This window comes from Methylomonas methanica (assembly GCF_001644035.1).
Lineage (GTDB): Bacteria > Pseudomonadota > Gammaproteobacteria > Methylococcales > Methylomonadaceae > Methylomonas > Methylomonas methanica_A.
Genome location: NZ_LUUG01000042.1, coordinates 1 through 45,932, shown reverse-complemented (window position 1 = coordinate 45,932; position 45,932 = coordinate 1). Strand labels below are relative to the sequence as shown.

General features: G+C 50.9%; 44 protein-coding genes and 1 tRNA gene. 28 read left to right on the top strand and 17 right to left on the bottom strand.

What is annotated here, in order from left to right; all coding sequences use genetic code 11:
- Positions 1–6: 6 nt before the first annotated feature.
- Complete coding sequence (locus tag A1332_RS01950) at positions 7–447, bottom strand: hypothetical protein (RefSeq protein WP_064006892.1); 441 nt, start codon at positions 445–447, stop codon at positions 7–9.
- Between the two features lie 48 nt (positions 448–495).
- Entirely contained in the window at positions 496–975 is a 480-nt protein-coding gene (locus A1332_RS01945; protein ID WP_197491371.1) for an AAA family ATPase, read from the bottom strand.
- A 522-nt stretch (positions 976–1,497) separates the two neighbouring features.
- On the opposite strand from A1332_RS01945, the gene A1332_RS01940 reads away from it, so the two are divergent.
- Positions 1,498–2,097 carry a hypothetical protein gene (locus A1332_RS01940; protein ID WP_064006890.1) on the top strand — a complete coding sequence of 200 codons (600 nt, stop codon included), beginning with the start codon at positions 1,498–1,500 and terminating at the stop codon, positions 2,095–2,097.
- A 65-nt stretch (positions 2,098–2,162) separates the two neighbouring features.
- Here the strand turns inward: A1332_RS01940 and A1332_RS01935 are convergent, their stop codons facing one another.
- Complete coding sequence (locus tag A1332_RS01935; protein WP_157203920.1) at positions 2,163–2,525, bottom strand: hypothetical protein; 363 nt, start codon at positions 2,523–2,525, stop codon at positions 2,163–2,165.
- 462 nt (positions 2,526–2,987) lie between these two features.
- On the opposite strand from A1332_RS01935, the gene A1332_RS01930 reads away from it, so the two are divergent.
- The 13 genes from A1332_RS01930 (at position 2,988) to A1332_RS01875 (ending at position 15,508) form a co-directional block, all read left to right on the top strand.
- The gene (locus tag A1332_RS01930; protein ID WP_064006888.1) at positions 2,988–3,935 is read left to right on the top strand and encodes a chromate resistance protein ChrB domain-containing protein; all 948 of its coding nucleotides are present in this window, start codon (positions 2,988–2,990) and stop codon (positions 3,933–3,935) included.
- The gene (gene chrA / locus A1332_RS01925; protein WP_064006887.1) at positions 3,932–5,272 is read left to right on the top strand and encodes a chromate efflux transporter; all 1,341 of its coding nucleotides are present in this window, start codon (positions 3,932–3,934) and stop codon (positions 5,270–5,272) included. The genes A1332_RS01930 and chrA overlap by 4 nt, the downstream gene beginning before the upstream one ends.
- A gap of 31 nt (positions 5,273–5,303) precedes the next feature.
- Complete coding sequence (locus A1332_RS25845) at positions 5,304–5,693, top strand: twin-arginine translocation signal domain-containing protein (RefSeq protein WP_231890185.1); 390 nt, start codon at positions 5,304–5,306, stop codon at positions 5,691–5,693.
- Between the two features lie 25 nt (positions 5,694–5,718).
- A complete protein-coding gene (locus tag A1332_RS25840) occupies positions 5,719–6,045 on the top strand; it encodes a Fe-Mn family superoxide dismutase (protein ID WP_231890184.1) in 327 nt (108 codons plus the stop codon).
- A gap of 347 nt (positions 6,046–6,392) precedes the next feature.
- On the top strand, positions 6,393–7,358 hold the full coding sequence (pilM, locus tag A1332_RS01915) for a pilus assembly protein PilM (protein WP_064006886.1): 966 nt from the start codon (positions 6,393–6,395) through the stop codon (positions 7,356–7,358).
- Positions 7,355–7,981: a PilN domain-containing protein gene (locus A1332_RS01910; protein ID WP_064006885.1), complete on the top strand. Its 627-nt coding sequence runs from the start codon at positions 7,355–7,357 to the stop codon at positions 7,979–7,981. Before pilM ends, A1332_RS01910 begins: the two co-directional genes overlap by 4 nt.
- On the top strand, positions 7,965–8,609 hold the full coding sequence (locus tag A1332_RS01905) for a hypothetical protein (protein ID WP_064006884.1): 645 nt from the start codon (positions 7,965–7,967) through the stop codon (positions 8,607–8,609). The genes A1332_RS01910 and A1332_RS01905 overlap by 17 nt, the downstream gene beginning before the upstream one ends.
- Positions 8,602–8,931 (top strand): hypothetical protein, encoded by a 330-nt coding sequence (locus A1332_RS01900; RefSeq protein WP_064006883.1) that lies wholly within the window; start codon positions 8,602–8,604, stop codon positions 8,929–8,931. Before A1332_RS01905 ends, A1332_RS01900 begins: the two co-directional genes overlap by 8 nt.
- Before the next feature lie 5 nt (positions 8,932–8,936).
- On the top strand, positions 8,937–10,613 hold the full coding sequence (mshL, locus tag A1332_RS01895) for a pilus (MSHA type) biogenesis protein MshL (RefSeq protein ID WP_064006897.1): 1,677 nt from the start codon (positions 8,937–8,939) through the stop codon (positions 10,611–10,613).
- Between the two features lie 37 nt (positions 10,614–10,650).
- Positions 10,651–11,559 (top strand): ExeA family protein, encoded by a 909-nt coding sequence (locus A1332_RS01890; protein WP_064006882.1) that lies wholly within the window; start codon positions 10,651–10,653, stop codon positions 11,557–11,559.
- Positions 11,556–12,575 (top strand): tetratricopeptide repeat protein, encoded by a 1,020-nt coding sequence (locus A1332_RS01885; protein WP_064006881.1) that lies wholly within the window; start codon positions 11,556–11,558, stop codon positions 12,573–12,575. Before A1332_RS01890 ends, A1332_RS01885 begins: the two co-directional genes overlap by 4 nt.
- Positions 12,576–12,585: 10 nt before the next feature.
- Positions 12,586–14,283, top strand: a complete 1,698-nt coding sequence (locus A1332_RS01880) for a GspE/PulE family protein (RefSeq protein WP_064006880.1) — start codon at positions 12,586–12,588, stop codon at positions 14,281–14,283.
- 1 nt (position 14,284) lies between these two features.
- Positions 14,285–15,508 carry a type II secretion system F family protein gene (locus A1332_RS01875; RefSeq protein ID WP_064006879.1) on the top strand — a complete coding sequence of 408 codons (1,224 nt, stop codon included), beginning with the start codon at positions 14,285–14,287 and terminating at the stop codon, positions 15,506–15,508.
- Here the strand turns inward: A1332_RS01875 and A1332_RS01870 are convergent.
- Complete coding sequence (locus tag A1332_RS01870) at positions 15,505–18,039, bottom strand: DUF6701 domain-containing protein (RefSeq protein WP_064006878.1); 2,535 nt, start codon at positions 18,037–18,039, stop codon at positions 15,505–15,507. The two genes, A1332_RS01875 and A1332_RS01870, sit on opposite strands and share 4 nt — an antisense overlap.
- Positions 18,040–18,461: 422 nt before the next feature.
- Between A1332_RS01870 and A1332_RS26240 the strand changes: the two genes are divergently transcribed.
- The 5 genes from A1332_RS26240 (at position 18,462) to A1332_RS01845 (ending at position 21,163) form a co-directional block, all read left to right on the top strand.
- On the top strand, positions 18,462–18,917 hold the full coding sequence (locus A1332_RS26240; RefSeq protein ID WP_064006877.1) for a type II secretion system protein: 456 nt from the start codon (positions 18,462–18,464) through the stop codon (positions 18,915–18,917).
- 115 nt (positions 18,918–19,032) lie between these two features.
- Entirely contained in the window at positions 19,033–19,524 is a 492-nt protein-coding gene (locus A1332_RS01860) for a prepilin-type N-terminal cleavage/methylation domain-containing protein (RefSeq protein ID WP_064006876.1), read from the top strand.
- On the top strand, positions 19,508–19,975 hold the full coding sequence (locus A1332_RS01855) for a type IV pilus modification PilV family protein (protein WP_064006875.1): 468 nt from the start codon (positions 19,508–19,510) through the stop codon (positions 19,973–19,975). The genes A1332_RS01860 and A1332_RS01855 overlap by 17 nt, the downstream gene beginning before the upstream one ends.
- A gap of 1 nt (position 19,976) precedes the next feature.
- Positions 19,977–20,768 (top strand): PulJ/GspJ family protein, encoded by a 792-nt coding sequence (locus tag A1332_RS01850; protein WP_064006874.1) that lies wholly within the window; start codon positions 19,977–19,979, stop codon positions 20,766–20,768.
- Positions 20,765–21,163 carry a hypothetical protein gene (locus tag A1332_RS01845; RefSeq protein ID WP_197491370.1) on the top strand — a complete coding sequence of 133 codons (399 nt, stop codon included), beginning with the start codon at positions 20,765–20,767 and terminating at the stop codon, positions 21,161–21,163. Before A1332_RS01850 ends, A1332_RS01845 begins: the two co-directional genes overlap by 4 nt.
- 327 nt (positions 21,164–21,490) lie before the next feature.
- Here A1332_RS01845 and A1332_RS01840 read toward each other — a convergent pair whose 3' ends face one another.
- The gene (locus A1332_RS01840; protein WP_064006872.1) at positions 21,491–21,715 is read right to left on the bottom strand and encodes a hypothetical protein; all 225 of its coding nucleotides are present in this window, start codon (positions 21,713–21,715) and stop codon (positions 21,491–21,493) included.
- Positions 21,716–21,956: 241 nt separating this feature from the next.
- On the opposite strand from A1332_RS01840, the gene A1332_RS01835 reads away from it, so the two are divergent.
- Positions 21,957–22,043, top strand: a tRNA-Leu gene (locus tag A1332_RS01835).
- Between the two features lie 227 nt (positions 22,044–22,270).
- Here the strand turns inward: A1332_RS01835 and A1332_RS01830 are convergent.
- Together A1332_RS01830 and A1332_RS01825 are read right to left on the bottom strand one after the other, a co-directional pair.
- The gene (locus tag A1332_RS01830) at positions 22,271–23,353 is read right to left on the bottom strand and encodes a phosphotransferase (RefSeq protein ID WP_064006871.1); all 1,083 of its coding nucleotides are present in this window, start codon (positions 23,351–23,353) and stop codon (positions 22,271–22,273) included.
- 429 nt (positions 23,354–23,782) lie between these two features.
- Positions 23,783–25,192: a Fic family protein gene (locus A1332_RS01825; RefSeq protein WP_064006870.1), complete on the bottom strand. Its 1,410-nt coding sequence runs from the start codon at positions 25,190–25,192 to the stop codon at positions 23,783–23,785.
- Between the two features lie 266 nt (positions 25,193–25,458).
- On the opposite strand from A1332_RS01825, the gene A1332_RS01820 reads away from it, so the two are divergent.
- From A1332_RS01820 to A1332_RS01805, 4 genes are all read left to right on the top strand, one after another.
- On the top strand, positions 25,459–26,112 hold the full coding sequence (locus A1332_RS01820; protein WP_231890183.1) for a transglycosylase SLT domain-containing protein: 654 nt from the start codon (positions 25,459–25,461) through the stop codon (positions 26,110–26,112).
- Positions 26,113–26,130: 18 nt separating this feature from the next.
- A complete protein-coding gene (locus tag A1332_RS01815) occupies positions 26,131–26,442 on the top strand; it encodes a flagellar transcriptional regulator FlhD (protein ID WP_064006869.1) in 312 nt (103 codons plus the stop codon).
- Entirely contained in the window at positions 26,439–26,963 is a 525-nt protein-coding gene (locus A1332_RS01810) for a FlhC family transcriptional regulator (protein ID WP_064006868.1), read from the top strand. The genes A1332_RS01815 and A1332_RS01810 overlap by 4 nt, the downstream gene beginning before the upstream one ends.
- A 112-nt stretch (positions 26,964–27,075) precedes the next feature.
- Positions 27,076–27,654, top strand: a complete 579-nt coding sequence (locus A1332_RS01805) for a hypothetical protein (RefSeq protein WP_157203918.1) — start codon at positions 27,076–27,078, stop codon at positions 27,652–27,654.
- A gap of 3 nt (positions 27,655–27,657) precedes the next feature.
- Here A1332_RS01805 and A1332_RS01800 read toward each other — a convergent pair whose 3' ends face one another.
- From A1332_RS01800 to traF, 3 genes are all read right to left on the bottom strand, one after another.
- Entirely contained in the window at positions 27,658–30,855 is a 3,198-nt protein-coding gene (locus A1332_RS01800; protein WP_064006866.1) for a conjugal transfer protein TraG N-terminal domain-containing protein, read from the bottom strand.
- A gap of 61 nt (positions 30,856–30,916) precedes the next feature.
- Complete coding sequence (locus tag A1332_RS01795; RefSeq protein ID WP_082879477.1) at positions 30,917–32,368, bottom strand: conjugal transfer protein TraH; 1,452 nt, start codon at positions 32,366–32,368, stop codon at positions 30,917–30,919.
- Complete coding sequence (traF, locus tag A1332_RS01790) at positions 32,365–33,375, bottom strand: conjugal transfer protein TraF (RefSeq protein WP_231890182.1); 1,011 nt, start codon at positions 33,373–33,375, stop codon at positions 32,365–32,367. The genes A1332_RS01795 and traF overlap by 4 nt, the downstream gene beginning before the upstream one ends.
- A 486-nt stretch (positions 33,376–33,861) precedes the next feature.
- On the opposite strand from traF, the gene mobI reads away from it, so the two are divergent.
- Positions 33,862–34,344 (top strand): conjugative transfer protein MobI(A/C), encoded by a 483-nt coding sequence (gene mobI, locus A1332_RS01785; RefSeq protein ID WP_064006865.1) that lies wholly within the window; start codon positions 33,862–33,864, stop codon positions 34,342–34,344.
- A 66-nt stretch (positions 34,345–34,410) separates the two neighbouring features.
- On the opposite strand, the gene A1332_RS01780 is transcribed toward mobI, so the two are convergent.
- The 5 genes from A1332_RS01780 to A1332_RS01755 all read right to left on the bottom strand — a co-directional run bounded on the left by A1332_RS01780 (position 34,411) and on the right by A1332_RS01755 (position 37,972).
- Positions 34,411–34,878, bottom strand: coding sequence for a putative iron-sulfur cluster-binding metallochaperone (locus A1332_RS01780; protein WP_197491369.1), 468 nt, complete (start codon positions 34,876–34,878; stop codon positions 34,411–34,413).
- Between the two features lie 17 nt (positions 34,879–34,895).
- Positions 34,896–35,603 carry a MerT/CopZ fusion-like heavy metal transport selenoprotein gene (locus A1332_RS26450; RefSeq protein WP_331725252.1) on the bottom strand — a complete coding sequence of 236 codons (708 nt, stop codon included), beginning with the start codon at positions 35,601–35,603 and terminating at the stop codon, positions 34,896–34,898.
- 87 nt (positions 35,604–35,690) lie between these two features.
- A complete protein-coding gene (locus A1332_RS01765; RefSeq protein WP_064006862.1) occupies positions 35,691–36,098 on the bottom strand; it encodes a MerR family transcriptional regulator in 408 nt (135 codons plus the stop codon).
- A 529-nt stretch (positions 36,099–36,627) separates the two neighbouring features.
- The gene (gene trfA, locus A1332_RS01760; RefSeq protein WP_064006861.1) at positions 36,628–37,497 is read right to left on the bottom strand and encodes a plasmid replication initiator TrfA; all 870 of its coding nucleotides are present in this window, start codon (positions 37,495–37,497) and stop codon (positions 36,628–36,630) included.
- Positions 37,498–37,507: 10 nt separating this feature from the next.
- Entirely contained in the window at positions 37,508–37,972 is a 465-nt protein-coding gene (locus A1332_RS01755; protein ID WP_064006860.1) for a hypothetical protein, read from the bottom strand.
- A 130-nt stretch (positions 37,973–38,102) separates the two neighbouring features.
- Here A1332_RS01755 and mobH point away from each other — a divergent pair, with 130 nt between their 5' ends.
- The 3 genes from mobH to A1332_RS01740 are packed head-to-tail and all read left to right on the top strand — an operon-like array spanning position 38,103 to position 42,987.
- Positions 38,103–40,529 carry a MobH family relaxase gene (gene mobH, locus A1332_RS01750; RefSeq protein WP_082879476.1) on the top strand — a complete coding sequence of 809 codons (2,427 nt, stop codon included), beginning with the start codon at positions 38,103–38,105 and terminating at the stop codon, positions 40,527–40,529.
- The gene (gene traD / locus A1332_RS01745; RefSeq protein WP_064006858.1) at positions 40,526–42,358 is read left to right on the top strand and encodes a conjugative transfer system coupling protein TraD; all 1,833 of its coding nucleotides are present in this window, start codon (positions 40,526–40,528) and stop codon (positions 42,356–42,358) included. Before mobH ends, traD begins: the two co-directional genes overlap by 4 nt.
- A complete protein-coding gene (locus A1332_RS01740; protein ID WP_064006857.1) occupies positions 42,355–42,987 on the top strand; it encodes a DUF4400 domain-containing protein in 633 nt (210 codons plus the stop codon). Before traD ends, A1332_RS01740 begins: the two co-directional genes overlap by 4 nt.
- Before the next feature lie 321 nt (positions 42,988–43,308).
- Here A1332_RS01740 and A1332_RS01735 read toward each other — a convergent pair whose 3' ends face one another.
- Positions 43,309–43,812 (bottom strand): hypothetical protein, encoded by a 504-nt coding sequence (locus A1332_RS01735; protein ID WP_064006856.1) that lies wholly within the window; start codon positions 43,810–43,812, stop codon positions 43,309–43,311.
- Between the two features lie 9 nt (positions 43,813–43,821).
- A partial coding sequence (locus A1332_RS01730) for an HAD-IC family P-type ATPase (protein ID WP_064006855.1) occupies positions 43,822–45,932 on the bottom strand: 2,111 nt, incomplete at its 5' end.

Here is a 45,932-nt window from a genome sequence, read left to right as displayed (position 1 = left end):
GTGGAGTCACGGATTCAGGTCATAATCTTCGTTAATTGAAACAGAATCGCCAAGAGTCAATATTTTTTCAACTAGGGTCTTTAATGTATTGTATTTTTTTTCATCTTTATGACCCCATACATTTTTAAATTCTTTATAATCTTTTGTCGATAACATTTTTTGAAGGTCTTTGAAAGTTAGATGGGTGTAATCTTCTTTTATTCTTGCTATGTGTGGTTGCACTTGTCTGTTGTAATCTCTGTTTGCTGCAAGAACGACATCCATCAACGTAATAGCAGGAATTATGTGTCTTTCAACATTTAAAAAATCTGCTGCTTGGTTTTTAGCGGCATCAATTATTTTCATTCCTTTAAATTTATGAATCCCATGAGACTTTTCTTTCATTGGGCTATTTCCTAATCGCTCAACGATATCGTTAATTTCCGCTGCTGTTTTCTCTAATAGCATAATATTCTTCTCCAAAGCCAAATTGATACTACCAATTTTTTACCGAAACTAACGTACAAACCCAATTTGCGCGAACGCCTCCCCCTTCGCCTCACACTCCTGCTCCAGCACTTGAATCATTCTTTCCGGCTGTGAAATTTCCCGTAACACCGCGACTTGCCGACTGACCACGGCAAAGTCACCCGGAGTGAAGTTGGTCAGCCGCTGGACTTGCTGTTTGAATATAGCCAAGTTTTCCGGGTTGGACGGTAATTGTCCGCGAAGTCGTTGGCATTCCCGTTGGAACAATAGCCAGCGTTGATTGGGGCTGAGGTAATCGAATTTCACCTTGAAATCAAAGCGCCGTAAGGATGCCGCATCCAACTTATCCATCCGGTTGGTGTTACAAATGAAAATACCGGAGAAGGTTTCCATCTGGGTGAGCATTTCGTTAACCTGGGTAATTTCCCAGCTTCTGTGGGCACAGTTGCGGTCGCCTAGCAAACTGTCTGCTTCGTCCAATAACAGGATACTGAGTATGTCGTTCATAATAAAACGCAATGACTGGATTCGTTTCAGGCTTCCCTGCATATTTAATACAAGCCGCAATAGGTGGATTGCCGCCAAGCGCTGATATGCGTCGAACTGTTCTGATCTGCGCCCGCGAGTGCTGCGTATAGGCCGCATAAAAGCAGGGAAAGCGTTTTTAAGCATGACTGACTCCAAAGCGACAATATTTTGATTGGAGCTAGAATAGGGGCATAAGCGACAAATACGGTCGCTATTGTGGTGGATCTTCTGCTTAGCCCATTTCGACAAACGCACCACGAACGGAATCAATAAACCTGTGGGCACTGAGCCAGTCGAAGGACTTAATCGCGTATCCTTATCATGTCTCAGCCCCGTCTAATCGTTTAAAACTAAAGCCACTTGCTTTAGCAAAGTTTATCTCCTTGGCTTTTGCACCAATTCTCCTAAACTTGCGGAATGCCGAAAAAACAGTGCCCGCAATAGCCAAGCCCGGTTATTATTGAGCCCGTTGTCCATTTACACGCCCCGGCGGAGATATGCATGCTTGACTCAATCGCTCTTGATATCCAGGCCCTGGTCAATCTGCTGAGCAGGTTAAGACCGGAATTGCTGGATCAAATTTGCGCGAAACATCCTGGTTACACCGAAACCCTCAGGCCCGGAAAATTATTGGGGCAAGACAGCGCGTCGCAATCGCAGTTGCTGGTCGATTTAGCCATGAGCACCAAAGGCCTGGTCAAGCAGGAGTGTTTGAGTATTTATAATTTGCTGAGCGCGCGTTTGCGAGGTTCGGTGCGCTTGCGTCTGATCGGCAGCACCATTGCCACCTTGTCGGCCGGGGCATTGATAGCGGCCTTGACCCAGGGCATCCCAAAGTTGGTACTGGCGTTTGCAGTATTGACGGTGTTTGCGGCGGCATTCATGCTGGTGGGCGAATGCCTGGAAGGTTATTTCGGCCGGCAGCGCGGCTTGCGAGAAATGCAGGATAAGCTCCTGAAAAACCTATTGGAAGTAGCCGATGTTGAAGCCGAGTTGCGCCTGATGGAGTTTCGCGGTAATTTCGACGGCATCGAACCGCAAATCCGCAAATTAAATACCGTCGCGATCACCAGCCAGCAAATCCAACATTTGGTCGGCTAAGCGCATTTCCATGCGTAAAACTTAAACTTCAGACCTAGCCTCGCCAGACCGACAGATACCTAATTTCAGTAGCGAAGCTTCAAATCGCATGCCCCAACGAATCGACTAGACAGCGAATTGTCTTCACTGGGAAATTGGTTCACATCAACACCGCAGCCCAAGTTCACCGGCCGGCTTTTGCGTTTTTCACTCGGTTTAAGGTTTGCCGTGCCGCGCCCGGCATTACTCAACAAAAGATTCGAGCTATCAGTGGCATCTGCTGTCAGCGCTTGATCCGAAGGGGTCAGAATTAACGCGGAAGGTGTGTCGAAGCTTTCCGGTAGCGGCGCGTCCGCAAGGACGTTTAGCGTACAAATAGCTAGCAAACCGCCGATAAAGGCGGAAATTGGTTTGGACTGCTTTAGAAACGAAAAATCATGGGCTTTCATGATTTCCTCCTGTTCCAAAGTTGGCATTATGAGCTCGGCGAACAAACCCTTCTTCTACAGAAGCTTGTCCAACCCGCTCGGTCTAAGCTATCAGCCGGCAGCGGCCAAAATTACCGCCGCGATTAACAATCGGCTACAGCAAATCGGGTTCCTATCTAAGCATTGATCGCTTAACACATTTTTAAATCATTACTGCGAACCACGCCGCAAATACAATCGCGGAGATGACATCAATAATAGTCCGATACCTGTTTCGTGGCGAGTTTTATAACACTTAGTTACAAAATTTTTCTTATTAATGTCAATTAGTTGACCAATAAACCTCACTGGATTTCTAGCATAAAAAGCGCCAATTTGCACAAGTTGGCGTCATGCAAAAAAATTCTTTGCAAAATGGATTTAATTTGACTTCAAAATGACAACTTATGTAGAGTATTCTACATATTTGCAATATAAGAACATATGAATTCAAAGCCCTGGGTAATCTTGATTGCCAGCCTCCCCACCCAAAACGCCAGCGGCCGGATGCGTATCTGGCGCGGATTAAAGGCCTTGGGTTGCGCGGTCTTGCGCGACGGGGTGTATTTGTTACCGAATCGACCGGACTTTCTTCTGTCATTACAGTATTACAGCGACGAGGTTGCGGCTGGGGGCGGTACTGCGCATATATTGCAGATTGACGGCACGGATGAAATACAACAAAAGACCTTCGAATCCCTGTTCGACCGGTCAGCCGACTACGCAAACCTGTTATCGAACATAGGGCAATTCGACCACGATCACCAAGATACCGGCAAACTACAAAAGCAATTAAACCGATTACGCAAGGATTTCGAAGCGTTGGTAAGTTTGGATTTTTTTCCGGGTGCGGCACGTGACCAGGCCGCATCGGCATTAGAGCAGTTGGAATACATGCTGCACGATACGCTTTGCCCCGATGAACCGCGCGCCGCGCAACGGTCTATCAAATTGCTGAATCGTGACGACTACCAAGGCCGGACCTGGGCCAGCCGGCATCGACCTAAAATAGACCGCTTGGCTAGCGCCTGGTTGATCCGCCACTTTATCGACAACGAGGCACGTTTTATATGGCTAGCCAACATCGCCGAATGCCCAGCCGATGCACTGGGTTTTGATTTCGACGGCGCCGCATTTACCCATATCGACGCCAAAGTCACCTACGAAGTATTGCAAGCCAGTTTCGGCCTGGCCCAAAACGCTGGATTGAATAGAATCGGCGCCATCGTCCACTATCTGGATGTTGGCGGCATCGCCGTTCCGGAAGCAGCCGGGCTGGAGGCTTTAATCGCCGGCATGAGGCAAACCTGGAGCGACGACGATGATTTGCTGTCCGAAGCCGAAAAGATTTTCGACGCTTTTTACCAAGCTTTTTCAGGAACAGACGCATGAACGACAATCAAGCCCTCAGCAACCCACCACCGTCCGTGAGTTTGAAACAGGCTTTTTGGTATTGGCTGAAATTGGGTTTCATCAGCTTCGGCGGTCCCGCCGGGCAGATTGCCATCATGCATCAGGACCTGGTGGAAAATAAACGCTGGATCTCCGAACGCCGTTACCTGCATGCCTTAAATTACTGCATGCTATTGCCCGGCCCGGAAGCGCAACAACTGGCTACCTATATCGGCTGGCTGATGCATCGCAGCTGGGGCGGCATCATGGCCGGCGGTTTGTTTGTCTTGCCGTCTTTGTTGATTTTGATCGGCTTAGGCTGGATTTATATGGCTTACGGGCATTTACCAGCGGTGGCCGGCGTACTATATGGCATCAAACCCGCCGTGACCGCGATTGTGCTGTTTGCCGCGTATCGGATCGGCTCTCGGGCTTTGAAAAACGGCTGGCTATGGGCGATGGCGGCGCTAGCATTTCTGGCTATTTTTGTATTGCATGCCCCATTTCCGCTCATCGTGCTGGTGGCGGGCGTGCTCGGCGCCATTGGCGGAAAACTGGCACCCAAGTACTTCAATTTGGGCGGCGGTCACGGTAAATCCAACAAGCATTTCGGCCCGGCGTTGATAGACGACGATACCCCGACACCGGAGCACGCCCGCTTCAATGCCAAAAAACTGATGAATCTGGCACTAATTGGCCTGGCCCTTTGGGGTGGCGTCATCGGCTGGCTTTGCGCCAAATACGGCTGGGACGGCGCATTGACGCAGATGGGTTGGTTCTTCACCAAAGCCGCCCTACTCACGTTCGGCGGCGCCTATGCGGTATTGCCTTATGTGTATCAAGGTGCGGTCGAACATTACCATTGGTTGACTCCGACGCAAATGATCGACGGTCTGGCCCTGGGCGAAACCACGCCCGGCCCGCTGATTATGGTCGTCACTTTCGTCGGCTTCGTCGCCGGCTGGAGCCAGGCACTATTCGGTAGCGAGCATCTGTTTCTGGCGGGTGCGGTAGCGGCAACTGTCGTGACTTATTTCACCTTCCTGCCCAGCTTTCTGTTCATTTTGGCTGGCGGGCCGCTGGTGGAATCGACCCACAACAATTTGAAATTCACCGCGCCGTTAACCGGCATTACCGCCGCCGTGGTGGGTGTGATTCTGAATCTGGCCGCATTTTTTGCCTATCACGTGTTCTGGCCCAGAGGGTTTAGCGACGAGTTGGACAGCTTCGCGCTACTAATCGGCCTGGCTGCCATTCTGGCTTTGTTTCGCTACAAAGCCGGCGTTATACCGGTCATCGCCTGCAGCGGTGCGGCCGGGCTGTTATTGGCTTTCTGAAACCCTGGCTAAGCCAACATGGAGTGAACTTATGACGAACGACTATACCCGGAGAGATTTCTTAGCCACCGCCACGGCCGGTGCCGCCTTGGCTTCCCTGAGCAGTAACAGTCTTGCCGAAACCGAATCGGACCTCAATACCGTTTTGTCGTCGGCATTTAATACGGTTCAGGAGATAAAACCGCTGCCTTTCGATCCCGCGAAGTTGGACGGCATATCCGAGAAACTGATTCGCTCCCACTGGGAAAACAATTATGCCGGCTCGATCAAAGCGCTGAATGCGGTGAAACAAAAATTGGCCGGTTTCCTGGAAGATTCCACGCTACCGCCTTATATCTATAACGATCTAAAGCGCGAACATTTAATACGTACCCTGTGGTACTACACGATTGTATTTTGCCAATCTGGGTGGCAGCACTAAGCCGGATGTAACAGTTGGTAAGGCTTTGAGCGAATCTTTCGGTTCCGTGGAAACCTGGGAAAAGGAATTTAAACACATCGGCGCCGGTCTGGGCGGCGGTTCCGGCTGGGTGGTTTTGGGTTTAAACCTGCATACCGGCCTGCTGGAAAATTATTGGCAGTGGGATCATGCCAATGCACCCAGTGCGACTCTACCTATCCTGGTGTTGGACATGTACGAACACTCTTATCAAATGGATTACGGCGCGGCGGCCGGTAATTATGTCGATGCGTTCTTTCGCAATATTCAATGGCAAGTAGTTGCCAGCCATTTACAAAAAGCATTTAAAGCCCGTTCTGTTTGGATCAGCTGATTTACAGCTTATCACCGCCAACTAAGCTCAAAAAATAAGCGTTCGCCAAAAACAATTCGGCGAACGCTTGCTGGCACAAGGCGCTACTCTGGGCTCCCGCGTTCGCGGGAGTGACGATATTAAGGGCCGGGCTAATAAGGTCCCGCCTCAGTCTTTTCGTAGTAATTTAATTCACGAACTTAGAATTCGCGCAAATTTCTGTAAATCCGGTCTTTTAGTATAGACTTCGCGTACTAGTTGCAAGTTAGGCTGTAAGCCTTTCAAAAAAAACGTAAACAGCGAATCGACACGTCCTCGCTTTTTTTATTGCAATTCCAAATAGCCTTTTCTACCGGAAACCGCTCACAGTGCGCTTACTGCAAAAATTACTGCGAAAACCCAGCATCTCGCCCGGCATCGTGGCTGTCAGCTTCGTGGCAAACGGTTTTACCATAGCCATCACCCGTTATGCGGAACATGAGCGACCACGCTTGTTGCATGCCGAATTCGTGCCGAGCAGCGAAGTGCAGTTAGTGCCCCAATTGGAAACACTGGTTAAAAACCACCATCTGGAAGAATACGATTGCCATATCCTGCTGGCGCCGGAACACTATCGCTCAATCAGCATTGAAGCGCCGGCCGTTAACTCAGAAGAAATCAAGCAAGCTGTCGGCTGGCGGATTGCCGACTTACTCGATTACCCGCTCGATCAAGCCACTATCGATTATTACTATTTACCCAAATCCAACCGGCCCAACACCCCGCAAATGCTGGAAGCAGTAGCTTGTACCAAAGACCTGGTGTCGACGCTCAGCGAGCGTTGCCGTCAAGCTGGTTTGCATGTCAAAGTCATCGACATTCAGGAAACCGCTTTACGCAATCTGGCAACCTTGTTGCCGGAAAACCAACAAGGTATCGCCTTGTTGCACTTGGAAAAAGACAACGGCCGGGTGATTATTCAAAAAAACGGCGCCCTGTATCTATCCCGTAAAATCGGCAGCGGTTATCAGCAACTTGCCGACAGCACTATCTACAGTGGCCTGGAACCGGACATTGTTGAGCACGACAGCCTGGCCCTTGAAATCCAGCGGTCTTTCGATTATGTCGAAAACTTTTTCGATATTCCGCCCATCACCAGTCTGGCGGTTGTGCTAACGCCGACCGATACGCAAAAAATCATCAACTTCCTGACTATGAGCCACGGGATTACGGCTCGGGCCATGGACTTATCGGCGATAGTCGATAGCGATATTTTATTGAGCGACGCCACCCAAAACCTTTGCGCACCGGTGATAGGTGCCAGCCTGCGCAGAGCGCTGGAAGCCGGCCAATGATCCAGCAAATCAATCTTTATCAGAACGGCGGCAAACAGCACCATGCCATGCTTCGCAACCCTTACCTGTTGGCGGTAATCGGCGTGGGGATTTATCTGCTAATCGTCGGCATCATCGCCAATCGCAGTTTGCATGATAGACAAGCGGAACGGGAACAATTGCAATCCCAGCTACAGCAAGCACAAACTCACTTACAAAGTTTGCAAAACCAATATCCCAACCAACAAGTCGATGCCTTGCTGAATCGGGAAATTCAGCAATCTCAAACTGCCTACCAAAGTTTATCGCACGTATTGGAACTATTGGCAGACGATAGCTCCGACCAAACTCAAGGATTTTCCGGGTATCTGGCGGCGTTGGCGGCCCAAGCCGACAGCAACGCCTGGCTAACCGGCATCAACATCGAAAGCACCGGCGACAGTATTCGTCTGCAAGGCCGCGCCTATAAACCGGAACAGATTGCCTTGCTTTTACAACGCCTGCAAAACACCGCGCCGTTCACCAGCCGGCGTTTTGCAAAGCTCAGTATTCAGCAATCGGCCGACGCCGCCGAACTGAGCGACTTTAGCGTGAGTGCAAATTTTAAGGACGACAAGGAGGCCAAAAATGCCGGCAAACATTGAGCAGTTTCAACTGCGTTTTGCCAGGCTTAGCCGCCGCGAAAAGTGGATGGTGGCAGGTACCTTTATCCTGTCCCTGTGGGGCGTTTGGGATACGCTGTTCTATCAGCCGCTTAACAAACAACAGCAGTTGGTTATGGCTGAAATCGGCGCTTTGCAAAAACAACTGGCAGCGCAACAGCAAATCGCCAAGCAACTTGAAGACACCGGCCGGAAAGATCTGAATAGCGATGCGCGCCAAAATCTGAAGCAGCTTCAGCAAGCAGTGAACAGCCTAAAACAGCAACTCAGTGAAGGCGGCAAGAGATTCGTCCCGGCCCAATCCATGGCGACCGCTCTGCGCGATATGCTCAAACAGCACGGCAACCTGAAACTGCTAAAACTAGAAACCCTGCCCGCCAGTGGTTTCGGCAATAACGATCAGGAACCGATTTGGGTGTATAGGCATGCGATGGTGATTACCTTGCAAGGCGATTACTTCAGCACCTTGAATTACTTGAAAGCCTTGGAAGCCCTGCCCTGGCGCATCCATTGGGATAGCATCGCCTATCAGGTAAAAGACTATCCGCTTGCCGAAACCCGAATTCAGGTATACACCCTAAGTTTTGAACAGGATTTACTCGGTGTTTAACTATTTTGCACTCGTCCTTTTAGCCCTAATCTTGCCCGGCATCACGCAAGCGGAATTACACGACCCGACTTTGCCCGGCAATTTGCCTGCTGCGCAGGCAATGGACGTGCCCAACGCCGAAACGCTTCCCAGCCTGACCGCTATCTGGATTTCCGCCGCCCGCCGACGCGCGACTATCAATGGCGTGACTATAGGCAACGGCCAGACCTTGGCAGATGGCAGCCGATTGGTACAGATCAAGCCTGGCTATGTGTTGATCAGACAAAACGGCGTCAACAAAAAACTTTATTTGGTCCCCTCCGTTAAAAAACCGGTGAAATGAACCCAATGCTCAATACTTTTGTAATTGTTACTGCCACCCTGACGTTATTGCTGGCGGCCTGTAGCGAAACCGCCGCGGTCAAGACTGCCAACGTGGACAAAACCTTTCCGACCGCCGTTGTCCCCAGCAATACGCCCTCGCCTACCCCGCCCACGGCGGTGACGGACGCATTGATTCCCGATTTTAATCAAACCCTGCTCGGCGAGCCTTTAGCCAGCCAGCCGGCGACTTTTAACGTGTCGGTACACGAAGTCGACGCTCGGGAGTTTTTCATGAGCCTGGTGGTGGATAGCCAGGAAAACATGGTGGTGCATCCAGATGTGACAGGCCGTATCTCATTGGAGCTAAAAAACGTCAGCGTCGCCCAGGTGCTCAGCGCGGTGCAGAAGGTCTACGGTTACGATTACAGCAAAACCGACATCGGCTACATCATTTACCCGGCTACTTTACAAACCAAAATATTCAAAATCGACCGCATCGATTTACTACGCGAAGGCAGTTCCAATACCCGCGTCTCGTCCGGGCAAATTAACAATAATTCCAGACGCAATAATACTTACAACCAAAATAACGACAATAACAGCCCCGGCAATAATCCCAACGGCAACAGTAACTCCACCTCCGGCAGTTGGATCACCACCTCGTCAAAAACCGACTTTTGGGAAGAGCTGCAATTGTCGCTTTCAGCAATAGTGGACATCGACGCAGCGAGCGGCAATGCTGAGAGCAATGAGCTGAGCAACCCGAAAACCGGCTCCAAGGTTGTCATAAACAAGCAGACCGGCATCGTGGTAGTACGCGCCAACCCCACGCAAATGCGCGAAGTCGAAAAACTGGTGGAGAGCACTCAGGGCCAGATAGCCCGGCAGGTGGTGATAGAAGCCAAAATTCTGGAAATCATCCTCGACGACAAACATCAGGATGGCGTGAACTGGGCCACTATTGTTCGGGAAGGCAGTAAAGCTTTTCTGACCGCCAGCAATCCGCTGCCTTCTATCGTGGCCGGCACCACCGAAGTGTTTACCTTAGGTATACGCTCCGGTGATTTCTACGCTTTTATCGAACTGATGGAAGGCCAGGGTAAAACCAATATCCTGTCCAGCCCGCGCATCTCCACACTAAATAATCAAAAAGCCGTGATCAAGGTTGGCGAAGATGAATACTTCATCACCGACATAGCCTCGAACAACAGCCTGTCGGCCGCCACCAATACCGTGACGCAAGACATTACCTGGACGCCGTTTTTTTCCGGGATTGCGCTGGATGTAACGCCGCAGATCAGCGATAGCAATAACATCACCCTGCACATTCACCCTTCGATTACTCGCGTCAGACAAGACGACAAAAAGTTTTCCATTAACGGCGACGACAACAGCCTGCCCATGGCCAGAAATACCGTGCGGGAATCGGACAGCATCGTCCATGCCGAAAACGGCCAAATCATCGTGATCGGCGGTTTGATGCAGGAAAACCGCGAGGAAAACAAGCAAGGCGTTTCGCTACTTTCGCGCATCCCTTATCTGGGCAACGCCTTCCGAGAAAACAAAGGCACAGGTCTAAAATCGGAACTGGTGATCCTGTTAAAGCCCACCATTATCGGTAACAGCCAAGACTGGAACGCACCGATAGAAGACAGCCGCGAACGCATGCAACAATTGGAACGCAAGCAATTGTGGAAATGAGCCCTTGTAGGGTCGAATTCATTCGACCGATATAAACATGTACCTACAACATTTTGGCCTAAATCAGCTGCCTTTCAACCTGACGCCGGACACCGAGTTTTTCTGCGATCTGCCTACGCATCGTGAAGCCTTGAATGTGCTGATGATTGCCTTGCAAAGCGGCGAGGGTTTTATCAAGATCACCGGCCCGGTCGGTACCGGTAAGACCTTGCTGTGCCGGATGCTGCTGAACGAATTGCCGGCGCCGTTTATCACCGCCTATCTGCCCAATCCGCATTTATCCGCCGCCGGCTTGCATCTGGCGGTCGCGGAGGAATTGGGCATCCGCTATTCCAGCAATGCCTGGCAAAGCCGCACTTTGACGCAAATCAACGACTATCTGCTGATGGCGGCCAAGCTCGGCAATAAGGTAGTTTTGATTATCGACGAAGCCCAAGCCATGCCGCTGGAGACCCTGGAAAGCTTGCGATTGCTAACCAATCTGGAAACCGAAAAACAAAAACTGTTGCAGATCGTGTTGTTCGGTCAACCCGAGCTGGATGAACTGCTACAAAACAAAGCTATCCGCCAGTTACGCCAGCGCATCAGCTTTAGCTATACCTTGCAGCCGCTGAATAAGCGGCAAATTCGCGAATATGTGTTGCATCGGTTAAGAATCGCCGGCAACACGCATACCGATTTGTTAGCACCGCTAAGCATCCACGCGCTGCATTTTTATACGCAAGGCATACCGCGCCTGATCAATATTCTGACGCACAAAGCCTTGTTGGCCGCATATGGCAAGGGCCAAAGCAAAATAAGCTGGCGGCATTTGCAACTGGCCGCGTTGGACACCGACGACACCCGTGACAAAAAGCTGCCCTGGGGCTTTAGAAGCATTTTCCTGTGGCTGCTGCTACTCAGCTGTTCGCTGTTTGTTTATTTTTCGTCATACTTAGCTTTATGAGCCTAATCAATCAAATGTTGCGCGATTTGGAACAACGCAACACCGCAAATGCAACGTCCGCCCCAAAACTGGAGCTAAGGCCGGCCCCACATACCCAGCATCAACGCCGTTGGTACTGGTTAATTGCGTTTGCATTGACACTGCCCGTGCATTACGTGTGGCGGCAAACTCACTCGACCCAAACGGAACAGCCGGCGGTTGCCGCGCCCGCCATGGCACCGCCGGCCGCACCTGCACAAATATCGGCACCGACAGTGCCGGAACCGCCAAAAGTAACACTACCCGAGGCGTCGCCAGCGAATACCGGCGGCACCGAACCGGCAGCGATCAAAACCGAGCAAATTATCCAATCAAGCAAAGCAGTAGAGCCGGAAGTGCCGCAACCGCCTGCAAACGCCGCACCGATTCCGCCAATCGTCGCGCCGGCAGTCAAACCCGTTAAAACACAAACGCCCGCTGAACAGGCCGACGCCCTGTACCGGCGCGCTAAAACCGGCAAGTCGGCGCCGATGATCGACGCACTATTGCGCGATGCCTTGCAGCTTAACCCCAGTCATTTGGGCGCACGCACCCTACTCCTGCAAACCCTGTTAAAAGCGCATGCCAACCCGGAAGAAATAGCTGATTTTGTACAAGAAAGCCTGCAATTATTCCCGGACAACCTATTGTTCGTAAAAACTCAGGCGCATTTATACGTTCAGCAAAAAAACTTTGCGGCAGCGACAAACACACTGGAACAGATTAACCCCGACTCGGTGGACGATACGACTTATCTGTCCTTACTCGCCGCCGGCTACCAACAACAGCAGCGCTTCCCACCAGCCGAACGTATCTACCAACGACTAACTCAGCAACAGCCGGAGAAAGCCGAACACTGGTTGGGCTTGGCGATTTGCCAGGACAAGTTGAACCAGACGCAAGCGGCCGCGCAGGCTTACCAGCAAGCGCTGGACAAAAACACCTTGCACGCAGACGTTGTGAACTATATTAAACAACGTCTCAGCGCCCTGAATTAATTCACCCGCCATGGAATATCCGCAAAAGAAAATCCGCATCGGCGACTTGTTGGTACAACACCGTATCATCAGTCACGAGCAATTGATGACAGCGTTGGCCGAACAGAAAAAAACCGGCCGCAAGCTGGGCCGCACCTTGGTCGATCTGAATTATATTTCCGAGACCGATTTACTCAGTTTCCTGTCCCGGCAACTGCAAATCCCTTTCCTGGATATTTCCCAATACAAGCGCAAACCGGAAATTTGCAAGGAACTACCGGAGAACCTGGCCCGCCGCTTTCGGGTAATGCTATTGGAGAGCAACGCCAACGACGTATTGCTGGCAATGGCCGATCCTACCGATTTAATGGGGCTGGACGAACTGAGCCGGGTGCTGAAAAAGCGCATACGCCAGGCGGTGGTGCGCGAATCGGATTTGCTCACCGCCATCGACCAGGCCTACCGCCGCACCGAAGAAATCAGCAATCTGGCCGACCAGCTCAGCGACGAACTGGCAGAAAACCAATTCGACCTGAACGCCCTGCTCTCCAGCAGCGAAGTCAGCGACGCACCGGTGGTTAAACTGCTGCAATCTATTTTCGAAGACGCGGTGCAAACCAACGCCTCGGACATTCACATTGAACCGGACGAAAACGTGCTGCGCATCCGCCAACGGGTAGACGGGGTGTTGAACGAACAAGTGTTGGACAACATCAACATCGCCCCGGCGCTGATGGTGCGTCTGAAGCTGATGTGCGGTTTGAATATTTCCGAAAAACGCCTGCCGCAAGACGGCCGTTTCAGTATTCGGGTCAAAAACAAGGCGCTGGACGTGCGGCTATCGACGCTGCCGATTCAAAGTGGCGAATCGGTGGTGATGCGGATTCTGGATCAATCCAAGGGTTTGCTGGATTTGGAGCTACTCGGCATGCCTGCGGAATTGCTGAGCCGTTTTAAATCCCATATCCGCAACCCGCACGGTTTGATTTTAGTCACCGGCCCCACCGGCAGCGGCAAGACCACCACGCTGTATGCGGCGCTATCGTCGGTTAACTATCCGCAGACCAAAATCATCACCGCCGAGGACCCTGTGGAATACAGTCTGCCGCGTATCAATCAGGCGCAAGTCAACGACAAGATCGGCCTGACCTTTGCCAGCGTGCTGCGCTCGGCGCTACGGCAGGATCCTGACGTAATTCTGGTTGGGGAGATTCGCGATAGGGAAACCGCCGAAATCGCAGTTCGAGCCTCGATCACCGGCCATTTGGTGTTCTCGACCTTGCATACCAACGGCGCGGTGGAAACCGCCACCCGGCTGCTGGATATGGGCATCGAAGGCTATATTTTGGCCAGTGCATTAAAAGTCATTGTCGCGCAGCGCCTGGTCAGGAAAATTTGCGACCGCTGCGCACAAGCCGCAGAGATCAACGAAGGCCAAAGCATCTGGCTGGAAAAAACCTTTAATCTACGCGCCGGCGACATTGCGCTTAAGAAAGGCGCCGGCTGCCAATACTGCAACCACGTAGGCTATCGCGGCCGCATCGGCGTTTATGAACTGTTGGAGTTGAACCACGACACCCTGGACGCCTTGCGTCGCAACGATTCTGCCGGATTTATCTCAGCCGCCCGCGCCACGCCGGGTTTTAAGCCGTTTACTGAACAAGCGCTGGAGCTGGTCAAGCAAGGCACTACAACCTTACACGAAATCATGCGTATCTCGGAAAACTGAGATGGCTAATTTTGCCTATAAGGCCCGCAATCCCAAAGGCCAACTGATCAACGGTCAGTTGGAAGCCGAATCCGCGCAGACCGTCGCACAAACCCTAAATAGCCGGGGTTTGACCCCCATCGCCATCGAACCGATCGCTAGCGGCACCGACTTGCTGGAACAATTTTCGCACTGGCGCGCCTTAAGGGCTCTCAATATCAACGACCTGATTCTGTTCAGTCGGCAGATGTATAGCCTGACCAAAGCCGGCGTGCCGCTGTCCCGCGCCATTAGCAGCCTGGCCGATTCCAGCCGCAATATTGCCTTGAAGCAGGCTTTGGTTGGGATCACGCGCAAACTGGAATCCGGCCAACCGCTGTCGCAAGCCATGGCGCAATACGACCGGATTTTCCCGTTACTATTGCTCAGCATTGTCAATGTCGGCGAGACCACCGGCAGCCTGGAACAAGCTTTTCTGCAAATCAGTCATTATCTGGAGCGGGAAAAGGATACCGAGAACCGCATCAAAACCGCGTTGCGTTACCCCGGCATGGTAATCGCGGCCATCAGCATCGCCCTGGTCATCGTCAATATCTATGTCATTCCGGCCTTTAAAGGCATGTTCGACAAAATGGGCGCGCAGCTGCCCTGGCAAACCCGTCTGCTGATGTCGATCTCGGAATTTACGGTCAATTACTGGCCACACCTGTTGGCGGCATTGATCGCGGCGGCTTTGTTGGTTGCTAAATATCTGGAAAATCCGGAAGGCTTGAAGCAATGGCATTGGCTGTTGCTAAAAATTCCGGCGGTCGGCAGCATCGTCGAACGGGCGACGATGGAACGATTTTCTCGCGCCTTTGCGATGATATTAACCGCCGGCGTACCGTTGATTCAGGGTATTGCGATTGTTTCCAAAGCAGTCGGCAACGAATACATCGGCGCCAAGCTGCATAAGATGCGGATTGGCATCGAAAAAGGCGACAGTATCAGCCGCATGGCAAAAAGCATCGGCTTGTTTCCGCCCTTGGTGATTCAAATGATTATGGTCGGCGAAGAGTCCGGCAACATCGCGGAAATGTTGCATGAAGTGGCGGATTTTTACGAAGGCGAGATTGATGCGGATCTGAAAGTGCTCTCCAGCGTCATTGAGCCGGTATTGATCGTAGTGATCGGCATCATGGTACTGGTGCTGGCATTGGGTATATTTCTACCGATGTGGGATTTATCCACCAATATGCATCGCTAGTAAACTTCCCGCAGATAAATCTGTCGGCTGTTGCCTTTATAGATACCAAACGTGGCCTTGGCCGTTGGCGCGTCATCGTGCGCGTTGTCGTGATCCCAATCGAATAACAGCCACGGCAGACTGCTTAAGTCTGCACTGACATCAATATTGCCGGTATTGCCGGCCCCCGGCGCACTGAAACTCAGGCCCCCGTTCCCTGCGAGCAAAGGCGTGTTTGCCAAAATAGCGGTCGAGGTCCCTGAGCCAATTGTCATCGCAGTGGTGCCTGCTTGTAAGGCGCCTCCTGAGGTGTTTGAGTTACTAAGCTTTAGCTGAGTACTTGAGCTGAGACTAGTGCAATTGTCGGCGGTGTTGGTCACGAAAGCAGTGCCGTTGAAATACTCGCTGAACAAGGGCACGGGTAAGGTTGTCAGTTCCGAACCGTGGGCATTGCTTAGCGTCAAACGTCCCCAGCGCTGGGTTTTGTTGCCGCCAGAGAAAGCAATGCCGTTTCCGGCACTCGCCGCCCCGAATTTCACCGGATTGCTACCAGCTACACCGTTGATGCGAGCCACCTGCACAGCATCGGTATCTTGCAAGTTAAAACTCAAGGCAATTTCGGCGTTTAACGGCGCAACGGGATTGCCGCGAGCTATCGCAAGAATATTGCTTGTGGTATCTGCAAAGCTCAAGCTGCCGGTACCGTTGCCGTTATCGGTCGCAATCGGTACGCTATTGTTCAAAACAGTCAAGCTCTGACTAGCTTCGGCATAACTGGGTGTGATGCCGTAACTTAGGTTGCTGGGGCTTATTTTCCATAAACTGCCGGTGTAATTTACCGAAATTACCGCAGCGGCATTTTTTGCAGTTACCTCGGCTACCGGCTGCGTTGCATATTTAATTGGTTGGCCGATATACGTAAAATGTCCGCAGCCCGGCGAAAATACCGGCGTATTCAACGTAACGTCAAAATAGTCCGGTACAAAGCGTCCTATCGTAAATATCGCAGAACTCACCGTGCGTTCGGCTAAAGTTGAGCCGTCAGCGGTATCGACAGCGGCAAAGTTGGCATCAGATACGCTACTGCTGATGGCCCCGACTTCTGAATAGCTGGCTGTTGTGGAGGTAGCTACGCCAGCACTGTTGGAAAATCCACCGGCAGAAAATGTACCCATTACGCAGCCCGTAGCAGGCAGTACACAATTGACCGTACCGGCACTTGGCGTGCCGTTATAGCGGGAAGTCACTGCACCCACTGCGTTCTTAGCAGTCGCAGTTATTGTAAACGGTTGTCCGGCCTTATGGGTTGGCGTAGCGGATGCCGTCGCCGCATTAAGTGTTCGGCTGGTACCGGCTGAAGTCCAGTTACTATCACTTGCCACTGCCATCAACTCGTATGGGCGAATGGCAAAGTTATCCGTAGAACATGCGATCACACTTGGACTAAAAAACGGATACTTAATCCTTATCCGCACATTCTGCCAGACATTGCTTTCAGAAAAAGCAACTGTCTTTCGCCCGGCATCGGCAGAAGTAAAATTAACGATTGCCGCATTACCAATCGTCGGATAAGTACTGCAGGAGCCGCTACTGGCATCCACTAACTCGATTGCAACGCCGCCGGTAAAACCTGTGGTTCTGGTTGCGCCGGTACTATTCGTTGCAACCACATCCAACGTAAAACTGCTGCCGGCAATTTTGGTTTTGATATATCCAGTATTGTCTGCGGCTGCGGTGGTGGAATCAAATGCATTAAACTTACCCGGTACCGTCGTACTGGAGCCGGGAATATAGAATTTAAATGCGCTGTTATCGGTGGGAAACCCGACAGAAGAGACGGCATAGTCGCTAGTGCTTATTTGCCAGCCAATCTGCGCCAAGGCAGCGGCTGGGCCCCGCACCGAACTACCAAATTGATAAATGAACTCGCCATTTTCTTGGAGAATGAGCTGTAAATCATAGGCACCTGAGGCGGAATTAGTGCTTGTCCATTCCGGGACGTGATACCAAGTCACCACAAATTGCCGATCCGGTGCGGAACCGGCAGTGGCATAGCTGACATAACAACTCGCTCGGCTGATACAGCTCGTGGAATAACCGCTCACTTCCGACTTTAAAGTGGGGTCCAGATCGTTACCATAAATGCGCATGCTGTAATCTAGCCCGGCGTTCGGATAGGGCAATTGCGTTACCGGGCTACCGAAACCGCAGGTGGCATTGTTGTTGAACTGAATGCGCCCGTTGGACATCACTCGTAGACTGGTAAAATCAATGGCACCGAATCGGAAACTGAACCCTAACGGAATATCGTCGCTGATGATGTCGTCGAGAATCGGCACACTACTGCCGCAACCGCTGTTACCGGTAAATTTGTATGTTGCCGAGTACAACCCACCGGTAGTCGGCCCCAATTTGCTGTGGCTGCCGGCATCTATCCAGCTAAAGGTATATGGAATAACCGCATAGGTTCCTGCATGGGCCGGGTAACTAAAACTCCATATCAACAGAAAGAATAACTCTAAGGCCTGTCTTTGCCGGAATGTCAAAAGCACTCTTGTCAACAAAGCTCCCAAGTAAGATTAGGGTTGGTGTGTTACATTTTGGCAAACCGGACAAATATGCCGTCCGTCCTCGGTACACAGCCAGCCTGCATTGACAGCCAAATTTAACTCTCCCTCAAACCAGGCTCTGCCGTCACTCAGGCGCCGGCCGACGCGCTCGTCACTGCGTGGCGCCCGCCGGAATTCTATCGAGCGCAAACCTTGTGGGTTACAGATGTCGCAAAAAATAAATTTTCGTATGCTCATAACGGTAGGTTAAACAGAACTAAAACCCGAAGATGTATCACTTTTTGGCAATATTTAACCAAAATTAAACCTTAGTATAGACTAGGTCATGCTCTACAATAGCTAGCAATTCATATACCTTACTTTTAACAGAATATTCGTTTACGCCTTAATTTTCGGAAAAAACAATGAAATTATATCGACAGCAAGGATTCACATTAATAGAACTGATCATGGTCATCGTGATTTTAGGCATTTTAGCGGCCACCGCTTTGCCTAAGTTTTCCAACATGTCGTCAGATGCCCGGGCAGCGGCGCTGGAAGGTGCGCTTGGCGCGGTTAACTCCGCGATAACCATTGCGCACGCCCAAGCCCTGCTCGAAAGCAAAACCGCCGCGTCGGGCCAAACCATAACGCTGGAAGGCAGTACCGTGGATTTGGTGTATGGCTACCCAGCAGCAACCGCTGCCGGTATCGGCTCGGCCATCCGCTTGACCGGCGACCTTTCGTTCACTACTGCCGGCACAAAGATCGGTTTTTCATCCGGCGTAACGACTGCCGCTACTTGCGAGATCACATACACGGCAGCTACCAGCGCATCGGTCCCCGCTACAGCCAGCATCGTTAACAGTAACTGTTCGTAATGGAAATAAAGAAGCTCTGACCGGATATATTGAAGACTTAGCCCGCCATGCCGATCATAAAGGGTATTGGTCATGTGTGGTGCCAGCTTTTGACCATAGCCTCTGTTAGACTGAGATGCTGAGTATTTCGGACCGCCGCTCAGGCGGTTTTACATTGGTTGAGCTGGCAATGACCATCGTCATTCTCGGTATTTTGTCAGCAACGGCATTACACAAGTTTTTCGATCTGTCGGTTTATCAGGAACGAACCTTCTTCGACGATACCATCAGCGCCATTCGCCACGCCCAAAAGTTGGCGGTGACGACCGGCTGCAATGTTCAAGTACAAATTAGCGCCAATCAATTCGAATTGCGCCGCCCATCCGCGACGAATCGCAGCAAGTGCGCCTCCAACGTCGCCACCGATTTCGATCTAACGGTGGCTAGACCTGGTTCAGGAGAGTCGAGTTATCAGGGCAGTCAGACCGGCATTGATTTAAGCGACACGACCTTTTACTTCACGGCCAAAGGCGACGCATCCGCCGACCAGCAAATCAGTGTCGGAAGTAACGGTAAACAAATCAGCGTGGTAAAAGACACCGGCTTTGTGTATGACAGCTCGTCTTAAGCCATATGCGAAAATTCCATATCAACGGCAAATCGGCGTTACGCTGATAGAGTTGGTTCTATCGATGCTAATAATCAGCATCGGACTGCTAGGCGTGTTATCGGTGATTAATCTAACCGTTAGCCACAGCGCGAATCCGGTGCTACAGCATCAAGCCATCGCGATAGCGGAATCCTATCTGGAGGAAATTTTACTCCAAGCCTATAGCGGTGGAAGCACTAGTGCCAGAGCCGACTACGACGATGTCGATGACTATAAAGGCCTGGGCGACGTTGGCGTGCACGATCAAGATGGCAATGCGGTTGCCGGCTTATCGCAATATAACGTCACGGTCTCGGTATCGGCCGGCACTGCGTTAACCGACGGCGTAAATGCCAAACAAATAACCGTTACCGTTAATGGTCCAGGCGTTAGCGATTTGCGTTTGGTGGGTTATCGAGCCGAGTACTAATATGCGCCGCGCTAATCAAGGCTTTACCCTAATCGAGTTAATTACAGTGCTGGTCATTGTCGGCATTCTGGCGGCAATGACGACCGACATTATTACCCTGCCGGTGAAAAGCTATCTCGATCTGGAGCGCCGCACCACACTAGTGGATAACGCAGAATCGGCGCTTCGGCTGATGCAACGCGACATTCGCCGCGCCCTGCCCAACAGCATCCGCATTGCCGGCGGCGGCACAACACTAGAGCTTTTACATATCAGCGAAGGCGGCCGTTATCGAGCAAAATTAGCAGCGGACGGCAGCGGCGACGTTCTGGACTTTACGACAAGCGACAATCGCTTCGATGTCATGGGCAGCTTGGAAAATACGCCGGCGGGAGAACTGGTTATTTACAACCTGGGCAGCGGCACTAGCGATGCGTATGCCGGCAGTAATCGCGCCACCTTAGACAACACGTCCACAACGACCCAGTTGATTCTAGGAACTGCCAAGCAATTTCCGCTGCAATCGCCGGAACAACGGTTTTTTATCGTCGATACGCCGCTGAGCTATCGTTGCGATCTGCTTGCGGGCACTTTATTGCGTTACAGCGGCTACAGCATCAGTGCCACACAAGTTGATCCTCCCGCTGGCACCAACGGACAACTACAAGCCAACAATGTCAGTAGCTGCGATTTCGCCTATAGTTCGGCGACAGCGTCGCACTCCGGAATAGTCACACTGACCATCACATTGACGGACAGCGCCGGAGAATCGACTCGATTGATCAGACAAATCCATGTGGATAATGCGCCGTGACAGGACAACGCGGATTCTCGATTGTGATGGCAACTTTTGTACTTGTGGTGCTGGGTCTGTTGGGTACATATATGGTTAGGCTAAGCGCCCACCAAATTAGTACCTCCATCAACGCACTGCAAGGCGCTAGAGCCTATCAGGCCGCGCGCGCCGGCATCGAATGGTCGATTGCCCGGATTGCCAACGGCGGCAGTTGCACTGACCTAAACACCCAAACCGCGATGGTTTTTAACGGCCTTGATGGATTTTCGGTGAGAATAAACTGTAGCAGCCAGACATATTCCGAGGCTGACAAAACAGTAAATGTTTTTCGGATTAACGCCTTGAGTCGATTCGGTAGTTACAGCGATAACGACTATGTAGCCAGAGAAATAGAGACGTCTATTGTCAATTAGACAAAACGGTGCAACGATCTAAATCGTGTTGAAGGTTTGAATCGATCTTTCACTTTACGCCCTTACTTTTAGAACCACGGAACAAATCATCAACCTGTCATCCTAACTTACTGCCCCATAGAAAAAAGTAACCGAAGGGTTAAAGTCGTCTCCTCAGATTAGAAGTAGCCTGAATGCCTGAAAAAATGGGTTTCAATGGTTACGCAATCGCCGCCTTGATAGCAAATGGATAGAGTTCGGCATGATATTCTCGGAGCGTGTGTTTGGTGGCTTCCAAGATGTCTGGATGATCGATCACCCGTTGACAAGGGGTTTTTGCGACGCCTGCTATTTTTTGATGAACTTGGCGCCATCCCGGTATTTTTTCTGACGTTTTGCATCGCTGGTGAACCAAATGCGTTTCAAGGGCTCCAGCAGCACTACGGCTTGATATTTCCGTTTGGGGTCAGGCCGATTGCCAGAGTGAGCAGCTGGCTTTATTTTTCGATTCAGTAAACGAATCGCGTACTTGCGTGCGTAGCCGCAGACCTCGCAAAACTCGTTCAGGATCATTTGTTTCGCCGCTCGATCACTTTGTCGATAGCATTCGGATGGCTTGTAAGTAGACCCGTCGTTCGCGTTTTCCCATTGTTGTAATCCGATAGTGTTTGGTTACATTCAATGTGAGGCAACGCCCCTCTTTTGCCGAGGTCTTGGATTACTTTAAATTTGAGGCAATTCGGGATAAGGCTTAAAGTTGACACAACCCGACCATTTACTTATAATGCGCGAATTACTTGCTCAAGCAGGTAATGCCGAGGTGGTGAAATTGGTAGACGCGCTAGCTTCAGGTGCTAGTAGGGGTAACCCTGTGGAGGTTCAAGTCCTCTCCTCGGCACCATTTTATTTTTCATTTTGTTAAAAACGGCAAAATGGAAAATAAAAAATCCTTGTAAATTTTCTTATAGCTACAAACCTGTAGCGCTCAGCAATTAAATCCAATAATTGCGTTAAGTCTCTTAACTTACCTCAAGACTATCGCTCTCAAAATCGCCGCCAAATAGTTTCCACCGCTATTCTCCGATTAAATCCAGCATACAGTTACTTTCCAACACTCACACGAAAAGCTCATAGGGCTAACGCCGCATAGCTATCGTTATCATCCACTGCTGCTGAAGCGCGCGCAATTAACTCCAAGTTGCTGTTATGCTCCATCATGCCCCCGATAGCTAAGGTAACAATCATCGCTTCGAACGGATACACCAAATGAGCGCGGTAGCGTTGGTGATACACCTCTTCGTCTAACTCGCCAATTCCGTGATTGGCTAACGATGCCAAATATAGCTCCAGCAACTGTTTTTCATGAACGCGCCTAGAATCCGGCTTCAGCGATGTAGCTAAAAAATAAGCAAGGTCACTAACACCTTCGCCCATCCGCACCAATTGCCAATCTAGAAAGCCCGGCTCAGCCTGACTCCAGAATAGATTGCCGGGGTGGCAGTCATGATGCACCAATGTTTGCACACCGGTTGCCAAGATCTTGGTGATTCGCCGCCGATCCGCAGCATAGTGCAGCGCGGATTGATGCAATTTGCTGGGCACCAAGCGACCCGCGCGCTCAAGTCCAAGTCTCATCAGAGGCACCGCCAGTAAGGTACCCATATGATTCTCGATATTGTGACTAAAGCCGTTTAACCAGCGATGCGTTTTCAGTAGCCCGGCATTACCCCAATAGTGAGCATGAAAACCGGCTAGCTTTTCCACCACCCGCCGAGCTTGCTCTAGGGACAAGGCGTCGGCGGCAAGCCCGGGCCGACAACCCAGTTCGTCCAGGTCTGTCATTACCAATGTGGTACCGCGACCTAACAGACTTTCAGCCGCTAAAATTTGCGGCAAATTCACCGGAGCACCCTGTGAAAGCGAATTATAAAAATGGACTTCCTTATGCAATAAGCGCGGTATAGCGGTAATCGCTCTGGACTTAATTGCCAGCGACGGCGTTTTTACAAACCATCGACTTGGTACGACGCCGATGGCGTCGTGTTTAACGGTAAGCCGTAAGCGTGTCGATGTGCCGATATTGATGGATTGAACGTCTACTGCACTTACTTTGGCACTGGCCGCATATCGGTTAACGATACGTTGCGCCCATTGTCGGGATAATTGATCCGGACGATGCACGACAATATTGTTTCTAAAACGGTTCAACATTGGATTAAGCCAGTCTCAAATATTTGATAAATCGAAATATTAGCCGCCGTATTCATTCAATTTAATTTCATCAATCAAATAACTAATTATCAAAACCTAATGTATTCCTATAGTTTTTCAGGCAATAAAAAACCCGCCAAGTTATTAACTTGCGGGCTATTACTCAATCGTCTACCTCAAAAAACTTGGTCGGGACGGCGGGATTCGAACCCACGACCCCTTGTCCCCCAGTCAAATAGAGTTTTTTATCAATCAATAAAATCAACAACTTGCAGATCTCGCAATTTAAAACCCTACTACAGTTGCACCAATATCAACGTTATTTATATGTTGCAGTACTACGATTTTACTACACCAATGCTACACCGAAGCATGTTACAAATTAGGCTCCAGGAACAACTGATGGTAACGATCCAGTGCTGAAATAAATTATTCCACATGGTCTGTTTGGTATTTTTCCCGCCATACTGAAAACTCCAGAGGACGCAGTCCAAAACGAATTGCATTTCCCGCATGCAAAGTTTTAAGTTCGTTTTGTATTAAAATAATGAATCGCTGCTTGTCTTCTGAAGACACTGAATCCGGAATGCCTGCCATGATCGATGTTTCATCTGTCGCCAACCCCTCCCGGACAATGGCTCGTATCACTTCAGCCAATTCGTTTCTATAACGTAATCGAACGATGTCCGGCGGCACTAATTGCTGCTTCACGGCAACGTATTGCTGGCATGAACGCTCGTAAGCCCAGATGTAGACATCTCTCAACAATTCAATTCGATTCAGCTCATAGACCCCGAGAACTGCATCCACGTAAGCCTGTTGCGGCACGTCGATAAAGGACAGCGGGCAGAGATTGTGCTGAATCAGCGGGATGTTGGCCGCCAACCGCGAAACCCGTTTGTTGACGTCTTCGAAGGGTTGCAAGTATGGCAAATGCACCATTAGGAAAAATGATTGTTCAAACGGATCGCTGATTTCAGCCGCCATAGTCATGACAATCCCAAACAACTCCTCAATCCGTTGCGGCATCGCAATCGGCAAATAAACACTACCCCCGATATCGACCGCACGATTGCGAAGGCGACCACAACTCATCGGGTCCGCTAACAAACCATCCGATAAAAAGGCATGTACGGCAATAATAGTTTCTGCTGCAACGTCGGCGTGCTCAGTGTCGCGTACCAAATATTCAATAGCCGACTTGTGATTGAGGATCATCTGGGTTTCCATGACATCCTTACCTTCAGCCGCCTGACCGAATTCGATCAAGCGTTCGGTATCCAGTCGGCTATAGGTATTGCCTTCCAATCGTGATGAAGCCCACGATAAATCAATGAGTAAGCGATTCAATATGTCACGAGCAAACGTGCCTGCCGGGGTTTGTTCAGCCGGCGATCGGCCCAAGGCATGCAATTGTTCACGTAAACTGGCTGGTAAGTAATAGGTGTTGTTTGGATAGTACTGCCCCAGAAAATCGGGTTGGTAGCTGACGGGAGATCGTTGAGTTCGAGGTTGCCGAATAAAGGACTTAATCTCTTCGCCTTCTGGCGAAATGGGAATATAGACTTCGTCAACAAATTGCCGGCTCGAACCATCAACGACATCAACCGAGTCGAAACCCTGACCAGGCTTTGCAACTTTATACTTCAGTGCTCGCCCATCGCCTTCGCTAAAAACGCGGTGCTCTGCTACCAATGTGGCCAAACGGCGTTGCAAAGTACGCCCCTTGATTTCAAAGTCTAGCTGTTGCGCAATGTCTTTCGCACCAATACCTTCAGGATATTGGGCAATAAGCTTCTCGATTCGATCCAGCTCTTCTGATGGGACTATTTTTGGCATGATTTGATTCTTGGTGTCGCGATTGACTTTATTGTGCCATTTAATATGTCACCAAACCAAAATTCGCGCCATAAAAATATTCTTGGTGGTACCCATAAACCTCAGCCACCATCTACCCACCCAAGTCATCACATTCCTTCCGATCATAAGATCAAGTAAAAAAGCAGGAGGATCGGCGAAAAACAGCTAAAAGAGGAGTTTTTCGAACATATAGAATTTTTGGCAACGTCGTAAACTCGCTTCAAAACCAAAACGGTGGGCTTGCGATGTTCATTATTCACATAAAAAATCAAGAGTTTAAGTCCCCTGGCATTTCAATCCAAATCCCTATTAAGCGCCTTTGGATTGGCATGATCGGTGGCCTTTTCATCATCAGCCACCCCATGGAATCAATGGCTGCTGATTCTACTCAAACGAGTGGCAACAGTCAGCACACAGCAGCTAACGCTAAATTACAAAACACGCTGTGGGGGCAAGTAGCCCGAAGGCATCGTATTGACCCCTATATTCTGTATGCCGTTGCGCTCACGGAGTCGCGAAAAAACGGTGAACAGAATTGTGTCATGCCCTGGCCCTGGGCCATCAATAACGCTGGCAACTCCTTTATTCCTAGCAGTCAGCAGGAGGCCAAAGCTTTGCTCAATCAAATGCTGGATCAAGGCAAACGCAATATCGACGTCGGCATCATGCAAGTGAATCTGCGATGGCATGGCCACCGCGTTGCGAAACCCGAACAACTCTTGATCCCGAGCACCAATCTCGAAATTGGCGCTAGCGTACTCTCAGAGGCTATCCAATCGGTACCTGGCAATCTCGCTCATGGCATAGGGCGATATTACAGTTGGAAAAACGAGCCGGCCGCCATCCAGTACGGGCAAAAGGTGATCGCCTTGGCCGATCAAATCCGAGCGATTCTTTAGCCAACAGAGGATTCCAGAATGGAGGAAAATCTCTACAAACTGAATATCGACTACCTCATCGTCGCTCAATCCTTAATTTTTTCCGAAAGCGAACAGAAAGCCATGTTCTGCCTGGGTTTAACGGCAGACGCGGTTTCATTGCTCAGAAAGATGCCGCTCGAACAGTTGAAGCTCCTGGCTCGAAGCGATTGCCTGACCTTTATTCCCCGATTCAATCCCCACAAATGGAGCGAATTCCTAAACATCCAAAAACCCGAAGCCCCGAATGTACTCGACGCACGGGCCATTGAGCTCCTGATGCTTTTGTCCACCCACCCTCCCGAGTCATGAGCAACCATTGCGCCTATGCTACTCGGCTTAAAGATCAGTATTGGGCCTATCAATTACTGAAGCGAAAGCTTCGTACGGTATTGGCATGCCGGGTCATAAAAACCCTGCGCCCCAAAGACTTGTGTAACCTTTATTTTTCGCTGCACCGAGAAAGTCCAGTATCTGGGCTAGTTCCCAGCATTACGGCGATGCCGCAGGCACGCGAATCGTTTCTGTACATGGCCCTATTTGCTTCAATCTATCGAAGCGCTTGTCCGGGTGATATCAGATCGGAAATAGACCTGAACGCTATGATTTTTGCCTGGGATACTTTTTGCACAATCTATCCCAACCATATTCAAGAACGCCGACCGTTTGGCCGCATACGACCTGCAAATTTCGATGAAGCCTGGATTATCACCGAAGCAATGAAAGACGGACTCGCTGAACTACCTTACTGTACAAGCTGCCATTTGCCCTATTTGGTAATTCATGGCTGCAAATACCAGCAGGTCTGTCAAATGTGCGTGCTAAACCGCTAAACCAGATGCATAGATCCAGATACATCATTGACTAATTGATTCTTTCCAAAAATCTTGGGATAGTAGCCACTAGAACATAGGATCAGCCGAATATTCGAAGTGGAGGCCAACAATGGCGACATTTTCATCCCGATTAAGCCGACAAGATACCCGAAAACCCTCAGTCTTTGCCGGACATCATGCTACGGTGATTTGCAACGAATGCAACCGATCCATGGTGCCGAGAGTGGTGGTTTACTATGGCCGACCAGTCAAGTCAGTTTGCCCTTTCTGCGGCGCAACGTTTACGCGGTTTCCGAGCGGACTACAGCAATTTTCACAACGGTTTTCCAAGAAAATTGTTTCGTTCGATGCTTTTAAAAGAATAGCCTTGGTTGCTGCTGGCTTTGGTTTGATTTGGTTCCTTGCAACGATGGAAATAATCCCTCGCGAGATGGAAGCCCTTGGGATATTCGGTAGCATTGTTTTCAGCGCGTTCGGCCTAGCTGAACTTTTTTATCAAACGATCGAATTCATTGCGAAACAGTTTTCACACAACAGTCGCTATTACTGGTCGGCTACAGCTTTGATCGCAATTATGATTATGTATGTTAGAGATGATTTAACCCGTTACGTTGTGATAGCTTCTTTTCTTATGATCGTTAGATCGATACTGGCTGGTTTTGCAGTCGCGAGAAGTCAATCTCATTGAAAGTTAATAATTTATGCGGCCACGCGCCCGATTGTAATTTCCAATTTGATCGATTAAGTCCATACGACCTTGACCAGCCGCGCTTTTAAGTAGCTTGGCAATATCATTACCCTCGATACTGCCTTCCTCTTCTATCAACTGGCTTCTAGCGATACCAAGGTTGCCGCCATACTCGCCAGCAACAGCAATCCCCGCAAACGCCTCAAACATCGCGGCACGATAATAAGTTTGCTGAGTCCGAGTTAATTTATCTGCAACCTCATTTACTCTTTGATTTGCCCATACTTGAGAAGCCTCCTTAAATCCAGAATACGATTGGTTTGAAGCAAATTTTATTGAATCCCAAATTCCCATTCCTTGCGCTTGAGATTGTTGAACATATTCTGCAAACTCCTTGATATGTTGGTTACTAACCGATCCTAATGCTTCCAAATTTTTCGCGGAGTTATAAAGACTGCCCCCTAGATAATTGTAAGAAGCCTCTGCGGCCGAAGGCGTGTCATTGGCCGCAGCCGCAATCGATTGCCTAAAGTGTTCTGCTTTGACATTCGCCAATTGTCCAAAGCCTTCTTTCGAATTTTGTTCACGCTCGGCCAGATTTCGATCATGCTGGGCTTCGATACTTTCTTCGCCATTGGCAATTTTGCCTGACGCTGAGCTGATTCGGGCTTGAGCACGCTGATCCAGCGATTCGGTTTCAGCGCGCGGATCGTTGAGATGGGCCTGTTCGACGGAAGCTTGAACCTTACCAGTTTCCGGTGCATTGGCTTTCAGCGATTCATTCCGACTGGCATCCCAGCTTTGATCGGCCTGCGGCGCATTAAATGCATCACCGAGCAGTTGATAACCCGATATTTGCGCCTGGTGCGATTGTTGATCATCCAGCGTGCGGTAACTGGGTGACGAAAAACCGGTCAATAACGACATCCCGGCGGCGGCATAGGCTTGATCGGCATCGCTAATCCAACTCGCCGCTTTCCATTGCGAGGCCAACCGCTGCGTATCGCCGCGCAAGCCGTATTGATCCAGCGTGCGATCCAGACGTTCCATCAAGCCAAGATCATGCGCGATTTTGTATCCCGTTTCCGCCGCGCCGAAACTGGCTTGAATTCCGAATCGTTGTTGAGCCGATAGAGTTTGTTGATAGGATTGATTAGCCGATACCGCATCGGTTGCGCTGTGTTGCAGCGAAGACAATGATTGATGTTGCAAGCCCATGGATGCCACATTCCGGGTGCCGGTTTGCGCATCCAGTGCCAGGCTTTTCGCCAACCCCGCTTGATAGCCCTGACTGTCGTTGACGGTTTGACTGATGTCGGCGGCAATGGCGTCAGACTTGTCCTGACTGACTTTGAAGTCGTTTTGCAAGCGGCCAGAAATTGCGCCGCTGAGTTGGTCGTTACCGAGCTTGGCGCCGGCATTGGCACTGCCGGCCACCAACGCCGAGAACTGATCGGCGGAAATCCCGGTATCGGCATGTTTCTTGGCAAAGGCTTCGCCAAACTGACGATTGTAAGCATCGGTATAACTGGAACTGCTGGCGATTTGATTGCCCAATGAACGACTATCAAACGCATCGCTGCTGATGCTAGCCGATTTCGACGCCGTAGACGACACACTGTGCATGAAGCTGCTGGTCGCCTGTTCCGAAGCGCTGTAAGCCGACGATACCGCCGCACTCATGTCCTTGCCGGCGGTAAAGGTCGGCAGCACTTTGTCGACACCGGTTTGGGTAACTGCTGAAAGTGGACTGTATTGATGTTGCGCCTGGGCATTCAAGACCGGCGCCGGGCTGATCACGTCGGGCGTGGCGATTTTTTCGTTCACGTAATCGCCGCCATCCATCCGCCCCAGGAAATGGGTGGCGGTCACTGCCCCGCGATAAATCAGCATCAAGGTAATGGCCGGCGTCGATGCCGCCAGCATGCCGCCGATCGACAGCCATTGCTGCAACTCCATATCCAGTTGGTAAATGCCCATCATCGACGGCAGATTGTAGGTGGCCGTGGTCAGCGCCGCCATTTTGCCAGCGGCCGACATCTGGATGAACAGATTGATCACCGCCAGTATCGGCATCCACAGCTGGATCCACAGCAACATTGAGAAGTAGCCGATATTCATCCGGATACCGACATTGCCCAGCATCACCACAAACGCCATGATCGGCGCGATAGCGTAACTCAAACCTTCGATGAAGGCCATCATGGGTCGAACGATCTTGGCAAACAGCGTTTGTTCGGCCGCCCACTGGGTATTACGTTGCTGAATGGCTTGCTCGACCATTGCCGCCTTGTTCCAGTGCAAGCCGTCTTCATGCCGGCCGATGACGCCTTTTTCGAACATCGGTATGATGGCCGACATCAACATGTAATCGGCGGCATCGACCACACCTGGCCCGGCCAACGCATCGAAGGCATCCTGGATTTTCGGCACCGTGTCAGCTGCTGCCGGCACAGCCAAGGTCGGCTGCAACAACCCTTCCAGCGCCGTCGCGAAATTACCGGTGGCCACCCCACTCAAATCGGCCCAGGCATCCGTGCAGGTTTTGGTTTGCGGTTGGCCGCCGACATAGATTTGCGTCATGTAGATGTCGGAATCAAACCTGATCGCATTCAACGGATCGGCATCACGCAAGATGGCATCCACCGATTTCTGGTTCAGATCGACACCGGTCAAGGTACATTCGCGCACGTAGTTGGCAAACGAGGTTTCCATGTCGCTGCCGGCATTCGGCACGTTGGCCGCACCTAAATTCACCCGCGACAACAGATTCTTCCGTACCGCCGTCAAGGTCTGCAAACTGTCGGCAAAGCCATTGCCGGTCATCGACGGCGTACCAAAGCCTTGTTCGAACAGCCGTGTAGTGCGATAACCCATGTTCGACATCACGCTACCCACGACTGCCGGACCCAACGGCACATTGTCGACTACCACCACGCTACCGGTATAGGCATCCTCGATCGATACCCGCACCGAAGGTGCGTATAGCATCAGCCACAACACATACGCCAACAGTAAATCCTGATAACGGATACCGCGACCATCCCATTGCAACAAGGCCCGTAGCATGACGATGATGACACCGATCAAGCCGCCGACGGCCGCCGCGGTGCGGTAATCACCGGTCCCGGAGATCATTGCGATGGCATTGAGGACGGCTTGCAAATAGGCGGAATCGCCCACGGAGAAGATTTCAAACATGGACGACCTGCCTTTTAAACAACGAGGAAGAAATACATCATGGGGGACGTGGAATGAACGTTTAAGGACTTGGCCAAGCCATCCCGGAAGCCGGCAACTGCGCCACGGTGCCGTAGTGTTTAGGCTTCACGGTATTCATCAATTGCTGGTAAAACGCCATCAGGGTTTGCGGATTCCCATAACGACCGGCGATTGTGACGTACTCGTCTTGAATCTGCTCACGGGCATCTTTCAAGGCATCCATCAGCAATTTGGCGTAGGCGTGGTCGTTCATGTGTGCCGCGGTCTGCACGGCATTGAGCAAATCGTTGACGATCAATTGCGCCAATTCCAAGGCAATCACCGGTGCCGCTTCTTCGGCCCACAGTTTGGCAATGCCGGCATCCTCCCTCGCCAGGTTATGGATCATGCCGCCGATGGCATCCGGTACGGTTTGCATGAATGCTTTCTCGCTGTCGGTGATCTGGCCGCTGTTGGTCGAGAATTTGTAAATCAAGCCATTGCCGCTATTAGCCGATCCCAGCAAGAGTTCCATTACCCTTTGTTTCAAGCCGACCAGATTGACGTTCTGGACAATGGGCTTCAGACACTGATCGGCGTCATGGCCATCACTGCAGGTATACATCCTGACGGTTTGATAACTGTTGCCGGCATCGTTGCCGTACATCAAATCCTTGATCCGCAACACCGGCGGCGGCGCACTGATGGCATTGTTTTCGCCTTTGCCGTCCGGTGCGGCTTGAGGCGCATCGACGATCACCGTACCGGAAATACTCATGGCCGCTTCCAGTAAACTGTTGCCGCCAAACCGAAACCAACCACCAGCGTTCTGATTGACCAAGGCCCGCCAGACCAGATTGCCTTGAATGATCTTGGTCATATCGGTCGGGTCGTTTTGCTTGATTTGCTGTACCGGATCACCCAGGGTACTGGTATTGGTCCAACTGGAAAACACATCCGAAATGCCTTGGGTAAACGAGGCATTGGACAGATTGGTCTTGCTTTGCAGATCGAAGGCTTTGACCGTATCGTTGACCAGGCCCTGCGCCAAACGGCAGGAGTTGCTGAACATCTGGTTCATCTCCTGGATTTTCTTTTGCAGGTCGGTCATCACAGACGCACACCAGGGACACATGGCGCCAACGGCGAGTTGGAATGCATAGCCCGCCGCATTGCCGGCCACGTTGCGCATCAATTGCACGAACTGGTTGAAGTTGATGAAACTGAAACTGCCGGCGAACAAATCGATACCGCCACAACCAGCACTGAACGACGGTGGCACGAACGACACCAGGTTGGTATTGGTGATGCCATTGCGTGCCACCAAGCTGCCGCCGGTAATCACGCCACGGCGCTGCCCCAAATGCGCGGTCGGCGCCGTAAAATTGGTCATGGTGCCGAACATGCTGTCCATTTCCTGTTGCAGGTCGGCATAGGCTGGAACGGCACTCTCAACCAACAAAATCAATACGACGACTTGGCGATAGCGTAATCGAAGCGAAAACGACGTCATGGCGTGCTCCTCATTTGCGCACTGCGTTGCAATGCCTGGATCAGTGACAGTGGATCTTGAGTGACCGCCGGGCTGATGCTACCGGCGGCCGGCAATAGCATCGGCGTGTTACGAATGCCCTGGGTAGTTTGATATTGCGAGGCATCGATCCAACCGGCTTCCTTGGCGGCCAGCAGAATCCGTCCGGTAACTTCCTCTAACGACAAGGCGCCTTGCGCCAACGGCACAATCTGCTTGGGCGGTTTCATCAGAAACAGCGCCGGTGTCTGTTCAACCCCCAACATGGCAGCCTGACCGTTATCACGTTTGAACTGACTGAAAAAGCCGTTCGGCATCGGCAAACCATCGAGCGACACGGGATAAATCTTGAATCCATAAGCGTTTTCCAGCATCGCCAGAATCGGCGCCTGCACATGGCAATAGGGACAATCGGACCGGAAGAAAAACAAGATGCCGGCTTGGGCGGCAATCGCTTTCAAGGCGCGTTCGGCCACCACGCTGGCCTGATGATTGGCTTCATTGGCCGCATAGGTCGCCACTGGCCGGCGCACAGTTTCATCGAGTTGCGGATCCGACATCACCACGTAACGCGCTGCATTGGTAAAACGCTCGGCTTTGTCCATCATCACCCGCTGCAGATAGTAAAACGCCGCCACATTCTCGGGACTCGGATCGTCGATGGCTTGGTTTAAGTAATGCTCCAGGTTTTGCTTCAACCAGGTCGAGGACAGTGGCTGGGGTTCTACAGCAGTCTGTGCTTGAGTTTGGGTTTCAATTTCAGCCTCAACGACGTTAGGCGGTTTGCTGTCAGGCTTGGGTTTTTCCTGATCGGCTTGGATTTCGGGTTTGGCTTTTTTGACCGGCTCAGGCAACACCTCATACCAAAACCAGCCGCGCTGTTTGTCGGCGAAATAGGAAACCTCGGGCGCGTCGTCCTTACCCATCGCCATAGAGGCTCTGAGACACAAGCTCATGATGATCGGTAAAGAAATGGCGTTTCGGTTCATCGCGCCATTGTCCGTCAGATTTTCCCAGCCACTTTTGCAGCTGACGACGAAAACGCCATCAGCTGCAAGATGGTTCGAAAAGCTATCGCAGAACGCGACCGTGACGGCAGACGATCACGAATTCGGCGTCAACTGCAATCGGCATCCCATATCGGTTGCCTAAAATGTCGACGTTATTGCGAACTGGCGATGACCCGTAAATCCCAATAGGAATCGACTTTCGATTTGCCTACGTTAGTAGGGAAACGTGGCAACGGTAATCGGTTCGAAATCCGAAGTTATTTCCTAGATAGGCATGAATCACGCCGTTTTGCCGAGGCAATGCCTAAAGAAACCATCGAGAAAATGACAGTGATATGCCTACTGCGGTAGGCATTTAAGGTGCAAATACCTATGCAGTAAGACGTTTTCCAAGGCTCGCAATGAACAGAAAGTCCCTTAGGCATTGTCCATGTCTATCCCTACAGTTAAGTAATAGGAAAATTCATGTCCAGCGAACAACCTGTCAACGCACAGTCCACTCTCACCGAACAAGACCTGCTGCATTGGATCGAAACCCAGTGCGATCATCTCCAGGCGCAAGCCAAAGTGCTGGTCGATGATTATTGGCGCCAAATGAAAAGCCAGCGCCAGAAACACAACAAAAGCGAATCGGGCCGAATCGGCGTCCGCATCCGCTGCCGGGAAAACCAACGCGCTTTCAGCATTGAGTGGTACCGCATGGCCACGTTGCGGCAAAACGGTCAAACCAAGCCCATTGCTCAGTACCTGAAAAAAGGTCGCGGCTATCGTTATCCGCTCGGCAACCTGCTGAAGGGCGAACCCGCCTGGGAAGCGGAATTAGTCGAAGAACTGGAAACCGAGTTTGCCCATATCCGGCAACAGCTCGATCGGCTGGGAAAAATTCGCGACGCGGTGCAGCGTTATCGAAAGGGTCTCGAACCCAACACAAACCCGCCCGCCGAGTGAGGCCATAAATCCCATATTCGTTCCGCCCCTTAAATGGATTGAAGGTCTCTGTTCAGATAAAAGCGGTTAATCGCCGAGTCTAAAATCGAGTTTCAATATGCCTGGTTCCAGCCATTGATTTTCCAAACGCTTGATGTTGGCTAAACAGCACTGGCCTGACGGGTTCCTGATTTCACAGGCACATTCCCCGGCCTTGGTGCGTTGCATGACAAAATCCTTTATCGGTTCCGCACGCTGAGCTTTTAACGCCGATAAATACTGCTCGGCGTCAATATCAAAACAGTAACAAAGCGCGTCGTTTTGGATCGCTTGATAGCTTCGTAAAAGCTGTTTGGGAATAGCGTTGCCTGCGTTGGAGAAGTAAGCAATTGAGCATGTTTTTGCCGGACAAAAATAATAGCTATCAATGACGATTGACTGATTCTCGGGAAACCTTACCTGATGGTACAGCGTTGACATGCCGACGCTTTTGCACGAGGAACCGCATTCAGGACAAATCTGTTTGGTAATAGTGGAGCTGCAGCAATCAGACATAGACGCTATCCTCGGCCTTATCGAGCAACAGGTGTGGCAAGGGAACCCGGATAACCAGCATCCGTCGTGGCTTTGATCAAGGCTGCACTATCGGTTTTTTGGCTATCGAAGATTATAGTGGCTGTTTTTAAATCGTAATCGACAGTCACTTCTTGTACGCCTTCGACTTTCTGCAAAGCTTTCTTGATGGTAACTGTACACATGGCACAGGTCATATTTTCTATATTCAGCGTCACCGTTTGCTGTCGGTTTGGCTGTGCAACAGCCGTTTCAGCATGAGCCGCCGGCATCCACAACACACTTGATGACAAGCTTAAAATAAGCAAACTGGATTTAATGGTCATATCTGAATCCTCTCAAGCCATGAAAAAAGGCGCTAACCAGGGAAAGGCCAGCAGTATCAAAATGAATGCGGAACCCAACCAAAACATCAGGCGTTGTCGGCGTTGAATGTCGGATGTGGCACAGCTTTCACCTTCCTCACAGCGTTGAGGTGTTAGATAGAGTTTTCGATACCCTAACGCCATAAAGACCAGGGTCAGGATGATGAAAAATGGACGGACCGGTTCCAGTCCCGTCAACGTACTCATCCATGCGCCGCCAATACCTAAAGATAAAAATAAAAAGGGCCCGACACAGCATGCCGAAGCCCCTATAGCGGCCAAGAGAGCGCCGAACCCTAACCATGACGGGGTGTTAATGGATGTTTCAGGGTCTGTATTCATGCGAATCTCCTCAACCAAACAATGTTCAATGCTGGCAAGGAGTCTAAACCCTGTTGTTTAGAACAGAGTCAAGTGCGTGATTTAAAATCAGGCTTGGGTTGATGCATCATCGCTAAACGCATCGAGAATAGCGCAATGAGCTGCTGGAGCTGTCTGCTGACAGTCGTTGACCAGACTTTCCAATATCTGACGGAGAGTCGTTAAATCCCTGATTTGTTGATCAATCTGCTGACATTTCTGCTCGGCTAGTTGTCGTACGTCAGCACAATGCGCCCCATCAAGCGATAACAAGGTGGCAATTTCCTTCAAGGTAAATCCAGCCTGCTGCGCACGTTTGATGAAGCGTATTCGCGCAGTCGCATCAGATGAATAACATCGATAACCGCCATCGGGTTTCGGTGGTTCCGTCAGTAAGCCGATACGTTGATAGTGACGGATGGTCTCGATAGTGACTTCGGTTTGTTTGGCTAGTTTGCCGATCGTTAAATTTGACATTTTTGAGCCTTGGGTTTTCTTCTCAATGTAAAACGACAATGTTCATCAAATAGCTGGAGTCGTAATCAGAAATCTGACAAACAGAAATTGAATTTTATAAAGCTATTGGGCCATTGTGCGAAAGCCGGAAGAGATAATGGCATGTTCGCAGAACCCCGGCACGGTGAACAAGCGTTCTTTTAAAAGGTGAAATTATCCACAGATGTACATTCCCTTATTTAGATTAAATAAAGATTATATATAGATTAGCACCCTCGATTTTCAGCGCGAAAGAGTCGCTGTAGCCCAAGAATGGCAAGGCCTGCGGCGATTTCACAATTTGCTCGAAGCGTCGGTCTAATGCCGTGTCAAACGTCGGCCTAATGCCGTGCTTTTTGTCGGTCGAATGCCGTGCCCGTCGGTCTAATGCCGTTACCTTGTCGGCCGAATGCCGTGCCTCCGTCGGTCTAATGCCGTATCCGCGTCGGCCTAATGCCGTATCGAGAGGCTTCGACCGACCGAAAATAGCGTCGGTCGAATGCCGTGCTTTTTAGTGCTGCTGGTCGTCGAGAAAACGTTGTTGACTGGGCGTCGGCTGGCGTTTGATTTTCACCATGTCATCAGCGAATTCAAAGCTAGCCAAAGTGCCAATGCTCACCAAGGCCTCCAACGCTTTACCCAACCGATATTTGAAATCGCGCAGGGTTTTCGAGCCACTGCCGCTCAGTCGGTGAACGGTGGTAATTTTCATCGGGAACGGAGCGGCATGGGACGACAAGAAACCGTGTAACCATAGTGCCAAGGGTTGTTTGCGCAACTTCTGCCGCTGTTCGAATTCAATGTAGGTGTAGCCTTCCTCGAACAGGCGCAGCATGGATTCGGTCAATTCCACCACGTAGCGCTGCGTCAGTTCGTCACGGTAATAGCGCAAGAAGCCTTTTTCACCGAAGGCATCCCGACCGTGAAAGGTGATTTCGACAAAGGCGCCGCCCAAGCGGGCCATCGCTTCTTTCAGCCATTCATGTTGGCTTTTACCGCTACCGCGACCCAATGCCGTCAATAGGGCATGGGCGCTGAAGGTCACGCTGAATCCCGGTAATTGTTGCCGGGACAAATGCACAATCTGCATCCAGACATCGAGATCTGATTGGTTGAGCTGTATGCCGAGGTAGCGAACCTCGATCCCATCAACCGCAGCCAGCAGGGTGCGTTTTTTGTAGGCCATCCGTTCCTTTCCTTGGATGCCGGCAAACAATGCGCTCCGCAAGCAAGCATTCGGCGTACCACGAATTGCCGACGGCCAGTTGGGCAACGATGTTAAGGGTTCGATAACCCGCAATTTGGCTTTTTTCCGCTCTGTCAGAGACTGAAAACGTTCGGTGAGATTGTCGAGCGAATGGTTTGTACTATTTCTGTCCATGGCGGCCGCCTCACTTCTTCAGGCTGCCAGGATTGCAGCCGTGGCTCAGCACGTTGTGTGGGATAGTCATGGTTTTGACTAGCGCCTGCTCCTCCGGTGTCATATCAAGTTGGTGATGGCAATATTTTCGCCAGGCGCGTTCGATGTCCTGCAAATTGTCATCCTGGCGATCGGGAATGTGCGACGTGCTGACATTGAGAACGCGATCCGCTACGTCGTCATTCGCAACGTAAACACCAAGCGGCTGATCGGCTTGCCTGACGACGTGTTCCATTGCTGCACCTCGCAGCACTGAACCGCCCAATCCTCCTGTCTGCCAAGCATTATCCAGGCGCCAGGGTTGTTCGGGTTGAATCGGCACAATCGATTCGATGACGGTCTCGCTTACGGCGGCATCGGGCCGATTCAGCGAAGTACAGGCCGTGCCACACAGCAAGGAAACAAGACAATGGATTGCGAGCGATATGGATTTCATGAGAGCTCCAGAGAAATTAAAGGGAGCTCGTTACACTAAACACTCTTTTGTGAAGCCTGCTTGCAGCTGGCGTCGAATTCGTCGTCAGCTGCAAGCGACGATTGAAAAATTCCCGGCAAGATGCGGCGTTATGGAAAATACGCCTTCGACGCTCATTACTCGCATCTGCCAACGTCTGTTTGGCGTCGAGTCCGCGCCTGTCGGTCAGGTGGCGACAACGATGGATGAGGACGTGCCGCGTTACCCGCCGTTCATGAAGGGTCTGCCGGCTGCGCCTGTGGAACGCATCCTGTCCAGTCAAACAGAATTGATTGCGGCCATCGAACAGGCGCTGGCCATGCCGGATAGTCTTTATCAAACCATAGCCGCGCCGGTCATACGCCGCTATGCCGCCTACAGCCACTTGTTGCCGGCGTCGGAGTCGCATCATCATCGCGGCGCCGGTGGCTTATTTCGGCACGGTCTGGAAGTCGCCCATTGGGCGACCTTGGCTTCCCAGGGCAGTTTATTTGCCACGTCAGCATCACCCAAAGAACGAAAAGCACAAGAATTACGCTGGCGTCTGGCGGTCTGTTTTGCAGGGCTATTACATGATATCGGCAAACCGGTCGCCGATATCGCCGTGGTCGATGCGCAGGGGCAACATACCTGGAACCCTTGCGATGAAAACATCACCGACTGGGCTGTGCGACATCAGATCGACCGGTACTTTCTGCGTTGGCGGGATAACCGCCATAAACGCCACGAACAGTTTTCGGCCTTGGTGATCGAGCGCGTCCTGACCCGCGAAGCGCGCACATTCATTCTGGAGTCCGGCCCCGACATCATGCAAGCCATGCTGGAAACCATTAACGGTTTGGACCGCGGCTCCAAAGTTTACGCACTGGTGATAACCGCCGACTGCAAAAGTGTGGAACGGGATTTAAAAGCGCATTATCAAAACATCGATTCGGCCTTGGGCATGCCGGTGGAAAAGTACCTGTTCGACGCCATGCGCCGCTTGGTCAAGTCCGGACAATGGACCGTCAACGAAAAAGGCGCTCGACTATGGCGTTTTGAGGATGGCCTGCATATCGTCTGGCGGGCCGGCGCGCAAGACATCGTCACCCTGTTGGCTAAGGACAAAGTACCCGGCATTCCCCGCGACGAAGATACCTTGGCGGACATCTTGATCGAGCGAGGTTTGGCAATTCCCAAATTCTGGCCGGATGGCCGGCAATACCGTTATTGGCATATGCAGCCTGATAGCTTGGACAACCCACTGTATTTGTTGCGCCTGAAATCTGCGGAACTGGTATTCAGCGGCGAACCGCCAACCGTGGTAGCCGCTCACGAAATCAGTGACCAAGATGCGCCTACCGTAAAAACTGAGCCCGTTTCGAATCCGATACCCAAAACCGCCAAGCCGGCAAAAAACAAGAATATCGCGGTTCTGACGCCACCAACCAGCACAGAGAATCTTGTGTCGGTAACCAATACGCCGCTTCAGACTGCTAACTCGGAAAACATAAACGTCCCCGCGCACTTGGTCCAAACCGAATCCGTTTCTGCCATTCCTTCATCGGAATTCACGCACGACATTAAACCCATGCCATCCGTCCTGGATCAAGACCCGAATCAGTCTGACTTGGACGACAACCCTACCTGTCCGATTCAAGCCAAGGTGTCGCCAAACCCAACCAAATCCGTTCCAACGGGACATGAATCTAGTCATCCAGCCTCAGAAACCGAATCACTCACGGTTGAAATCCCAACGCTTGATAGTCCCGTTGACAAAGCCAAGTCGTGGCTGGACGATCATGGTCACGCCGGACAATGGTTATTGAACATCGCTTCTAATTTCACTCAGGGCCAATGGCAATGGGGAATCGATGCTTTGGAAGTTCAAGATAAATACTTGCTGCCGTTTCCAGCTACTGCTGAAAAACTGGGAGTCGATCCCAATCAGTTTATCAAAACCCTTGAGGACGCCGGCTGGCTGGTCACCGATGTGCTATCGCCAATGCGCAAGGTGCAAACCATCCGATCAGTTCGAGGCATCCTACTAGCATTGGAACCGAGTTTGGCTCTGAAGGCATTATTAAAACCCCAAGGTGGAGCCAGACCGTCAGTGTCATCTGTGCCACCACCAAGCGACAGCGCTGACAACGCCAGTATTCGGTTGCAGCCATCCAAACCTCACAAACGCACGAAACCGGAACCTAAAACTGTTCAGGGCACGTCAAAAATGTCCGGCGACCAAGAATCGATTAACGCTAACGTTTCAGACATTTCGGTCAAATCCAATGCTGCCAAATCAAACCCGCCCCAAGCGACAACTCACGCAAAACCCAGAATAATCGATTTGCTGATAACGCATGTGAGGCAACAAAACATTCCGCCCGATGAATCATCTCCGGAAGGCAACTGGCATACGGTTTCCAATACCGAGCTGGAACGGTTTCTGACCGAGAACCCCACGATCAAGCGAACTCGACTTATGCTCGATATCGCCAATCATCCGGATTGTCGATCGATCCGTGCGACGGAAGGCATTCAGGTGCGGCTAAGCTTATGAAATCCGATTACGACTATCAGTTTCCCTGGCGGCCGATTTTTGAAGTGTATGCCATTACCGGCTGGATCGTAGGGGCCGGATTGGCGTACCTGACCAGTCGTTGGTCGGGATTGCCGCGAGAGCCGTTCGACTGGTTGATGGCGGCTTGCGTGGTGATGGTCTGTTACCGACTGCCAGCGGCAGTGAGCCTCTGGTATCGCAAACGACGCTTGAGGCAATTTAGATTTCAATACCTGGATACCGAGAAACTCGGGCAAATGGTGAAACACCATCCCGACGAGTTATGGTTCGGCTGGGGATTCGATTGGGTGCAAAAGCATGCGCAATTGGCGTATGAGATTTTGAAACGCGATGTTTCGACGCTGATTCCCAGCGATCATCAACGCATGGGCTCGGCTTGGATACACGGCTTGGAAGCCTCCGAAAGCGACATCCGTCAGCCCTTACAGCATACCGCCGGCCATACGCTGCTGGTCGGTACCACCGGCGCCGGTAAAACTCGCGCCTTTGACGTCTTGGTCACTCAAGCCGTGTTGCGCGGCGAGGCGGTAATCATCATCGACCCCAAGGGCGACAAGGATTTGATGGCCTGTGCTAAACGCGCCTGCGCCTTAGCCAAGCGCCCGGATCGTTTCGTATATTTCCACCCAGCATTTCCGGAAGACAGCGTGCGACTCGATCCCCTGCACAATTTCAACCGGCCTTCGGAAATCGCCAGCCGCATCAGCGCCATTTCGCCCAGCGAAAGCAGTAACGATCCGTTCAAGGCGTTCGGTCAAAAATCACTGGACAACGTGATTCAGGGCTTGATGGTGATCGAGGAACGACCAACGCTAGTGAAATTGAGGCGTTACCTGGAAGGCGGTCCTTCGACACTGGTGATTCAGGCCTTGGAACGCTATTTCGACAACAACCTGGGACATTGGCGGCAAGAGGCGAGGCCTTACCTGAAAAATGCCAAGGACATCGATTCCAAAGCAGTAGGCCTGGTGCGATTTTACCGGGAGGTCGTGCAGTACCAATTGCCCAATTTGGATTTGGAAGGCCTGTTGTCTTTGTTCGAACACGACCGAGCACACTTCAGCAAGATGGTGGCGTCCTTGATTCCAATCATGAACATGCTGACCTCGGGTTCCTTGGGGCCTTTGCTGTCACCGAATCCGCACGACGTGGATGATCTACGGCCGATTACCAATACCGGCCACATCATTGAAAAAGCCCAGGTCGCTTACATCGGCTTGGACTCGTTATCGGATGGCATGGTGGGCAGCGCGATTGGTTCGATTCTGTTGGCCGACTTGGCGGCCGTCGCCGGTGATCGCTACAATTACGGCGTCTCGGATAGACCGGTGAATGTGTTCGTCGACGAGGCGGCGGAAGTCATCAATGATCCCTTCATTCAGGTCCTGAACAAAGGCCGCGGCGCCAAGATTCGGCTGTTCATCGCCACGCAAACCTTCGCCGATTTTGCGGCCCGCACCGGTTCTCAGGACAAAGCACGGCAAGTGCTGGGCAACGTCAACAACCTGATCGCGCTCAGGATCATGGACAGCGAAACCCAGCAGTACATCACCGACAATCTGCCCAAAACCCGTTTGAAGTACATCATGCGCACCCAGGGCGTGGCCACCAGCGCGACCAATCCCACCGTGTTCTCCGGCAACGTCGGTGAACGTTTGATGGAAGAGGAAGGCGATTTGTTTGCGCCCCAGTTATTGGGCCAACTGCCGGACTTACATTACATCGCCAAGTTATCCGGCGGCCGCATCGTCAAAGGCCGCTTGCCGATACTGCGTTCTGAGCAAGACCGCCAAAGCGCCGGCTCATGACACGCAATCTGTTGTTCAGCCTGATGCTTTGGCTACTGGAAGTGATCCTGGTGGCCAGTTTTGTGTCGGACCGCTGGACGCGTGAACTTCAGCACGCCGAAGACCGAATGATGATTGGCTATTTTGGGGCCGATAAAGAATCTCAGATTAGCCACACCGCTCAACGCTGGTTTGATCGCTTGTTCGTCACCACCGGCATCCGCGACAGTGTTTTCCGCTACTTCATCCCGACCGAGCGCGAACGGCAGATGTCCAAAGGCTTCGAGGATGTGGGACGCAACGATTTGTTTCCCTTTATCGAAAGCCGACTCAATGTGCTGTGGGACACGATTTTTCAAATGATCAAGCGCCTGACCACGGCGTGTATTTGGATTCCCTACCTGGCGGCCGCTTTGTTGCCGTTTGTCGTCGACGGACTGGTACGGCGAAAAATCAGCCAGACCAACTTCGATTACCCCAGCCCCATGGCTCATCGCTACAGCCTTTATCTGATTCTGGGCGCGCTGTATCTGTTGCTAGTCAGTTTGACCTTGCCGTTTCCGATTCCGCCACAAGCCGTGCCGGTGGGCGTTTTTGCCGTGGCTTACGCAGTGAACGTGCTGTTGGCCAATACGCAAAAGCGGGTTTAGCTATGCCTGCCTTTCAAAACAGGTTCCTTTAATCCCGTGACAAACTCAAGGGGTGCAATTGTTAAAACGGGTTCGAATGTGGTTGCCAGTTTTCTCTCTTCACAACTTTTCAACCAATATTGGCCTATATGTAAATCCAGAAGAACTGATCAACAACTAGCATTCAGCGTTACCAAATCCACGACGCTCTTGGACGAGTTGATACTGAATGCCTGCCGCGGCAGCGCTACGTTCGTCAGTTTCGAATACATTGAAAATGTCTCTAATCCTAGCGGCATGTAAAGATGGCTTCTGCAATGGTGAGATAAAAAAGAGGCAACCTTAATGACCCGCTGCTCCAATTAAGGTTTCAATTTTATTAACTATTTGTGAAATACCCAAAGGTTGATTGTCAACAATTGAAAGGCATTTTTTATATGCACGTAGTTGAACACAAACCTTTTTACTCTCTATCGCAGGCTCTTTATTAACAATGGTAGTTACGGTTTCATTATCCTTGAGTACTACCTTTTTTTTAACATTAAAAGTATCCGAAATTTCAAAAAAATGCACAGCATAGAAATCATTCAGTAGCTCAATCAAGGTATCGTTTGCAATATTTAATGGTTGTTTTTCGTTGTTTTTACTAAAATAACTATTTCCATTGCCATTTAATGAAATTTGATACCTTTCTGCGTTTTCCTTATTAGACTGACTGGAAATAGTTATTTGTATCTTCTTTAGCGGAAATTGAGTTGGCAATACCGGTGAATACGGCTTTGCCATAACAGTATCGCTAAAAAATACACCTAGCAACATTGAGAAAAGCAATAGATTAATTTTCATATATTATCCTCACTTTTTAAAAAGTCGGCGACGCATTAGTTTTTCTAATCCGACTATCAAATAAACACTTGTCGCTACGCCCAAAATCAATAGCCACTCTCCGCTGGCAATCGCAGCTGTACCGAAGAGTTTTTGCATAGGCGGCCAATAGGTAAATAGTAATTGCAAGAGCGTCATAGTCAATGCGCCAAGAATCACCCATAAATTGGAAAACACCCCAACATGAAACATTGAATACTCTAAAGAGCGGCAGTTAAACAAGTAAAACATTTCGCAAAAAACAAACACATTAGCCGCCACAGTCCGTGCTGAAGCCAGGGATTCGCCGCGTGCCAGCTCCCATTCAAACAGCCCAAACGCACCCATCAACATTAAAGTCGAGACCAGGCAAATCCGAAAAATCAACACACCGTCGAGAATCGGTTGTTGCGGGTCGCGCGGTTTGCGACTCATCAACCTGGGTTCTTTGGGTTCAAAGGCCAGCATCAGCCCCAATAATACGGCTGTCGACATATTAATCCACAGAATTTGTACCGGTGTAATCGGCAAGGCAACATTGGCAAAAATGGCGGCGCTAATCACCAAGCCTTCGCCGCCATTGGTCGGTAAAGTCCAGACGATAAATTTAATCAGATTATCAAACACGCCGCGCCCTTCTTCTACTGCGGCTGCAATAGTAGAGAACAAATCATCGGTCAACACCATGGCCGCCGCTTCCTTGGCTACTTCTGTGCCGCCAAGTCCCATCGCAACCCCAATATTGGCTTGGCGCAAGGCCGGCGCATCATTCACACCGTCACCGGTCATGGCGACAATATGCCCATTGGCCTGCAAAGCTTGCACCAGCTGTAATTTTTGTTCGGGAGCAATTCGGGCATAAACGGCACATTTTTCCACCAGTTGTGGATATTGTGTTTCATGTGTCGCCTGTAATTCCGCCCCCGTCACAACCCGTTCGACATGCCGCATGCCCAATTGTTTGGCAATCGCCAAAGCCGTGACAGGATGGTCTCCGGTAATCATTTTGACTTGAATGCCTGCCCGATAACAGGCGGCGATTGAGGTGATCGCTTCAGGGCGAGGCGGGTCGATCATCGCCTGCAAACCAAGAAAAATGAATCCGCCTTTCACCTGATCATGTTTTACATCGTCATAATCATGATCGCCACGCGCAAACGCCAAAACACGAAGCCCTTGTGCCGCCAAGCGTTCAACTTGTTGGTGCATCAACGCTTTATCCAATGCCGTCAACTGCATTTGCGGGTCAAACGCTTTATCGCAACGCTCCAAAATACTTTCCAATGAGCCTTTTAAGTAAACATGGCGACTATCAATCGCCAGATTATGATGCAGGGTCGCCATGAACTGATGTTGGGATTCAAACGGAATGGCATCCAGACGGGGATGGGCGGTACAAACGGATACTTGATGTAAACCGGCCTTGTGTGCCGCCACCAGTAACGCGGCTTCGGTGGGATCGCCTTCGATGCGCCAACTCTCCGGCTCGGCAATTAATCGCGCGTCATTACATAACAGTCCGGCTTTCAGGCATTCCATCAAAGCAGGAAAATTTTGGTGGACTATCGTCTTGCCATTTAGACCAATGTCGCCGTCGGGCGTGTAACCGCTGCCGGTGATGTCAAAAAATTCTCCGCCTGCATACAAAACCTGAACCGTCATTTGATTTTGGGTCAAGGTACCGGTTTTGTCTGAACAAATGACAGTTGTACTACCCAATGTTTCTACTGCGGGTAGTTTGCGAATAATGGCATTGCGTTTCGCCATCCGTGACACGCCAATTGCCAAGGTAATCGTCAAGGCGGCGGGTAATCCTTCCGGGATAGCACCGACAGCCAAGGCCACAGACGCCATGAACATGTCCAGCAACGACTGGCCTCGCCATACTCCGATTAAAAACGTAACCGCCGCCAAGCCCAGGATGACCCAGAGCAATAACTTACTGAATTGAGCAATTTTAACCGTCAGCGGTGTTTCCAGCTCAATGGTGCTACTGAGCAGGCTATTGATGCGTCCGATTTCAGTGTGATCACCAACTTCAACAACGACCCCTGTGCCACTGCCATAAGTGACTAAAGTTGAGGAATACGCCATATTAAAAC

Coding starts and splice junctions, on each gene's coding strand:
- A1332_RS01950 (WP_064006892.1), bottom strand. CDS start 447: ATGCTATTAGAGAAAACAGCAGCGGAAATTAACGATATCGTTGAGCGA.
- A1332_RS01945 (WP_197491371.1), bottom strand. CDS start 975: ATGAACGACATACTCAGTATCCTGTTATTGGACGAAGCAGACAGTTTG.
- A1332_RS01940 (WP_064006890.1), top strand. CDS start 1,498: ATGCTTGACTCAATCGCTCTTGATATCCAGGCCCTGGTCAATCTGCTG.
- A1332_RS01935 (WP_157203920.1), bottom strand. CDS start 2,525: ATGAAAGCCCATGATTTTTCGTTTCTAAAGCAGTCCAAACCAATTTCC.
- A1332_RS01930 (WP_064006888.1), top strand. CDS start 2,988: ATGAATTCAAAGCCCTGGGTAATCTTGATTGCCAGCCTCCCCACCCAA.
- chrA (WP_064006887.1), top strand. CDS start 3,932: ATGAACGACAATCAAGCCCTCAGCAACCCACCACCGTCCGTGAGTTTG.
- A1332_RS25845 (WP_231890185.1), top strand. CDS start 5,304: ATGACGAACGACTATACCCGGAGAGATTTCTTAGCCACCGCCACGGCC.
- A1332_RS01910 (WP_064006885.1), top strand. CDS start 7,355: ATGATCCAGCAAATCAATCTTTATCAGAACGGCGGCAAACAGCACCAT.
- A1332_RS01905 (WP_064006884.1), top strand. CDS start 7,965: ATGCCGGCAAACATTGAGCAGTTTCAACTGCGTTTTGCCAGGCTTAGC.
- mshL (WP_064006897.1), top strand. CDS start 8,937: ATGCTCAATACTTTTGTAATTGTTACTGCCACCCTGACGTTATTGCTG.
- A1332_RS01890 (WP_064006882.1), top strand. CDS start 10,651: ATGTACCTACAACATTTTGGCCTAAATCAGCTGCCTTTCAACCTGACG.
- A1332_RS01885 (WP_064006881.1), top strand. CDS start 11,556: ATGAGCCTAATCAATCAAATGTTGCGCGATTTGGAACAACGCAACACC.
- A1332_RS01880 (WP_064006880.1), top strand. CDS start 12,586: ATGGAATATCCGCAAAAGAAAATCCGCATCGGCGACTTGTTGGTACAA.
- A1332_RS01875 (WP_064006879.1), top strand. CDS start 14,285: ATGGCTAATTTTGCCTATAAGGCCCGCAATCCCAAAGGCCAACTGATC.
- A1332_RS26240 (WP_064006877.1), top strand. CDS start 18,462: ATGAAATTATATCGACAGCAAGGATTCACATTAATAGAACTGATCATG.
- A1332_RS01860 (WP_064006876.1), top strand. CDS start 19,033: ATGCTGAGTATTTCGGACCGCCGCTCAGGCGGTTTTACATTGGTTGAG.
- A1332_RS01855 (WP_064006875.1), top strand. CDS start 19,508: ATGACAGCTCGTCTTAAGCCATATGCGAAAATTCCATATCAACGGCAA.
- A1332_RS01850 (WP_064006874.1), top strand. CDS start 19,977: ATGCGCCGCGCTAATCAAGGCTTTACCCTAATCGAGTTAATTACAGTG.
- A1332_RS01840 (WP_064006872.1), bottom strand. CDS start 21,715: ATGATCCTGAACGAGTTTTGCGAGGTCTGCGGCTACGCACGCAAGTAC.
- A1332_RS01830 (WP_064006871.1), bottom strand. CDS start 23,353: ATGTTGAACCGTTTTAGAAACAATATTGTCGTGCATCGTCCGGATCAA.
- A1332_RS01825 (WP_064006870.1), bottom strand. CDS start 25,192: ATGCCAAAAATAGTCCCATCAGAAGAGCTGGATCGAATCGAGAAGCTT.
- A1332_RS01820 (WP_231890183.1), top strand. CDS start 25,459: ATGTTCATTATTCACATAAAAAATCAAGAGTTTAAGTCCCCTGGCATT.
- A1332_RS01815 (WP_064006869.1), top strand. CDS start 26,131: ATGGAGGAAAATCTCTACAAACTGAATATCGACTACCTCATCGTCGCT.
- A1332_RS01810 (WP_064006868.1), top strand. CDS start 26,439: ATGAGCAACCATTGCGCCTATGCTACTCGGCTTAAAGATCAGTATTGG.
- A1332_RS01805 (WP_157203918.1), top strand. CDS start 27,076: ATGGCGACATTTTCATCCCGATTAAGCCGACAAGATACCCGAAAACCC.
- A1332_RS01800 (WP_064006866.1), bottom strand. CDS start 30,855: ATGTTTGAAATCTTCTCCGTGGGCGATTCCGCCTATTTGCAAGCCGTC.
- A1332_RS01795 (WP_082879477.1), bottom strand. CDS start 32,368: ATGACGTCGTTTTCGCTTCGATTACGCTATCGCCAAGTCGTCGTATTG.
- traF (WP_231890182.1), bottom strand. CDS start 33,375: ATGAACCGAAACGCCATTTCTTTACCGATCATCATGAGCTTGTGTCTC.
- mobI (WP_064006865.1), top strand. CDS start 33,862: ATGTCCAGCGAACAACCTGTCAACGCACAGTCCACTCTCACCGAACAA.
- A1332_RS01780 (WP_197491369.1), bottom strand. CDS start 34,878: ATGTCTGATTGCTGCAGCTCCACTATTACCAAACAGATTTGTCCTGAA.
- A1332_RS01765 (WP_064006862.1), bottom strand. CDS start 36,098: ATGTCAAATTTAACGATCGGCAAACTAGCCAAACAAACCGAAGTCACT.
- trfA (WP_064006861.1), bottom strand. CDS start 37,497: ATGGACAGAAATAGTACAAACCATTCGCTCGACAATCTCACCGAACGT.
- A1332_RS01755 (WP_064006860.1), bottom strand. CDS start 37,972: ATGAAATCCATATCGCTCGCAATCCATTGTCTTGTTTCCTTGCTGTGT.
- mobH (WP_082879476.1), top strand. CDS start 38,103: ATGGAAAATACGCCTTCGACGCTCATTACTCGCATCTGCCAACGTCTG.
- traD (WP_064006858.1), top strand. CDS start 40,526: ATGAAATCCGATTACGACTATCAGTTTCCCTGGCGGCCGATTTTTGAA.
- A1332_RS01740 (WP_064006857.1), top strand. CDS start 42,355: ATGACACGCAATCTGTTGTTCAGCCTGATGCTTTGGCTACTGGAAGTG.
- A1332_RS01735 (WP_064006856.1), bottom strand. CDS start 43,812: ATGAAAATTAATCTATTGCTTTTCTCAATGTTGCTAGGTGTATTTTTT.